The sequence below is a fragment of the Nocardia jinanensis genome, from assembly GCF_014645735.1.
In the GTDB taxonomy this organism is placed as follows: domain Bacteria; phylum Actinomycetota; class Actinomycetes; order Mycobacteriales; family Mycobacteriaceae; genus Nocardia; species Nocardia jinanensis.
Map to the genome: position 1 here is coordinate 172,894 of NZ_BMMH01000005.1, position 57,671 is coordinate 230,564.

General features: G+C 66.4%; 53 protein-coding genes (2 of these 53 only partly in view). 27 read left to right on the plus strand and 26 right to left on the minus strand.

Annotated features, from left to right (window positions below):
• The 5 genes in view from IEY68_RS14165 to IEY68_RS14185 are tightly spaced (at most 34 nt apart) and all read right to left on the minus strand, a layout consistent with a single transcriptional unit that may run on beyond the window.
• A protein-coding gene (locus IEY68_RS14165; protein ID WP_062997732.1) for an acyl-CoA dehydrogenase family protein crosses the window boundary here: on the minus strand, positions 1 to 186 show its beginning. Its footprint begins 945 nt before the window's first position; only the first 186 of its 1,131 coding nucleotides appear in the window; its start codon is at positions 184 to 186; its stop codon lies off the left edge, out of view.
• Positions 179 to 1,750 (minus strand): class I adenylate-forming enzyme family protein, encoded by a 1,572-nt coding sequence (locus tag IEY68_RS14170; protein ID WP_062997730.1) that lies wholly within the window; start codon positions 1,748 to 1,750, stop codon positions 179 to 181. The genes IEY68_RS14165 and IEY68_RS14170 overlap by 8 nt, the downstream gene beginning before the upstream one ends.
• 34 nt (positions 1,751 to 1,784) lie before the next feature.
• The gene (locus IEY68_RS14175) at positions 1,785 to 2,564 is read right to left on the minus strand and encodes an enoyl-CoA hydratase-related protein (protein WP_062997729.1); all 780 of its coding nucleotides are present in this window, start codon (positions 2,562 to 2,564) and stop codon (positions 1,785 to 1,787) included.
• Between the two features lie 24 nt (positions 2,565 to 2,588).
• Positions 2,589 to 3,560 (minus strand): acyl-CoA dehydrogenase family protein, encoded by a 972-nt coding sequence (locus IEY68_RS14180; RefSeq protein ID WP_189094267.1) that lies wholly within the window; start codon positions 3,558 to 3,560, stop codon positions 2,589 to 2,591.
• On the minus strand, positions 3,560 to 4,699 hold the full coding sequence (locus IEY68_RS14185; RefSeq protein ID WP_062997727.1) for an acyl-CoA dehydrogenase family protein: 1,140 nt from the start codon (positions 4,697 to 4,699) through the stop codon (positions 3,560 to 3,562). Before IEY68_RS14185 ends, IEY68_RS14180 begins: the two co-directional genes overlap by 1 nt.
• A gap of 196 nt (positions 4,700 to 4,895) precedes the next feature.
• Here IEY68_RS14185 and IEY68_RS14190 point away from each other — a divergent pair, with 196 nt between their 5' ends.
• A complete protein-coding gene (locus IEY68_RS14190) occupies positions 4,896 to 5,645 on the plus strand; it encodes an enoyl-CoA hydratase/isomerase family protein (RefSeq protein WP_062997726.1) in 750 nt (249 codons plus the stop codon).
• A 39-nt stretch (positions 5,646 to 5,684) separates the two neighbouring features.
• Positions 5,685 to 6,452: an SDR family NAD(P)-dependent oxidoreductase gene (locus IEY68_RS14195; RefSeq protein WP_062997725.1), complete on the plus strand. Its 768-nt coding sequence runs from the start codon at positions 5,685 to 5,687 to the stop codon at positions 6,450 to 6,452.
• 56 nt (positions 6,453 to 6,508) lie between these two features.
• On the opposite strand, the gene IEY68_RS14200 is transcribed toward IEY68_RS14195, so the two are convergent.
• Entirely contained in the window at positions 6,509 to 7,648 is a 1,140-nt protein-coding gene (locus IEY68_RS14200) for an acyl-CoA dehydrogenase family protein (RefSeq protein ID WP_062997723.1), read from the minus strand.
• Positions 7,649 to 7,826: 178 nt separating this feature from the next.
• Between IEY68_RS14200 and IEY68_RS14205 the strand changes: the two genes are divergently transcribed.
• From IEY68_RS14205 to IEY68_RS14215, 3 genes are read left to right on the plus strand one after another with little or no spacing between them, the layout of a single operon-like run.
• A complete protein-coding gene (locus IEY68_RS14205; protein ID WP_062997722.1) occupies positions 7,827 to 8,654 on the plus strand; it encodes an enoyl-CoA hydratase/isomerase family protein in 828 nt (275 codons plus the stop codon).
• A gap of 2 nt (positions 8,655 to 8,656) precedes the next feature.
• On the plus strand, positions 8,657 to 9,493 hold the full coding sequence (locus IEY68_RS14210) for an enoyl-CoA hydratase-related protein (RefSeq protein WP_229718772.1): 837 nt from the start codon (positions 8,657 to 8,659) through the stop codon (positions 9,491 to 9,493).
• 39 nt (positions 9,494 to 9,532) lie between these two features.
• Positions 9,533 to 10,666 carry a thiolase family protein gene (locus IEY68_RS14215; RefSeq protein ID WP_062997720.1) on the plus strand — a complete coding sequence of 378 codons (1,134 nt, stop codon included), beginning with the start codon at positions 9,533 to 9,535 and terminating at the stop codon, positions 10,664 to 10,666.
• A gap of 90 nt (positions 10,667 to 10,756) precedes the next feature.
• Here the strand turns inward: IEY68_RS14215 and IEY68_RS14220 are convergent, their stop codons facing one another.
• The 4 genes from IEY68_RS14220 to IEY68_RS14235 are packed head-to-tail and all read right to left on the minus strand — an operon-like array spanning position 10,757 to position 14,453.
• Positions 10,757 to 11,806 carry a 2,3-butanediol dehydrogenase gene (locus IEY68_RS14220; RefSeq protein WP_062997718.1) on the minus strand — a complete coding sequence of 350 codons (1,050 nt, stop codon included), beginning with the start codon at positions 11,804 to 11,806 and terminating at the stop codon, positions 10,757 to 10,759.
• 36 nt (positions 11,807 to 11,842) lie between these two features.
• A complete protein-coding gene (locus tag IEY68_RS14225; RefSeq protein WP_062997716.1) occupies positions 11,843 to 13,153 on the minus strand; it encodes an MFS transporter in 1,311 nt (436 codons plus the stop codon).
• A gap of 56 nt (positions 13,154 to 13,209) precedes the next feature.
• Positions 13,210 to 13,968, minus strand: coding sequence for an SDR family NAD(P)-dependent oxidoreductase (locus IEY68_RS14230; RefSeq protein ID WP_229718773.1), 759 nt, complete (start codon positions 13,966 to 13,968; stop codon positions 13,210 to 13,212).
• Positions 13,968 to 14,453 carry a 2,4'-dihydroxyacetophenone dioxygenase family protein gene (locus tag IEY68_RS14235; protein WP_062997714.1) on the minus strand — a complete coding sequence of 162 codons (486 nt, stop codon included), beginning with the start codon at positions 14,451 to 14,453 and terminating at the stop codon, positions 13,968 to 13,970. Before IEY68_RS14235 ends, IEY68_RS14230 begins: the two co-directional genes overlap by 1 nt.
• A 901-nt stretch (positions 14,454 to 15,354) precedes the next feature.
• Here IEY68_RS14235 and IEY68_RS14240 point away from each other — a divergent pair.
• Positions 15,355 to 16,101: a FadR/GntR family transcriptional regulator gene (locus IEY68_RS14240; RefSeq protein ID WP_062997712.1), complete on the plus strand. Its 747-nt coding sequence runs from the start codon at positions 15,355 to 15,357 to the stop codon at positions 16,099 to 16,101.
• A 136-nt stretch (positions 16,102 to 16,237) separates the two neighbouring features.
• Here the strand turns inward: IEY68_RS14240 and IEY68_RS36190 are convergent, their stop codons facing one another.
• Positions 16,238 to 16,723, minus strand: coding sequence for a hypothetical protein (locus tag IEY68_RS36190; RefSeq protein WP_062997710.1), 486 nt, complete (start codon positions 16,721 to 16,723; stop codon positions 16,238 to 16,240).
• On the opposite strand from IEY68_RS36190, the gene IEY68_RS36195 reads away from it, so the two are divergent.
• From IEY68_RS36195 to IEY68_RS14275, 7 genes are all read left to right on the plus strand, one after another.
• On the plus strand, positions 16,716 to 16,997 hold the full coding sequence (locus IEY68_RS36195; protein WP_062997708.1) for a hypothetical protein: 282 nt from the start codon (positions 16,716 to 16,718) through the stop codon (positions 16,995 to 16,997). The genes IEY68_RS36190 and IEY68_RS36195 overlap by 8 nt on opposite strands.
• A gap of 1,220 nt (positions 16,998 to 18,217) precedes the next feature.
• A complete protein-coding gene (locus tag IEY68_RS14250) occupies positions 18,218 to 18,652 on the plus strand; it encodes a hypothetical protein (protein WP_189094269.1) in 435 nt (144 codons plus the stop codon).
• A gap of 593 nt (positions 18,653 to 19,245) precedes the next feature.
• A complete protein-coding gene (locus tag IEY68_RS14255) occupies positions 19,246 to 20,082 on the plus strand; it encodes a mycofactocin-coupled SDR family oxidoreductase (RefSeq protein WP_062997704.1) in 837 nt (278 codons plus the stop codon).
• Positions 20,083 to 20,578: 496 nt separating this feature from the next.
• Entirely contained in the window at positions 20,579 to 21,436 is an 858-nt protein-coding gene (locus IEY68_RS14260) for an acyl-CoA thioesterase (protein ID WP_062997702.1), read from the plus strand.
• 425 nt (positions 21,437 to 21,861) lie between these two features.
• On the plus strand, positions 21,862 to 24,168 hold the full coding sequence (locus tag IEY68_RS14265; RefSeq protein ID WP_063916267.1) for an ATP-binding protein: 2,307 nt from the start codon (positions 21,862 to 21,864) through the stop codon (positions 24,166 to 24,168).
• A 213-nt stretch (positions 24,169 to 24,381) separates the two neighbouring features.
• The gene (locus IEY68_RS14270) at positions 24,382 to 24,867 is read left to right on the plus strand and encodes a MaoC family dehydratase (protein WP_062997698.1); all 486 of its coding nucleotides are present in this window, start codon (positions 24,382 to 24,384) and stop codon (positions 24,865 to 24,867) included.
• A 223-nt stretch (positions 24,868 to 25,090) separates the two neighbouring features.
• The gene (locus tag IEY68_RS14275; protein ID WP_062997696.1) at positions 25,091 to 27,349 is read left to right on the plus strand and encodes an acyl-CoA dehydrogenase family protein; all 2,259 of its coding nucleotides are present in this window, start codon (positions 25,091 to 25,093) and stop codon (positions 27,347 to 27,349) included.
• Positions 27,350 to 27,468: 119 nt separating this feature from the next.
• Here the strand turns inward: IEY68_RS14275 and IEY68_RS14280 are convergent, their stop codons facing one another.
• Complete coding sequence (locus tag IEY68_RS14280; protein WP_062997694.1) at positions 27,469 to 28,221, minus strand: FadR/GntR family transcriptional regulator; 753 nt, start codon at positions 28,219 to 28,221, stop codon at positions 27,469 to 27,471.
• Between the two features lie 270 nt (positions 28,222 to 28,491).
• Here IEY68_RS14280 and IEY68_RS14285 point away from each other — a divergent pair, with 270 nt between their 5' ends.
• Entirely contained in the window at positions 28,492 to 29,370 is an 879-nt protein-coding gene (locus IEY68_RS14285; RefSeq protein WP_062997690.1) for an acyl-CoA thioesterase, read from the plus strand.
• Between the two features lie 91 nt (positions 29,371 to 29,461).
• Here IEY68_RS14285 and IEY68_RS14290 read toward each other — a convergent pair whose 3' ends face one another.
• Positions 29,462 to 30,502, minus strand: coding sequence for a Rieske 2Fe-2S domain-containing protein (locus tag IEY68_RS14290; protein WP_062997688.1), 1,041 nt, complete (start codon positions 30,500 to 30,502; stop codon positions 29,462 to 29,464).
• A gap of 154 nt (positions 30,503 to 30,656) precedes the next feature.
• Here IEY68_RS14290 and IEY68_RS14295 point away from each other — a divergent pair, with 154 nt between their 5' ends.
• The gene (locus IEY68_RS14295; RefSeq protein WP_229718774.1) at positions 30,657 to 31,295 is read left to right on the plus strand and encodes a TetR/AcrR family transcriptional regulator; all 639 of its coding nucleotides are present in this window, start codon (positions 30,657 to 30,659) and stop codon (positions 31,293 to 31,295) included.
• 83 nt (positions 31,296 to 31,378) lie between these two features.
• Here IEY68_RS14295 and IEY68_RS14300 read toward each other — a convergent pair whose 3' ends face one another.
• The 6 genes from IEY68_RS14300 to IEY68_RS14320 form a co-directional block, all read right to left on the minus strand.
• Entirely contained in the window at positions 31,379 to 32,947 is a 1,569-nt protein-coding gene (locus IEY68_RS14300) for a class I adenylate-forming enzyme family protein (protein WP_229718775.1), read from the minus strand.
• Between the two features lie 255 nt (positions 32,948 to 33,202).
• Complete coding sequence (locus tag IEY68_RS14305; protein ID WP_062997686.1) at positions 33,203 to 34,759, minus strand: AMP-binding protein; 1,557 nt, start codon at positions 34,757 to 34,759, stop codon at positions 33,203 to 33,205.
• Between the two features lie 152 nt (positions 34,760 to 34,911).
• Positions 34,912 to 35,628, minus strand: coding sequence for a FadR/GntR family transcriptional regulator (locus IEY68_RS14310; RefSeq protein WP_062998060.1), 717 nt, complete (start codon positions 35,626 to 35,628; stop codon positions 34,912 to 34,914).
• A 114-nt stretch (positions 35,629 to 35,742) separates the two neighbouring features.
• Positions 35,743 to 36,048: a hypothetical protein gene (locus IEY68_RS14315; RefSeq protein ID WP_062997684.1), complete on the minus strand. Its 306-nt coding sequence runs from the start codon at positions 36,046 to 36,048 to the stop codon at positions 35,743 to 35,745.
• Positions 36,049 to 36,104: 56 nt separating this feature from the next.
• A complete protein-coding gene (locus tag IEY68_RS36770; protein WP_268241625.1) occupies positions 36,105 to 36,230 on the minus strand; it encodes a hypothetical protein in 126 nt (41 codons plus the stop codon).
• 25 nt (positions 36,231 to 36,255) lie between these two features.
• On the minus strand, positions 36,256 to 37,125 hold the full coding sequence (locus tag IEY68_RS14320) for an acyl-CoA thioesterase (protein WP_062997682.1): 870 nt from the start codon (positions 37,123 to 37,125) through the stop codon (positions 36,256 to 36,258).
• A 168-nt stretch (positions 37,126 to 37,293) separates the two neighbouring features.
• Here IEY68_RS14320 and IEY68_RS14325 point away from each other — a divergent pair, with 168 nt between their 5' ends.
• Entirely contained in the window at positions 37,294 to 38,463 is a 1,170-nt protein-coding gene (locus IEY68_RS14325) for a thiolase family protein (protein WP_062997680.1), read from the plus strand.
• 199 nt (positions 38,464 to 38,662) lie between these two features.
• Here the strand turns inward: IEY68_RS14325 and IEY68_RS14330 are convergent, their stop codons facing one another.
• From IEY68_RS14330 to IEY68_RS14340, 3 genes are read right to left on the minus strand one after another with little or no spacing between them, the layout of a single operon-like run.
• On the minus strand, positions 38,663 to 39,580 hold the full coding sequence (locus tag IEY68_RS14330) for an alpha/beta fold hydrolase (RefSeq protein WP_062997674.1): 918 nt from the start codon (positions 39,578 to 39,580) through the stop codon (positions 38,663 to 38,665).
• An 8-nt stretch (positions 39,581 to 39,588) separates the two neighbouring features.
• Positions 39,589 to 39,990: an acyl-CoA thioesterase family protein gene (locus tag IEY68_RS14335; protein WP_062998058.1), complete on the minus strand. Its 402-nt coding sequence runs from the start codon at positions 39,988 to 39,990 to the stop codon at positions 39,589 to 39,591.
• 17 nt (positions 39,991 to 40,007) lie between these two features.
• Positions 40,008 to 40,289, minus strand: a complete 282-nt coding sequence (locus IEY68_RS14340; RefSeq protein WP_062997672.1) for a hypothetical protein — start codon at positions 40,287 to 40,289, stop codon at positions 40,008 to 40,010.
• A 297-nt stretch (positions 40,290 to 40,586) separates the two neighbouring features.
• On the opposite strand from IEY68_RS14340, the gene IEY68_RS14345 reads away from it, so the two are divergent.
• Positions 40,587 to 41,759 carry an amidohydrolase family protein gene (locus IEY68_RS14345; RefSeq protein ID WP_062997670.1) on the plus strand — a complete coding sequence of 391 codons (1,173 nt, stop codon included), beginning with the start codon at positions 40,587 to 40,589 and terminating at the stop codon, positions 41,757 to 41,759.
• A 198-nt stretch (positions 41,760 to 41,957) separates the two neighbouring features.
• Here the strand turns inward: IEY68_RS14345 and IEY68_RS14350 are convergent, their stop codons facing one another.
• On the minus strand, positions 41,958 to 43,010 hold the full coding sequence (locus IEY68_RS14350) for a TIGR03617 family F420-dependent LLM class oxidoreductase (RefSeq protein WP_062997668.1): 1,053 nt from the start codon (positions 43,008 to 43,010) through the stop codon (positions 41,958 to 41,960).
• A 240-nt stretch (positions 43,011 to 43,250) separates the two neighbouring features.
• On the opposite strand from IEY68_RS14350, the gene IEY68_RS14355 reads away from it, so the two are divergent.
• The 3 genes from IEY68_RS14355 to IEY68_RS14365 all read left to right on the plus strand — a co-directional run bounded on the left by IEY68_RS14355 (position 43,251) and on the right by IEY68_RS14365 (position 45,861).
• The gene (locus tag IEY68_RS14355; RefSeq protein WP_229718776.1) at positions 43,251 to 43,955 is read left to right on the plus strand and encodes a FadR/GntR family transcriptional regulator; all 705 of its coding nucleotides are present in this window, start codon (positions 43,251 to 43,253) and stop codon (positions 43,953 to 43,955) included.
• Positions 43,952 to 44,728: an enoyl-CoA hydratase gene (locus tag IEY68_RS14360; protein ID WP_062997666.1), complete on the plus strand. Its 777-nt coding sequence runs from the start codon at positions 43,952 to 43,954 to the stop codon at positions 44,726 to 44,728. Before IEY68_RS14355 ends, IEY68_RS14360 begins: the two co-directional genes overlap by 4 nt.
• 68 nt (positions 44,729 to 44,796) lie before the next feature.
• Positions 44,797 to 45,861 (plus strand): CaiB/BaiF CoA transferase family protein, encoded by a 1,065-nt coding sequence (locus IEY68_RS14365; protein ID WP_062998051.1) that lies wholly within the window; start codon positions 44,797 to 44,799, stop codon positions 45,859 to 45,861.
• A gap of 79 nt (positions 45,862 to 45,940) precedes the next feature.
• Here the strand turns inward: IEY68_RS14365 and IEY68_RS14370 are convergent, their stop codons facing one another.
• Together IEY68_RS14370 and IEY68_RS14375 are read right to left on the minus strand one after the other, a co-directional pair.
• Positions 45,941 to 47,050 (minus strand): acyl-CoA dehydrogenase family protein, encoded by a 1,110-nt coding sequence (locus IEY68_RS14370; protein ID WP_229718777.1) that lies wholly within the window; start codon positions 47,048 to 47,050, stop codon positions 45,941 to 45,943.
• Between the two features lie 11 nt (positions 47,051 to 47,061).
• Positions 47,062 to 48,228 carry an acyl-CoA dehydrogenase family protein gene (locus IEY68_RS14375; protein WP_373292978.1) on the minus strand — a complete coding sequence of 389 codons (1,167 nt, stop codon included), beginning with the start codon at positions 48,226 to 48,228 and terminating at the stop codon, positions 47,062 to 47,064.
• A gap of 132 nt (positions 48,229 to 48,360) precedes the next feature.
• On the opposite strand from IEY68_RS14375, the gene IEY68_RS14380 reads away from it, so the two are divergent.
• The 3 genes from IEY68_RS14380 to IEY68_RS14390 are packed head-to-tail and all read left to right on the plus strand — an operon-like array spanning position 48,361 to position 52,310.
• Positions 48,361 to 49,611, plus strand: coding sequence for a Zn-ribbon domain-containing OB-fold protein (locus IEY68_RS14380; protein ID WP_062997662.1), 1,251 nt, complete (start codon positions 48,361 to 48,363; stop codon positions 49,609 to 49,611).
• The gene (locus IEY68_RS14385) at positions 49,608 to 50,768 is read left to right on the plus strand and encodes a thiolase C-terminal domain-containing protein (RefSeq protein ID WP_062997660.1); all 1,161 of its coding nucleotides are present in this window, start codon (positions 49,608 to 49,610) and stop codon (positions 50,766 to 50,768) included. The genes IEY68_RS14380 and IEY68_RS14385 overlap by 4 nt, the downstream gene beginning before the upstream one ends.
• Positions 50,769 to 50,810: 42 nt before the next feature.
• On the plus strand, positions 50,811 to 52,310 hold the full coding sequence (locus IEY68_RS14390) for a class I adenylate-forming enzyme family protein (RefSeq protein ID WP_062997658.1): 1,500 nt from the start codon (positions 50,811 to 50,813) through the stop codon (positions 52,308 to 52,310).
• Between the two features lie 246 nt (positions 52,311 to 52,556).
• On the opposite strand, the gene IEY68_RS14395 is transcribed toward IEY68_RS14390, so the two are convergent.
• Positions 52,557 to 53,165: a TetR/AcrR family transcriptional regulator gene (locus IEY68_RS14395; protein ID WP_062997656.1), complete on the minus strand. Its 609-nt coding sequence runs from the start codon at positions 53,163 to 53,165 to the stop codon at positions 52,557 to 52,559.
• Between the two features lie 92 nt (positions 53,166 to 53,257).
• Here IEY68_RS14395 and IEY68_RS14400 point away from each other — a divergent pair, with 92 nt between their 5' ends.
• The 4 genes from IEY68_RS14400 to IEY68_RS14415 all read left to right on the plus strand — a co-directional run.
• Positions 53,258 to 54,346 carry a phosphotransferase family protein gene (locus tag IEY68_RS14400; protein WP_062997654.1) on the plus strand — a complete coding sequence of 363 codons (1,089 nt, stop codon included), beginning with the start codon at positions 53,258 to 53,260 and terminating at the stop codon, positions 54,344 to 54,346.
• A complete protein-coding gene (locus IEY68_RS14405; RefSeq protein WP_062997652.1) occupies positions 54,343 to 55,278 on the plus strand; it encodes a DUF7064 domain-containing protein in 936 nt (311 codons plus the stop codon). The genes IEY68_RS14400 and IEY68_RS14405 overlap by 4 nt, the downstream gene beginning before the upstream one ends.
• On the plus strand, positions 55,275 to 56,189 hold the full coding sequence (locus IEY68_RS14410; RefSeq protein WP_062997650.1) for a DUF7064 domain-containing protein: 915 nt from the start codon (positions 55,275 to 55,277) through the stop codon (positions 56,187 to 56,189). The genes IEY68_RS14405 and IEY68_RS14410 overlap by 4 nt, the downstream gene beginning before the upstream one ends.
• A 499-nt stretch (positions 56,190 to 56,688) precedes the next feature.
• On the plus strand, positions 56,689 to 57,671 hold the 5' portion of the coding sequence (locus IEY68_RS14415; RefSeq protein ID WP_063916266.1) for a phosphotransferase family protein. Its footprint extends 169 nt past the window's final position; 983 of the gene's 1,152 nt are visible here — the first part of the coding sequence; it begins with the start codon at positions 56,689 to 56,691; its stop codon lies beyond the right edge, outside the window.

The window sequence follows — 57,671 nt, forward strand, 5'->3', positions numbered from 1 at the left end:
GGGCCACACCATCCCGAGCCAGCCACGTTTGCCCAGTTCCAGGGTGAACTCCGCAGAGTATCCCCGCAGCCAGCTGTCCACCATCGGCGTAAACGAACCGGCGGCCAGTTGTTCGGCGACGAACTCGCGAACCTCGCGGCGGAGGTCGCCGATCTGTTCGGCGGATACCCTCGAGTGATCAGCCACCGTGGGTGCTCCCTTCGTGGCCGGCGAGGGCGGACTCCGACGCCGGGCGCAGCTCGCGCAGTTCCCGGCGCAGCGTCTTGCCCGAGGCCGTCCGCGGGATCTCGTCGACCCAGCGGAACTCGGCCGGTAGCTTGTATCTACTCAGCCGCTCCGCCAACCAGCCGGCCAGCGCCGCCTCGTCGCGGTCGGGCCCCGCGGCGACGAGGAACGCGATCGGTACCTCTCCCTTGTCGGGATGCGGGGCGCCGATCACGGCGCAATCGGCGATCGTTTCGTGGCCGAGCAACTGGGCTTCGATCTCGGCGGGGGCCACCTGGAGACCGGAGACCTTGATGACGTCTTTGAGTCTGTCGGTCAGGAACAGCCAGCCGTCCTCGTCGACGCGGCCGAGGTCACCGGTACGCAACCAGCCGCCCGGGAGCAGGACGCCTTCGTTCGCGGATTCGGGCAGGTAACCGAGCATCCGCGCCGGGCTGCGGGCGATCAGTTCGCCTTCCGCGCCCGGGGCCACATCCTCGAGTGTGTCCGGGTCGACGATGCGTAGTTCGGAGTCCGAGCGCAGGAGGCCCGGCGAGTCCATTCGGCACCGGTCGGGGTACTCGCCGGGGTTGGCGTGCAGCCCGGGCAGTTCGGTCATGCCGTACCCCATGATCCATCGCGCACCGGTCGCCTCGGTGATCCGTGCGGCCACCGTGGGGTTGATCGCCGTCGCCGCCCATACGATGGATCGCAGCGAACTCAGATCGCGGGCCGCGAGATCGGGCCGTTCGGACACCCGTTTCGCGATCGGGGCCACGATCGTGCTCAGGGTGATGCGCTCTCGTTCGATCTCGTCGAGCATCGCCCCGGGATCGAACTGCGCGCAGAGATGTAATGTCGCGCCGGCGGAGACCGCGCTGAACAGAGTGCCGATCCCGAGCACGGTGAACAGGGGCAGTGCGAACTGCTGGCGATCCGAGCTTTCCACGCGGAGTGCGGATTTCCAGTTGATGTAGGCCGCGGTCTGCGACCGGTGGCTGTGCCGGACGACCTTCGGCAGACCGGTCGTCCCGGAGCTGAAGTACAGCACCGCCTCGTCGGCGTCCCAGTCCCGTTCGACCGGTGCGGGGGGCTCGCCGTCCTGCCGGGCGATTCCTTCCCAGAAGGCGCCACCGAGACCGTCCTCGGTGGCGAGGATATCGACGCCGGTCGCGGCGGCCGCCGCCCGAGCCGTCTCGTCGCACAGGATCAGGCGCGGTGCGAGCAGTTCGACCGCATGGGTCATTTCGGCGTCGTTCCAGCGGGGGTTGACCAAGGCGGCCACTGCCCCGGCCCGCAGGATCGCGAATACGGCTATGGCCCACTCGATCCGGTTGCGCATCGCGAGCACGACCCGGTCACCGGGGGCTATCCCCTGGTCGGTCAATACCTTGCTCGCGGAGTTCGCCAGACAGTCGAGCTCACGGTAGGAAAGGTTGTGGCCGTCGCACAGCAGTGCGGTGTGTTCCGGCCGATATCGTGCCGAATCGCCGAGCAGGTCGGCCAGATTTCGGCGCGGATACGACAGTCTCGGTCGGGGTATCACGAATAGGACCTCTCTACGATGCTCGGAACCACGGTCACCGCCCACTCCATTGCGGTGCGCGCTTCTCGGCGAAGGCCCGGGGTCCTTCTTTCGCGTCCGCGGTCAGGCGGACCGCACGGACCGCGGCATCGTTGACCTCCCACGCCCCGGCCTCCGCCGCCTTACGGGCAGCGCCGGCGATGGCGAGCGTGCCCGATACCGCCAGTGGCGCTGCGGCACAGATGGATTCGGCGAGTTCGCGCGCGGTGGACAGCACCCGGTCCACCGCGACGACCCGGTTCACCAGTCCCCAGTCGTACGCCTTCACCGCGCTGAGACGCGCCCCGGTGAGAAGAAGTTCGTTGGCGACGGTGGTGGGCAGGCGTTGCGGCAGGCGCAGTGCGCCACCGCCGCCCGCGATGATGCCGCGCGTCGGCTCGGGCAGGGAGAACCACGCGGTCTCGGCGGCGACCACCAGATCGCAGGCCAGGACGATCTCGAATCCGCCGCCGAGCGCCGGGCCGTTGACGGCCGCGATCACCGGTTTACTGCGCGGATAGCGGACGAATCCGGCGAATCCACCGTCGGCACCCCCGAGCGAATTCGCTTTACCCGAGTTCATATCGTGCAGGTCGGCGCCCGCGCAGAAGGCCGCGTCGCCCGCCGCGGTGATGATCCCCGCCCGCAGCCCGGGGTCGCGTTCGAGGTTGTCGAGTGCGGCCCGCAGGCCGTCGCGAACGTCCTGGTTCACCGCGTTCCGACGGTCCGGGCGGTTGATCGTCATGGTCTGGACGTAGCCGTCGATATCGACGAGGACGGCAGGCTGGGTAGTCATCGGTCTTCGATCTCCGTTGTCGGGTCAGTGGGCTTGCGCCGGGACAGCGGCCCCGGCGCCGACGGACGACACCGCCGGCACACCGCACCGCCTCGCCGCGGCGCCGAGCATCGCCTCGTTCACATCCAGCAGGCGGTCGAGGACCATTCCCCGGCGCAGGAACCGATGGAACTCGTGCTCCCAGGTGTAGCCGATCGCACCGAGCACCTGCTGCACCGATCGGCCGGTGGTGGCGAGCGCGCGGGAGGCCGCGACTGCGGCCGCGAGCGAGGTGACCTCCCCGAGCGCGCCGTCGCCTTCCGCCTGGGCGGCATCGCCGATCACCTGACCGCTCGCCACCGCGACCGCGGCATCGGCCAGCAGGTGCTGCACCGCCTGGAACGCGCCGATCGGTTGGCCGAACTGGTGGCGCGCCGTGACATGATCCACCCCCACCTCGAGCAGACGCGCGCACAATCCGAGCAGGTGCCAGGAGAGCCCGATCCGCACCCGGCGGGTCAGGAAGCCTTCGGGGAGATCGAGAACACGACCCGCGGCCGCGCCGATACCGATGTCGACGAGACGCAGACCGGCGTCGACGGTATCGACCGGTTCTGGCGCGAGGTCGGCGGCCGAAACGATCCGCACCGCACCCTCCGGGGTCTCGAACACATACGCCGCCGGAGCGAGGTCCGCGGCGACGAGGCCGCGGTAGCGGCCCGGCCGCGACGTAGCGCTCAGTACGGCGAAGGGTTCGCCACTCACCGGCGCGAGGTCACGCGCGCGCAGGTCGGCGAGAGCGTACGCGTCGAGGGTGGCCGCCGAGGCCAGCGCCGCTCCCTGCCCCTCGAAGAGCGCGCGCACCGCGATCTCGGGGACCTCTTCGTGGAGGTCGAACCATCCGATGCGTTCGAGATCGCCGATGCCGATCCCGGCGGGCCGTTCGGCGAACATATGGTCGACGGTGGCCCGGATCTCGCTGTATCCGTCGTCCGCGCGTGGCTGGGAAAGCTGCATCATCGTCCCCTGGGAAGTCCGAGAATCTGAGTGGCGACAATCGTGCGCTGCACCTCCGCGGATCCTCCGTAGATGGATGCCGACCGGCTGTGCAGGAAATCGTGCACGCGTTCGTCCCGGTCCGGGGCCCCGTCGTCGATCGCGACGGGCCGCAGGAGATCGCTCAAGTCCTGCACCGACCGTTCCGCCCGCGACAGCAGGAGCTTGTCCACCGACACCTGGGGACCGCTGCTGCGGCCGGCGGCCAGCGCCCGGATCGTGGCGAGCGAGCGCAGCCGTAGCGCGGTCACGTCCTGGTATGCCGAGCCGAAACGTTCCAGTCCCCACCGCTCGCCCCCGGCATCGAGACCGCGCAGCGTGGCGTGCAGGACCGCCTGGCGCAGCCAGGCGAAGACACCGCGCTCCCATTGGAAGAGATACATGGCGGCTTCCCAGCCGTGATCGACCGTGCCGATCAGCCGGTCCGCGGGGACCCGCACCGCGTCGAAGAACAGTTCACCGAAATGCTCGGTTCCGGTCATATCGCCGATGGGCCGGCAGTCGAGTCCGGCCGCGGTCATATCGACCAGAAAGAGGCTCAGCCCGCGGTGCCGGGATTCCGGGGCACCGGTCCGGGCCAGCACGACACAGCGATCGGCGCCGACCGCCCGGGTGGACCACACCTTCTGGCCGGACAATATCCAGCCGTCGCCGTCGGCCGGGGCCGCGCGCAGCCGCAGTGCCGCCAGATCGCTCCCCGCCTCGGGTTCGGAGAAGCCCTGGCACCATGCCTCCCGGCCGGAGATCAGCGCCGGCAGATGCTCCCGCGCCAGGTCCGGCGCGTACTTCAGCAGCATCGGTGCGATGACCTCGACGGAATTGACTGTGGTCGGCACGAATATCCCGCGTTGCCCGAGTTCGTCGTAGACGGCTGTCCGGGTGAGGACGTCACCACCGAGGCCGCCGAGTTCGGCCGGCCACCCCTGTGCGAGCCAGCCCTGCTCGTACAGCCACGCATGAAAGTCTTTCTGCGCCCGCAGGGACGGCAGGGCACGCTGCGGCGCCAGCGCCCGGGCGCAGTGTTCCCGCGCGGTGGATCCGTGATCGGTCTGCCATCGGGATACGGCCGCGGGCAGATCGCGGAGGGCGACGAGTTCCAACGGATCACCTCTCATCATGGAGCAATCGGCGCACCTCCCCGGCGGATACAGTGCACCGTATTATCGAATCCTTTGCGCGGACTATCCCATCCAGGGGCGCAACCGAGCTAAAGGGTATACTGAATTCAAGACGAAGTCGAGCGCTTCGCGCAACTCTCCACCGTCCGAAGGAGCCCCGGCCATGTCAGGTCGCACTGTGACAGATACGTCCGCCGCGGGTATCGCGCGCATACATATGACCGGGGACGACGGTAACCCGCTCGACCTCGCCCTGGTGCGCGAACTGGCGGATACGCTCGACCGGCTCGACAAGGACCCCGCCGTGCGCGCGGCCGTCCTGATCTCGACCGGTAAACACTTCTGCGCCGGCGCCACGGCCAAATTCACCGAGGGACAAGCCGCCTGGTCGACCGCCGACCTCTATGCCGAGGTTCCGCGCATCGCCGCATTCGGCAAACCCCTCGTCGCCGCGCTGAACGGGGCGGCCGTCGGTGGCGGAGCCGGCCTCGCGCTCCTGGCGGACTGGCGGCAGATGGCGGCGGACGCCCGGCTGCAGATCAATTTCAGCCGACTCGGCTACACACCGGGCTTCGGCCTGACCCGCACCCTGCCCGATCTGATCGGCGCCCATCGCGCCACGGAACTGCTCATCTCGGGCCGCCGGGTGACCGCCGCGGAAGCACAGTCGCTCGGCTTGTGCGATGCCGTTTCCGAACCCGGGAGCCTCGTCGCCGACTCTCTCGCCCGGGCCGCGGAATTCGCTCAGGGTGCGCCGCTCGCCGTCCGTGCGATCAAACAGCATTCCCGGCGCGGCCTGCTGGCCGATCTGCCGGCGATCCTGCGGGACGAGCTCGCCCAGCAGACGCAGTTGAAAAAGACCGCGGACTACGCGGAGGGGATGTCCGCGGCCAGGGAGCGGCGTAGCGCCGCATTCATCGGCCGCTGACCCGTTCCCCGCGGATCCCGCTCGACAGGAGGTACCCCGATGGTTGGACTGCCCACGTTCCGAGACCGCGTCGCCGTGGTGACCGGTGGCGCATCCGGTATCGGCCGGGCCGTCGCCGCGGCCCTCGTCGCCGAAGGCGCCGAGGTGGTGATCATCGATCTCGACCCGGCGAGCACCGCGACGGCCGCGCAATCGATCGGTACCGGATACCTGCCGGTGGATGTCACCGACCCCGAAGCGATGGCACGGGCGGCGGCCGATGTCGTCGCCATGTTCGGCCGCGTGGACCTGTTGATCAACAATGCCGGAATCGCCGTGGCAGAAGCTTTCCTCGAGATGGACATCGACACCGCGCGCCGGGTCCTGGATGTGAACCTGTGGGGTGTGATCCATGGCCTTCGCGCGTTCGTGCCGATGATCGAACGGACGTCCACGGACGGGTTCGTCGTCAATACGGCCTCACTGGGCGGCCTGCGCACCGCCCCCGGGTTGTCCGCCTATTCGATGTCGAAGTTCGCGGTGGTGGCGCTGACCGAAACCCTGGCCGAGGAGCTGGCCGCACGCCGTTCCCGGGTCGGCGTCGGTGTGCTCCTTCCCGGGCGCGTGGCCACCGGCCTGGGCCGGGCCGCCGGCCGCTCGAACGATCCGGTACCGAAGACCGGCGAGCCCGTTCTGGCCCCGGAACAGGTCGCCGCAATACTGCTGCCGGCAATAGTGCGTGGAGACCTGTACATCGTCACGCACCCGGAAGCTCGCGGCACGATCGAGGCGCGGCATCGGGCACTGGAAGCGGCATTCCACGTCTGACCCGGCAGGCCGGCGCCGCAGGCGCACATCGCCCGGCGCCGGCTCTCACCGCATCGTCACGCCCGGCCGCCGCCGGTGTCCAGACCGGACCAGATAATCGTCCGGAGCACCTCGGTGGTACCGCCGCGCAGGGTGATCGAGGGCGCGTGCTCCACCGCCGACCTGAGCAGGGCCCGGTCCTCCTCGCCGGGCACACGTCCCGCCAGCAGCCGACGCGCGCGTTCCACCTGACGCTGCTCGAAAACGGTACCCACATCCTTGACCAGCGCGGCATCGAGCTCGCGGCGAGCCTGCGGGCGGTTCTCCTCCGCAAGCGTCCGCAGGCTCAGTGCCCGCACCGACCACATCGCGGCTGCGGTCTCGCCCAGATAGGCATGATCACGACGGGTCGGCCGGGCCAGCCGGGCGGCCATCATCGTCTCGAGGTAGAGACTCACATACCGCTCCGCGCCGTTGCGTTCGAGCGCGAGCTCCCCGGTGACCTGTTTCCATCCGTCCCCCTCCGCGCCCAGCAGAGCGTCGTCGTCGACCAGCACATCATCGAAGACGACCTCGCAGAATTCCGCTTCGCCGTCGAGGGAGCGGATCGGCCGCACCTGCACACCGGGCGCGTCGAGCGGCACCAGGAACTGCGAGAGTCCGGCGTGCCGGTCCTCGCTGACCGCGCTGCGGCACAGCGTGAGCATGTAATGCGCGCGATGCGCGCCGCTGGACCAGACCTTGGCACCGTTGATCCGCCAGCCCCCGGGCACTCTTTCGGCGCGAGTGCGCACCGACGCGAGGTCCGATCCCGAGCCGGGCTCCGACATTCCCACCGCGAAGAACAGCCGACCGGCCACGATCTCCGGAATGAACGCGCGCTTCTGCCGCTCGGTGCCGTTCTTGAGAATTCCCGGGCCGATCTGGCGCTCGGCGAACCAGTGGGCGGCCACCGGCGCGCCGGCGGTCAGCAACTCCTCGACGACCGCGAGCCGCTCGAATGCGCTGCACTCACCGCCACCGTATTCCTTCGGCCAGGTCATCCCGATCCAGCCCTGACTGCCCAGCGCCCGGCTGAACTCGGCGGAGGCCGAGGTGAGCCAGGCGTCGATCGCCGGCCGGTACGGTGCTCTGGCCTGTTCCTCCGCGAGAAACCTGCGCACCCGGGCGCGCAGGTGCGGCAACGCCGCCAGCTCGGTTACGGGACGTTCCGACATTTCGACACCCTTCCGGACCCGACGAGCGCTAATGAGCATCCTCAGCAGAGGCGAAATATGCCAGAAACTCTCGACGTTGTGGCTTGCCACTGAGATTTACCATACATAGAGTATCCTGTTAATGCGTCGTCGTCAGTGGGCGGGACCTCGAAACCACACGGAAGGAAGTACGCACTGCATGTACGTACCCAACGATTCGATCCAGGTTGAAGCCGACGGACCGGTACGGATCCTCAAGTTCAACCGCCCGGAAATCCGTAACGCGGTCAGCGCCGATATCAAGGAAGCGCTCAAGGTCGTCTGGGACAATCTCGCCGACGATCTCGACGTCGGGGCGGTCGTCCTGACCGGAAACGGGCCCGCCTTCTCCGCGGGCGGTGATATCGCGGACTTCGCGCGGGTGACCGCCGACGGTGAGTACCGGCGGCGTATTCGCCTCCGCCACGCCAAGCAGATCATCGACGCGATGACCAATTTTCCCCTGCCCGTCGTGGTCGCGGTCAACGGTCCCGCGGTCGGCCTCGGCTGCAGCCTCGCATCTCTGGGCGACATCATCCTCGCCGGTGAGTCGGCGATGTTCGCCGATCCCCATGTCTCGATCGGTCTCGTCGCCGGTGACGGTGGTGCCGCGATCTGGCCGCTCATGATGAGTCTGGCCAAGGCAAAGGAATACATTCTGACGGGCGATCCGATCCCGGCCGCGGAAGCTCACCGGATAGGTCTGGTCAACCACGTCTATCCGGACGCGGAACTACTGCCCAAGGCGATCGAGCTCGCGCATCGCCTGGCGAAACAACCGCGCCCTGCCCTGCAGGAAACGAAGAAGATCATGAACATGCACATCGCCCGCGCGTCGTTCGGCATCCTCGAAACGGCGCTGGCCGCGGAATCCGAGTCCTTCACTACCGAAGAGCACCGCGAAAAGGTCGAAGCCTTCCTGGCCCGCGCGAACCGGAAGAGCGCCGAGCGGACGAATGCCGGCAGCGGACCCGCTGAAAAGGGATGACAATGACCATGGACATCACCCCCGACACCGACACCGAGCTCGTCCGGTACGACGTTCGAGACGGCGTCGCGGTGATCTCGTGGAACCGGCCGCACCGTAACAACGCCTGGACGCCCGCCCTCGAGGATGCGTACTTCACGCAGCTCCGGGTCGCCGCGGCGGACGACGAGGTGAAGGCCATCGTGATCACCGGGCGCGGGCGCCACTTCAGCCCCGGCATGGATATGCAGCACCTCGCATCGGCGTCCAACGGCGTGCACAACCGCCCGCCCGAGGAACGCGAACCGCAGACGCTGCCCATGACGATCCCCAAACCCATCATCGCCGCCATCCACGGCTCCTGCGCGGGCACCGGGTTCATCCAGGCGTGCGTCGCCGATGTCCGTTTCGTCGCGCCCGACGCGAAACTCACTGCGGCGTTCGTCCGCCGCGGCATCATGGCCGAGCACGGCCTCGCCGTCCTGCTTCCGGCCATCGTCGGAACAGCCAATGCTCTCGATATCCTGATGTCCGGGCGGGTGCTGTCCGGTACCGAGGCGGCGGGCCTGGGCTTCGCGAAACTCGCCGCGCCCGGACGTGCCGTGGACGAGGCCGTCGCCTACGCCCGGGACATCGCCGCTACCTGCTCCCCGGTAGCCCTGGCCATCACCAAAAAGCAAGTGTACGAAGGCATCTCCGAGCCGTTGGAATCCGCTCGGCGCGATGCCCTGGATATCTGGAAGAAACTCCGCGAACACGGCGACTTCAAGGAAGGTGTCGCCAGCTTCGTCGAGCGCCGCGCACCCCGATTCGCCCCGCTCGACGAGCAGTGGGTCCGGATCGCGAACACCACCTCTTAGCACCGGCATTCGCACGGCTCACGCATCGAAGGAAAACCAATGACTGATGCTCTCATCGTCGGCGGCGCGCGCTCGCCCATCGGCCGGCGCCGCGGCGCCCTCGCCGACGCCCATCCCGCGGAGCTGCTCGGCACCGTGATCACGACATCCCTGTCCGCGGCCGGTATCGACCCCGCCGACGTCGACCAGATCATCGCCGGCTGTGTCACCACGGCGGGCGATCAGGCCAACAACATCGCGCGGACCGCGTGGCTCACCGCGGGCCTGCCCATCCAGGTACCGGGAATCACGGTGGACGCGCGGTGCGGATCGAGCCAGCAGGCGGTGCATTTCGCCACCGGTCTCGTCAAGAGCGGCGCGGCCGACCTCGTGGTATGCGGCGGGGTGGAGCATATGTCGCGCCATCCGCTCGGCCAGGATGTCGGCACCGAGATGGGCCAACCCCTGTCACCGGCCTACCGGGATCTCTTCGAGGTCACCTCGCAGGGTGAGGCCGCCGAGCGCATCGCCGAAATCTGGAAGATCGATCGCGCCTACGCGGATGAGCTCGCGCTGGCATCCCAGGAACGCGCCGCCGCCGCGATCGCGGCGGGACGTTTCGATGGCGAGATCGCCCCGATCGGCGATTTCGCCACCGACGAAGGGCCACGGCCCAGTACCGCGGCGGGCCTGGCCGGCCTCAAAACGGTCTTCCGCGACGCCGACCACGGCATCCTCACCGCCGGCAACTCGTCACAGATCTCCGACGGCGCCTCCTGTGTGATCGTCGCTTCCGGCCGCTACGCCGCCGAGCACGGGCTCGCGCCGCTGGCCGAAATCGAGCACCAGCTGATCATCGGTGTCGATCCGGTCCTCAAGCTGACGGGCCCCATACCGGCCACGCAGGAAATCCTGAAACGCTCCGGTCTCGCGCTGTCCGATATCGGTGCGGCCGAGGTCAACGAGGCGTTCGCCAGTGTGCTCGGCGCCTGGCTGCGCGAACTGGAATACGCGCACGAGCGGACGAACGTCAACGGCGGCGCGATCGCGCTCGGCCACCCGGTCGGTGCCACGGGGACCCGCCTCGTGCTGACCTCCGCGCACGAGTTGCGCGCGGGGGGCCACGAACGCACGCTCGTCACCATGTGCTGTGGCGGCGGACTCGGTACGGCCACCGTCCTCAAAGCGGCCTGAACCCTCGAACATCCCGACCGCACAGTGCCCCCGAGGTTCGCCTCGGGGGCACTGTGCGGTCAAGGGTCCGCGGAGCGCGGCCGCAAACGGTCAGTCGATGCCGGGCGCGACCAGAATCTTGACCTCGGTGGCCCGGCCGTCACCGAGCAGATGGTCCAGGCCGCCCTCGATCACCTGGTCGAGCGGGATCGTGCTGCTCACCAGCGGCCGCGGGTCCAGGCGTCCCGCGGCCACCGCATCGATCACCGCCTGGAAATCGGCCCGCGTGTAGGCGAAACTGCCCGTGATGCGCTTTTCGGTGGTGAGTATCTGCGTCGTATCCACGGCCACCGGTTCCCGGCTGCTCGCCGCGATGACGAGCGTTCCGCCGGTACGCAGCGATCGGAATGCCGCGTCGAACGCGGCGGAGCCCGCTCCCGAGGCATCGAACGCCACATCCATACCTGCCCCGCAGAAGTCGGCGAGATCGGTCTCCCGGGGGTCCACGACCTCGGCCCCGAGGCTCGCGGCCAGGGCTTTCCGGCGGTCGCTGATCTCGCTGACGACGATTCTGGACGCGCCGATCGCACGCAGACTCAGCAGGATGGCCAAGCCCACCGGGCCGCCGCCGACTATCAGCCCCGCCGCCCCGGCCGCGGCCCCCGACTTGCGCACCGCGGCCCACCCGACGGTGAGCGGCTCGACCAGCGCTCCGGTCTCGGCGGTGAAACCCTCCGGCAGGACGAATACGTTATCGGCCGGAGCGACGACGTATTCGCTGAATCCGCCGCCCCAGCCGTCGATTCCGATGAAACCGTAGGTCTCACAGAGGTTCGGCTCGCCGCGCAGACAGGCTGGGCACGTACCGTCGGCGATATTGGGCTGCACCGCGACCAGGTCGCCCACCGCGATACCCGCGGCCTCGCTTCCGACCTCGGTGACGAGGCCGGAGAACTCGTGCCCGAGTACCTTCGGCCCGATCTCGTTCATGATCGGATGCCGGTGCTCCGGGCCCAGCCGGCCGGACCGGTACAGGCCGAGATCGCTCCCGCAGATCCCGGCGCGCACCACCCGGATCTTGACAGTTCCCGGCCGGACCGGCGGTTCTGCTATCTCGTCGATCCGGGCGTCGACAGCTCCGTGCAGGCGAAGCGCTTTCACTGGGAGTTCCTCCATCGGGTAGGTGGGGACGGGCAGTTACAGGTCCTGGAGGTTCCGATCGCGTGGTTCATCTCCCCACGCGAGGAACACCGCACTGGTGATCGCGGCGACCGAGGTGATCACGAGAACCGACAGAATGTTCTCGCTGGTCGCCGCATACACCGAGGTCAGTAGTAGCGGGGTGAGACCCGAGCCGATCAGCGACGCGCCTTGATAGCCGAGCGACGCGCCGGTATAGCGCGAAGTGGTCCCGAACTGTTCGGAGATATAGGCCGCCATCGGACCGTAGATCAGGGACTGCAGGATATTCGCGCCCACGAACGCCGCGACGATCAATGATGAATCGCCCGATCCGATCCACCCGAAGAACGGGTACATATAGAGGCCGAGCAGGACGAATCCGGTGATCATGACCGGCTTGCGGCCCAGGCTGTCGGAGAGCCGGCCCATGAGCAGCGCCATGACGATCATGACCACATTGGAGATGGACAGAGCGAAAAGCGCTGTCTGGGAATTGCTCCCGTGCTGCGCCGCGTACGACACGCCGTATACCGAGATCGACGTCGTGAGGATGAAGTTGCCGACCGTGCTCAACACCGCGAAGATCAGCGGTTTCGGCGCCGCGAGCACCTCCGCCAGCGGTGTCCGCCGCCGCTTCTCGCCGCCCGCCTTCATCGCGGCTTCGAAAAGCGGACTCTCGCTGATCTGCAGCCGCACCCAGAGCCCCAGCACCAGCAGCGCCGCCGAGAACAGGAATGGTATCCGCCAGCCCCAGGACAAGAACTGATCCTCCGGCAGCCCGGCGAACAGGCCGAGCATCAATGTCGCGACGGCGACACCGGCCGGCGCACCGGCCTGGGTGAACGAAGCCGAGAACCCGCGCCGCTTCGAATCGGAATGCTCCAGTGCCATCAGCGTCGCGCCACCCCACTCGCCGCCGACCGCGATACCCTGCACCAGGCGCAGGCAGACGAGCAGTACCGCCGCCCACGACCCGATCCAGGCGGACGGCGGGATCACACCGATCAGCGTGGACGAGATGCCCATCAGATACATCGAGAGCACCAGCATTCGTTTGCGCCCGACGCGGTCGCCGAAGTGCCCGAACAGAATTCCGCCCAGTGGGCGGGCCAGATAGCCGGTGGCGAAGGTGGCGTAGGACGCGATGGTGGCGGCGACCGGGTTCAGATTCGAGAAGAACACCGGCCCGAAGACCAGTGAGGCCGCGGACGCGTACAGCAGGAAATCGTAGAACTCGATCGTGCTTCCCAGGAAACTGGACAGCAGTACGCGGCGCGGTGAATTCCCGGACGACGTACCGGTGCCGAGCTTGATGGTGTCGGTCATGAGTGTCTCCTGGGAGAGTCGATGGCTCTCGGGTGTGAAAATCGGAAGGTGACCCGTCAGGTCGCGAGATAGCCGCCGTCGGCCGGAAGCATGACGCCGTTGACGAAGGTCGAGGTGGGGTCGGAGAGGAACAGCGCCGCCACCGCGACCTCGTCCGGCTCGCCCCACCGGCCCGCCGGAGTCCGGGACACCACGCGGGTATCCACCAGTTCGTCGTGTTGCAGGTGTTCGGTGAGCGGGGTGCGGATCCATCCCGGCGCCACCGCGTTCACCCGTACCTCGGGACTCCAGGCCGCGGCAAGACTTTTCGTGAGTTGCCCGACGCCGCCCTTCGCGGCCGCGTAGGCCGGTCCGGTCGCACTGCCCCGGAAGCTCATCATCGATCCGACGTTGACGATGCAGCCCCGCGACGCGACGAGCAGCGGATGGGCCGCGAAGCACACCCGGGCAACCCCGACGAGGTTGATATCGATACTGCGGGCGAAGCCCTCGACGGTGAAATCCGCCGGTGACGCCGAAACGCCCGCGGAGTTGACCAGCACATCGAGGCCGCCCAGCGAGCCGACCAGCGCCGCGACCATATCGTCGTCGCGGATATCGAGTTGCTCGATATCCACCCCGGCCAGCCGCTCGTCGTGCCGCGCGGCGCTGATCTCGGCCGCTGTCAGTGCGGTGGCCACGACACGGTCACCCCGCCGCGCGAACGCCTGGGAGATCGCCCCGCCGATCCCCCCGGTACCGCCCACCACCAGCGCGGTCCGTTCGGCCGCGGGGTTCCCGCCGGTGTCGCCGGCATTGTCGGGGGTCATGCCCATCAGCACACCCCGGGCCGATCTTTGACGACTCCGGCGGGCAACGCGAGACCCTGTGCCTGGAGCGCGCGCTCGACATCACCGAGAATCGTGCCGGCATCGGAATACGCGGTGATGTTGTCGTTGTCGTCGAAATAGATGAACGCGCCCTGGGTGATGAACATGGCGGTGGTGTCCTCGTCGACGTGCAGCGTGTGGTTCGTTCCCGGTGGTTCGTGGACATAGGAACCCGCACGGGCGACCCAGTCGTATTCCAGATACCGCCACGCACCGTCCATCGTGTAGGCGTGGACCGTCCCGGTGTGGTGATGCCGGGCCAGCTGGATTCCGGCGGGCCATTTGATGATATTGACGAAGGTGTTCGTCACCAGGCTGACGCTGATGAGCTTCATATAGGTGGTACCCCAGGGCCGATGGAGCTCGGCGAAGGGAATGTCGGCCAGGTCGATGTGCTCGGTGGCAGCGCTGTCCTCGGGTAACTGACCCATGGTGATGTTCCTTTCTGTCGCAGCCGGCCGGATGCCGGGTGGGCATGCGTGTATACCGGTGCCATCGGGGCGCCGGTTCCGGCAGCGCTCATGGTTTCTTCGGGGGTCCCGCCACGACCGACCGTCCGGTACCGCGCGCGGTCAGCACGGCACCGGAACGGCGGTACTCGTCTCCGCGGGGCGGGAACCCGGCTCAGCAGTCGGCAGTTCCACCGGCGGGAAAGTTGCCGGGAGGAGAACCGGAGTGGCTTCGGTTGTCCGCCTCAGCACGGGACCGCGGCATCACAACTCCTTCACGGTCGCCCATCCGGGCGACAGGTCAATCACCGATCTCGGGTGAGTCGACTTCCGCCTACTCACTCGATCACGCATTGAGGATACTGTACGTCGATTCGCGAATGAGGTCCAGACCACATTTTCAGCCTCTTTCACGGCCGGCGCGACCGGTAATATCCGCCATTTCGCACAAATCGAACAACAGCCGACCCCCTGGATAACCATTCAGTACACTCTTCACAGGGCAGCGTCGGGTAAGCGGCACCCACCGGGCGGCTACCGGCCCCTCCGGCCGCTGCCGCGGCAGCGGACCGACAACAAGGGGTTGCTCCGCGGCTGCCCAGAACGCAGGCGAGTGATGGGGGACCGCATGTCACGCCGGCCGCGCGAATGAACTACCCGACACGCCGACATATCGATTCGCCCGCGACACCGCCCCATCCGTCGGCCGGCACCACGCACCCGGCGCGGACAACGGCCGATATCTTTCACCACCGGCCACACCGGCCACACCGGCCACACCCGCCACACCGGCTACGGTACGATGCCGCGGACCCATCGAGGGGCAAGAACGGAAGCACGCAAAGGGTACACTCTTCAATAATCCCCGGGGATGGAGAACAGAATGGCAGACAACGACAGCCCGGCTCCCGCAGCGTCGTCGACCCGCAAACGCGCGGAGCAGCTCGCCGAGGAGATCGAGACGCGCATCCTCGCGGATGGCTGGCTCGTCGGGGAGATGATCGGGTCCGAGGCGGCGCTGATCGAACAATACAACGTCAGCCGCGGCGTTCTGCGCGAAGCGATCCGGTTGCTGGAACATCACGGGTCCGCGCAGATGCGACGCGGCCCGGGCGGCGGATTGTTCATCACCCCGCCCGAACTGAGCGCGGTGAGCCGTTCGGCAGCACTGTACCTGCGATTCCGCAAGGTCGATATCAGCCAGCTCGTCATCGCACGCCGGACACTCGAACTCAACAATCTCGAGCTCGTGGGACAGCGCATCCGGGACCCGAGGGTCATCTCACAGCTCAAGAGGGTCCTCGATGCCGAAATCAGCGAGGCCACAACGGAGGGGTCCACGCGGTATCTGCGGGGCTTCCACCTCGCCCTCGCGGATCTCGCGGACAACCCGGTCATGGGCCTGTTCACCGAGATCTGCATGTCGCTGCAGAACGAGTTCGTCACGGAAGCCAAGGGCGCGCGGCGCGAGAAGAGTTCCCTCGCCGAGGACGCCGCCCAGAGCCATAAGGCGCACGCCGCCATCTACGAAGCACTCATCAACGGCGATATCGAACGCGCCCGCAAGCGAATGGAGCGCCACCTCGACGCGATCGGCCGCTACACGATCGACAACGTCGCCTCGCACTGACGCCGGGCCGCCGCCGCGTCCCGGCGGTATCGCGGGCCCTGTCACAGACGTCCGGGCCGGCGGTGTTCTGCCGGAACCCACTCCGGGGCCAGGAGTCCCGAGAAGTCTGCCGCCCCTCGACGAACCGCCCCTCGGGCTACCGGTTATACCGATCCGGCCGTAGAGACATACAAAGGTCGCCACCACAGTAGAGGTGATGCGGTCGACGATCCAGGAATGGCCCGGCGATATCGACCATGCTGCGGTGGCCGCCGTCCGTGGCGTGGGCGCCGATCCGGTCGAAGGCCGTTTCAGGCCTTCGTGCACGGCGTAGTGGATGATCTCGATCGGGCTGCCGCCGCGCGCCCGGGTCGCCGCCACCTCCTGTAGCCGCTCGGACTTCTCGAGGTCGTTGGGTGCCGTCGTGCATGGTGGCCGCCAATTCCAGGCGGACCCGAGTGATGATGGCGACCTCGCCGTCGATCGAGTCACCGGACAGCGCCTCGGCAGTCGCTACGGTGCCTGCGAAATGCTCGACCATCTGCTGGCAGGTGGTCAGCGCCTCCTGCCGAAGTATCGCGGCGGGGCGGCCCAATTGGAGCAGTTCCGGTGCAGCGGTGACCGTCCGCGCTGGTGTGATCATCGTCGACGTGGGCGCCCGTCCCCGCGGTACGGTGCAGTTCGGATTAGGGTCCTCTTCCGCGGGCTGCCGGCCGAGGTCGATCGGCGAGCGGCGTTTCGACCTCCTGCTGTGCGGGCCACAAGGCGATCGTGTCGACGATGCAGATGACCGGCAGACCGACCACGATGCAAGGCAGCGGTCGCGCCGATGCGATCGGCCGGGAGTGGTGGTGGTGGTGGTGGTGATGATGGTCGCTCACCACGCCGACCTTCAGGATTCGCCGATGGCCAGATGACCAAAGAGGGTCTGCCGCTGCGACTTCGCTGGATTTCCCAAGATCTCGGGAAGGGGCGGCGGAGAGCAGGGGGATGTCTCCGCCGCCCGCAGGTAGGCGGCCCAGGGGGGTAGGCGGCCTAACCCGAGGACCAGGTTGCCCAGGGGGGGTAGACAACCTGGTCGGGCACTTTGAGTGCCGGAGACCACTCTACACACAGATTCTTGTTTCGTGCCAGTAGGTTCAGAAAAACGGGCTTAATCCGGACGGAGGGTATGGTTTGACCCGTACGGGGCGACTGCCCTCCGGTGCTCGCACTTGTCCGATTCCGGTGCGCCGGTGGGTATCACGCGGTGTCGTCGGTGCGCGGACATCGGCCCACCGCTCCACCCGGCGGGACCGCAATGGCCACATCGAGCAACTGTTGCCGGCATCAGGGGCGAAGCGCGTCCGCGCCCGGGCGGACCAACGGGCGATCACGCCATGCTTTCGACTCGTCGCGCCCCGGACCTGCTGGTGGTCGAGGATCCGCTGAACCTGCGCGCGGGCGGGAAACCGCTCGCGGTCACTATCCGTACCTCCACCTGAACATCCGCATGCCTTGTTCACCGAGACGTCATAACCGAACATGTAATGCGCATATCTGCGTATCGCTACTCTAACGACTGCTGGTTCGAGTTGACTCCGCCGCCCGCTCCATCGGGCTTTCCGCCGTGGCCCGAATCCGAAAGCGAGGCGTCCGATACGAGGCGATCAGCCGCTACACGATCGACAATGCCGCCTCACACTGACCGGCCCGCCGGGTTTTTCATGCCGCGACGTAGCGCTGTTCGTCCGCGAGCCCTCGTATTGCCGGTGTCGTGGCGCCCCGGGAGCGCGGCCCGGCCACACCGGCGATCACGGATCATCGTGTCATCCACCGCATCGCAAATACGTAGGTACGTACGTAGGTCTCCCGACGACGAGCACTGTGTGCCAGGACACAGTAATACACGACATAGACGTCGACGACGGAGGTTGCAGTGAGCACGGAGACCCTGACATACCGCGTGATGCTCGATTATCAGCCGCACACTCCTGCGAGCGGAATTCTTCGGTTTCCCACAACTGCCTGCGCCGAGAGCCCCTCAGCCTGCGCACAGTGCCTGAACTGCACCGATGACTGCGCAAGCTGCACACTCTGCCAGTACGGGGAATGCGAGGCGTGCACTCCCCCGGACCTCACGCCGAGGACCGCGATGATGCTCGTCATCGCCGGAACGACCCTCGCCGAGCAGGTTCGCGCAGAAGCATCGCATGGATGCAGCCCGGTATTTTTCCATCACGTGGTCCGCGCCTTCGAGCGACTCGTGGAGACTTTGAATCGCGGCGCTCGGCCGCAGCCGAGCAATGTGGCCGAGCAGCTGTGCACCCATCTGATGATCACTCAGGCGCGCGAACTCGCGTGTGTAGCTGGGGAGGTGTATGTGACGGGGCTACCGATCAGTGGATACGACTACAACTTCCCCCGGCTGTACGACACCTTGCTACCCGATGACGAGCACGACCACTTGGTCGAAATGGGGGAGGCGCTGGCCGCCGGCGAGGCAGCGTTCAGCTTCATCGCCTTGGCCGACCTCATGAGCCGTGAAGCCATGAACGCATTCTTCGCAACATTCGGCACCGAGAACGCGTGAAGTAAGTCCGGAGGACTGCCGGCAACCAAGACATTCTTCACACCGTCACAGCACAATCCTGCCCGCTGCACTACCAACCATTGTCGGCATCCACCGCTATATAGAAATATAATTTATCCAATTGAGATCCGGTCTGGCGATCGGCGCGGCAGGCGATGTCGACAGAGCGCTGTGGCGGCCCGCTCGCAGCACGGCCGGGGATACCGCGGCGACCGGATACACGGAGGTCGACACCCACCGAGTTCGAGAGACTCCTGCGACCACACATCGTGCCGCCAAGGCGCTGGTCCCGCGCCGCTCGCCCGGCGCGACCCACCACGCGGTGCGCCGGAACGGCCGACGCCGTCTTCCCCGGGATGACACCGGCGTCGATGGTTCGAGCGGCGCAACGCAACCTGATCCGGACCGGGCAAAAGAGGGCCGCGACACCGGGACGCCCATTCCAGAACGCACGATCTCCGCTCCCAGGAGATCGCAGCAGAGGAATTGCCGCACTGACACGACATCGCCGCAGCGATCGGTATAGGATCAATAATTAATCTATTTAGTGGAGCTTCACGGCTCCCGGACGCCGCCGAGCAAAGGAGCACGCAGTGGGCGTACTGGACGGACGAGTCATCTTCATCACCGGCGCGGCACGAGGTCAGGGCCGATCGCACGCGGTCCGATTCGCCGAGGAAGGTGCCGACATAGTCGGGGTCGACATCTGCCAGGATATCGATGCCGTCCCTTACCGGCTCGGAACACAAGAGGACCTGGACGAGACGAAGCGATTGGTCGAAAAGACCGGTAGGAACATGCTTGCCGCGCGGGCCGATGTCCGGGATCTCGCCCGGCTGCAGACTGTCTTCGACGAAGGCGTCGGGCGTTTCGGGCATATCGACACCGTGATCGCGAATGCGGGCATCGTCTTGAGCAATACCAAGGAACGCGACGCCGCCGAAGCATGGCAGCTGGGAATCGATGTCATGCTCACCGGGGTGTGGAACACGTTCCGGGTGGCCCTACCCCACCTCATCGACCGCGGGAAAGCAGGCCACGAAGGCAATATCGTCGCCACCAGCTCGATGGCGGCGTTGCTCAGCGTCGGTAACGGCAACGGAGGCGACGACGCTTACTCGGCCGCCAAACTGGGCGTTACCGGCCTGGTCAAGTCGTATGCCAATTACTTGGCGCAGTATGGTATCCGGGTGAACGGCGTGGCCCCGACCAACTGTGCCACACCGATGGTTACCGAGAATCCGGAGCTCTTCGCGGTCATCGAGGCGTACCCCAACTTGGTCAACGCGATGCAAACGTTGTTGCCGAAATTCCCGATGATCGAACCGTCGGACGTCACCAACACAATCCTGTTCCTCATCTCGGAATCCGGCCGTGTCTTCACCGGAAGCACGCTGAATGTCGACGCGGGCATGGCGATCCGCCGATAGCACACAAACCGGCCCGAAAAGGCACCGGCCGTTCGGCCGGTGCCTTTTCCGCATTCTTCTCGAGCTGATATACCTAATTTTCGCCGAGAGAGAAGCGCACCGGCCGAGCATCGCACACTCGCCCCGGAACCGGCATTGCGCCGGGGCCCCGGCCGCCGTGCACACGGCCGCGGCAGGCACCAGCGTCACCTTGCCGATGAGGCCGACCACACGGCGATGGACTGCGGCTTTCTCGCGCACGGCATCCACGGCCCCCGCGCCGCGCCTTTCGTACCGAACGCGCCTCGCTCATCCGGCAGCCACCCCGACGATGTCGGCCCCCATACGAGAACTATAGTAAAAATAGTAATCTAAATAATCTATTAAAGAACCGATGACCAGGCGGTTCACAGATCGAGGAGTCGCATGAGCTCGCGGGGAACGCCTTTATCATCGCGCCGACCGACACGCGAGCGGAGGAGCGACATCGACCCCCGGGACACGCTGCGGGCCGATCATGGCTGAACGCGCGCAGGTCGAGCGTAATCGCCACAACGGTCACAAGCCCGGCGACGAAAGGCTCGGTCGCGGGGAGGTCGGCACTCTCGCCGCGCTGCTGGAGCTCGAGCAGATCGATATCAACATCTTCCGCGGCCGCAACGCCGATCACGGCCTACCACGGAGCCGGCTCTACGGAGGCCAGGTCGCCGCGCAGGCGTTACGCGCCGCAGGTCACACGGTCGCCCCGGATCGGCTGCCGCATTCCCTGCACGGCTACTTCCTGCGCACCGGCCGCCCCGATCTTCCGGTGCTGTACCAGGTGGACCGCGACCGAGACGGACGATCCTTCTCGGCCCGCCACGTCAGCGCGATCCAGAACGGACAGATCATCTTCTCGATGCTCGCCTCGTTCCACACCGGCGAGGCCGGCGGTACGCACGATGGGTTACCACGCCGCGAGGCACCCGATCCCGAACAGGTCGAACCACACCGAGCCGCATTCCGCGACCGACTCGTGGATATCCGCGAGATCACCCATACCACCGAATCCGAGGACCGGGTGTCGGATCTGATGTGGATTCGCTCGGCAACCCCATTGCCCGACGACCCCCTTGTGCACGCTTGTGCCCTCGCCTACGTCTCCGACCTCGGCAGCGGATACGGGCAACTGTCCGATCCCGGGATTCCCAGCGGCGGCCCCAGCGTCGACCATGCGTTGTGGTTCCATGACCGGCTGAAGCTGGACGATTGGGTACTCCTCGACCTGTGGCCGACGATGGCCGGGGGCGCCCGCGGGCTGTATCACGGCAGTATCCGGTCCCCGGCCGGCAGGCTCGGCGCCACCCTGAGCCAGGAGATGCTGCTCCGGTCCTGAACCTGCGGCGCCGGCGTCGTCGGCGGAGAACACGTGATCGCGACCCACCGCGCGGGCGTCTCGTCGAAAATCGGGCCTGGCCTGTTCGCGGGTCCGATCACGCCGGTGAGCGCGCCATTCAGCGCATGCCGTTTCCGGCCGGTCGGCACAGACAGCCGTCCCGTCCGACGACGGGTTCGCATAGGCAACAGTGTCCGATTTGCTCGATTCCTCGGCCCATATCAGTAAGCTGGCGATCAGCTACAAAGCCGCGTCGGTACCCGATCGGCGGCGTGTTCGGCCACCGGAGAGCGCGCCGGAACCCGGCGACCGCCCGCGGCGCGCTCGAGAAAGGCCAGAAAGAACATGTGGTGGATCCGGATCACAGTGCCCGGAGGCGACCTGTCGCACCGGCCCGCCACCGGCGATCGGGTAGCGACCTCTCGATGACCGCGACGGCACCACCGCACAGCTCATCCGGAAACCTGCCTGCGGATCTGACCAGCTTCGTCGGCCGGCGACCCGAACGAACCGAGATCCGACAGCTGCTGGCGAACACGCGGCTCGTGACGCTCACCGGCTTCGGCGGGGTCGGCAAGACCAGGCTCGCACTGCGGGTGGGGGCAGATGTACGCCGGGCCTTCCACCACGGAGTATGGTTCGCCGAACTCGCGGAGCTGACAAATCCCGCCCTGCTCGCGGACACCATCGCCAAGGTCTTCGGACTGCACACCCAGACCACGGGAAGTGCGCTGCAATCACTGACGGAGCATCTCGCCACCCGCAACGTCCTCATCGTGCTGGACAACTGTGAGCATCTGATCGACGCCTGCGCGGAGTTGGCGGACATCCTGCTGCGTGCTTGTCCCGATGTCCATATCCTTGCGACCAGCCGTGAACCGCTCGGTATCGTCGGTGAGACCGTGCTTCCGGTCGCACCACTGCCCGTTCCTCCGACGCAGGTCACCGGATCCGGCGCCGTCACGGAGTACGAGGCGATCACCCTGTTCCGGGATCGCGCGGTCGCCGTGACCCCCGGCTTCCGGATCGGCGACGACAATCGCGACGATGTCGCCGGAATCTGCCGCCGCCTGGAGGGCATCCCGCTGGCACTCGAGCTGGCCGCCGTACGCTTACGCGGGCTTTCCACCGCTCAGCTCCTGGAACAACTCGATGACCGGTTACAACTGCTGAATGCCGGCAGCCGGGTCGCCCCGAGCCGGCAACGCACGCTCCGGGGCTGCATCGAATGGAGCTACGACCTGTGCACGGCGCGCGAACAACGACTGTGGGCCGGCATCGCGGTCTTCTCGGGTGGATTCGAACTCGACGCGGCGCACGCTGTCTGCGGCGGCACCGGGCACCACGGCGCGGAACTGCTCGACACAGTGTTGTCACTGGTCGATAAATCCATCCTGATCAGCGAAGATGTCGGCGGCCGGATGCGGTACCGGATGCTGGAGGTCATCCGGCAGTACGGCGAGGAACGGTTGCGTTCGCTCGATGACGAGTATGTGATCCGGCTCCGGCACAGCGAGTTCTACGCCGGGTTGTCCGAACAGGCCGCCGAGGAGTGGCTCAGCCCCCGCCAAGGCGCGTGGATGGACCGGCTTCGACGTGAGCACGCCAATTTCCAGCGCGCGCTCACGTTCAGTCTCGCCCAACCGCAGGCCACCACGGCCGGCCTACGCATCGCCGGGGTCTTACACGAACACTGGATCGCGTTGGGCGCGATCGCCGAGGCCCGGCACTGGTGCGAGCGGCTGCTCATGGGCGAGCCGGTCACGTCCGAGCTCTACGCGGGCGTGGTGAGCACCGCGGCGTGGATGGCGATCATGCAGGGAGATCTCGCCTGCGCCGATACGCTCATCACCACGGGATCCACCATGGCGGGCCTGGACGACGTGGCGCGGACGTGGTTCGACAACCTCGCCGGACTCCTCGCGATGTACGACGGCAGCGATCTGGACGAGTCGATCGCCGTGAACGAGCGTGCGCTGGTCATCGTCCGCGGCACCGACGATGTCAGGCGTGAGATCACCACCCTGATCCTCTTGCAGTTGGCGCATTGTTACGCGGGCCATCACACGGAGGCATTGCGTCACCACGAGATGTGCCTGCGGTTGTGCGCCGATATCGGCGACTCCTGGTACGCCTCCTACAGCCTGTGGAATGCCGGCATCGTGCACTGGTTCGACGGTGACTCCCGAGCCGCCCGCACCGCGCTACGGCGTAGTCTGCGACTCAAACGAGACGTTCGTGACGAGTTCGGTGTAGCCATCGCCCTGGAGGCCATGGCCTGGGTTACGCCCGAACCGAGGCGCGCCGCCACGCTGCTCGGCATTGCCGCTACCCGATGGGGAACAATCGGGATGCAGGTGCGGAAAATTCCCGCGACGGCCCATTGGCACAATGCCTGCGAAGACCGGTTGCGAACCCAACTCGGAGCCGACGGCCTATCGCAAGCACTGGCAGAGTCCGCGAAGTTCGACGCCACGGCGGGGCTGGATTACGCACTCGACGACGGTGCCAAGCCGACCGATACCGTGCCCCCACAGACCGCGCCGCCGCTGACGCGTCGTGAGCAAGAAGTTGCGACGCTCGTATCCCGTGGCCTGTCCAACCGCGAGATCGCCGGCAACCTGGTGATCGCCCAGCGCACCGCGGAGACGCACGTCGAACATATCCTCACCAAACTGGGATTCACCTCACGCGTGCAGATCGCCGCCTGGATAGCGGAGCAGCCGCGCTGACGGTCGGCCGCAGGCACGCGCGTTCCGCCGAACGCTGCCTACTCGGTCGCCGCGGGGAACCGTTCGCAGGTTCCTCGTCGCGGCGCTGCCATCGGCATGAGGATCGGTTCATCGTGTCTCCCGCCGTCGCCCCACCCATCCCGCAGGCCGTATATTACGATGAATTATCTATCTAATTAGGTAGGCTGGCTTCAGGAACGGAAGGTCGACGGCATGCACAACGACGGGACCACGAACCCTTGGGGCATCGCACCCGCCCTACAAGGACGGACCTTCGAGGACCTGGTGCCCGGCAGCCGATTCCGGACCGGCAGCCGCACGATCACCGAATCCGACCTGATCGCCTTCGTGACCCTCACCGGACTCAATGAGCCACTGTTCCTGGACGAGCAGGGCTCTGTCGAGGCAGGCTATCCCGGACGCATAATCCCCGGGACCCTCACCTTCGCCTACGCCGAAGGCCTCGTCGTACAGACCGGCGTCCTACACGGGACCGGCATGGCCTTCTTACATGCCGACCTGGACATCAAAGCGCCCGTCCTCGCCGGCGACACCATCACCGTCCTGGTCGAGGTGCTGGAATCCAGACCTACCACTTCGGGCGCCAAAGGCATTGTCAAGACCAAGAATTCGGTCGTCAAACGCGATGGGACGGTCGCACTCGAATACCAGCCGGTCCGGCTGGTCCGGGGTCGCTGACGTATTCCGCGCCACCTTGCACCGGCCCGACCGACCGGTCCGGTGTTCCGACTCCGGTCACGGCGGCCGCCGTCGAGCTACCGACTGTCGCACACGCGGCCACAGCGGCGCATCCATAGACCCCTCGACCGCAGTGCTTATAGATATATAATTTCACTTTTACAGCCTATTTCGAATCGTCCAGGGCTCACCGTATGCCCGGCGAAGGAAGGACCGGGACCGAATGAAACCGATCACCGCGGCCGCCGATACCGAGGATCAACAGTCCCTCGCCGACGCCCTTGCGCAGTTGTTCAACAAGGACTGGAACGAGGGGGCTGCACACAAGGCGATCGCCGAGCCGGAAACCCTCAGCGAGCGTCCCCTGTGGTCGAAATTGGCCGCACTCGGTGTGGCGGGCCTGCCGATACCTCAGGAACGCGGCGGCTCGGGCGGGCGATGGTCCGACCTCGCGCTGGCTCTCGAAGTCTGCGGAGCGGCGATCGCGCCGACCCCCGCGGTGGCGGTGGCCGGCACCCTCGGCGCTCTCGGCATCCTCGATCCGGATACCGTCGCGCCGACGCTGGCCGATATCGCGGCAGGTGACACGGTCGCCACCATCGCCTGGACCCCGCGCGACGAGCTGTGGGGAGCACCGGGAGGCTTTCGTGCCACCGGCGACGACGACACGGTCGCGGTGACAGGAGACGCGCAGCTCGTACTCTCGCCGGAGGCGGATATCGTGCTGGTCCTGGCAGAACACCCGTCCGGGCCAGTGCTCGTGGCAGTGTCGCGCACCGCCATCGGGGCCGATATGCAGCGCACACCGGGACTCGATCTGCTGCGGCCGCTGGGCGCCCTGCACCTCGACCACGCCGAAGGCACCGTCCTGGCCCGTGGTGATATCGCTCTGCGCGCGGTCCGCCGCAGCCTGGTGACCGCGGCGGGCGCGCTGTCCTCCGAACTCGTGGGCCTGGCGGCGCAGTGCCTGCAGGGCGCGGTCGCCTACGCCGGACAGCGCGAACAGTTCGGCCGGGTGATCGGATCGTTCCAGGCGATCAAGCACAAGCTCGCCGATATGCTGGCCGGGGTGGAGCTGGCGCGCGCGGCGAGCCGGAATGTGGCCGAGTTGCTCGATACGGCCGCCTCCGACGACGCGTTGGACGACGCGGTGGCGCTGGCACTGCTGGAGTCGGTCGCGGTCGCCAAGCGGGTGAGCGCCGACTACATCCAGGTTCTCGGCGGGGTCGGCTACACCTGGGAGCACGAGGCACACCTCTACTATCGCCGCGCCGGTGCGGCAGCCCCGCTTTTCGGCGGCGCTGTGGCCCACCGCAACCGATTGGATCCGACGACACATACCGTGGGACAGAGTGATCCGGAGGGCACGCAGTGGCCGGAGGGTAGCGCGGCCGCCGAGCTCGCCGCGCATGTGCGTGATCTGCAGCCGGCCTATCAGCAGAAGTGGGGCGACGACGACTCGTTCGCGGCCCGGCTCGACTGGCAGCGGCGGCTGCACGAGACCGGCTGGATCGCGCCGCAATGGCCTGCCGAATTCGGCGGACGCGGGCTCGGCATCGTCGATCAGGTCACGTGTGACCGTGTACTCGCCGAGCTGCGCACTCCCCTGTTGGCCGGGATACTCGGTGTCAACAATGTCGCGCCCACCCTGATGCGTTACGGCACAACGGAACAGCAACAGCATTTGCGCGCCATCCAATCCGGCGCGGAGATCTGGTGCCAGGGCTTCTCCGAACCCGGCGCGGGCAGCGACCTCGCCGGGTTGCGCACCAAGGCTGTTCTGGACGGCGACGAGTTCGTGATAGACGGGCAGAAGATCTGGACCTCGGAGGGTATGGAGGCCACGCACTGCCTGCTGCTGGTCCGGACCGACCCGCAGGCACCCCCGCACAAGGGCATTTCCGCGCTGCTCGTACCGATGGACACACTGGGGATCACCAGGCGTCCGATCACCCAGATCACCGGTGAGGGTGGCTTCGCGGAAGTGTTCTTCGACAGCGTCCGGGTGCCCCGCAGTGCACTGCTCGGGCCACTGCACGAAGGATGGAAGGTCACCATGACGACCCTGGGCTTCGAGCGCGCAGGCGTCATCGTGCTCGCGGCCGGTCTCGAGCAGAGCGTCTACGACGTGGTCGCCGCCCTCGCCGACCATGACCTCGATTCCAGCACGCGGGCAGAGCTGACCGACCGGCTCGTGGAGGCGCGCGCGCTGGGGCTACTCGGCAAACGCGCGCTCGGCAAGATCGCCGACGGCGGCGCGCCGGGGGCCGAGCACTCGGTTATCAAACTGGTCTGGAGTCTCACGATGCAGGCCATCGGCGACACCCACCTGGCCGCACTCGGCCTGGACGGCATCACCGCGGCGCGTGGCCGGGTCGCGCAACGCGCCTATCTCAGCTCGCGGGTCGCGACGATTGCGGGCGGCACCACCGAGGTGATGCGCAATATTCTCGCGGAACGGGTACTCGGCCTGCCGAAATAGGCGGCCCGGAAACGACTACAGCGTGGCCACGGTGGAGATCCATCGCGGCCGCGCTGTCCGGGGCCGCGGCGGCCCGGCGTCGTATCGGGCACTCGGTGGTCGACCCGCCGCGGCTTCGGTTACTGCAGGACGTCGAGCACGGATTCTTCCGGACTCTTCATCATGAATTCCTTGACCTGCGTCAAGTGACTACGCCAGAACGCGACCGCCTTGTCCGGATTCTTGTCCCGGATGAGCTGCACGAGCTTGACGTGCGCTCGATGCGCCGTCGAGGCAGTCGACTCGACTCCCGGATCACCGCGATTCTCGTGGACGAACTTCTCGACCTGGCCGGCGATGATCGAGTACAAGATGTCCAGCAGGACGATCATCGTCTGATTGCCCGCGAGTTCCATCAGAAGACGATGGAACTCGAGATCGTACAGCCGGCCGAAGGCAACCGGGTCATCGAGCACCCGTTCGCCCTCGGCCACCATCGCGTCGAGCCGGCGAAGATCGGCGGCCGAGCGTTTGCGTGCCAGAATCGCCACTGCCGCAGCTTCCAGCTGGACCCGCGCTTCGTGCACGTCGGCGAGAGTGGTCTTACGGTATTGCAGCAACGTTCCCGCGTACCGTGCCGCCACGTCGATATCGGGGAGCAGTACGCGGGCCCCGCCGCGAGCGCCGCGCCGGATCTGAATGATCTGCTCGGACTCCAGAATCCGGAATGCCTCACGCAAGGTGGGCCGGGAGACCCCGAATTGCTCCATGAGCTCGGATTCCGACATCAAGGCGTCACCTTCGCGCAGCTCGCCGGTCACGATCTGCCTGCGCAGGTGCGCGGCGATCATCTCACCCGCCTTCGGCACTCGAACAACGGTCGAATTGAGCATGGCGGACCTCGGCTCCCTCTCACGCTTTCGGTTAGCTGATACCACCATTATCACCGATAAGCCGCAGGCCGCGCGCAGCGCAGCCCGAATGTCGGCCGCGGACGGTTCCGAGGCGATCGACCTCTCCCGAAACACACCGGATCTCCGGGGCAGGCGGACGGCGCCTGGGGAGCTACTGGCCGCGCGAGTGATATAACTAAATTTTTAATCTAATATGTCGGCCCCGCAGGGCCGGTACGACCTGCCCGGCAAGAGAAGGAGGTCCCGGCGATGAGCACGGCGGCCCGCACGACCGATCCGTTTTCCTTGGCAGAAGTTCTGGGCATCCATCCGATCGGCGGTTCCGAATTCATCGGCCCCGCACGCCCCACAGCCGGACCGCGCATCTTGGGTGGCGTCACCGTGGCACAAGCCCTGCTGGCCGCATGGACGACGGTCCCCGACGGCAGGCCGGTTCATTGCCTGCAGAGCACATTTCTGCGACCCGGCTACAGCGACACCCCCGTCACCTACCGCGTTCACCCGCTCTACGACGGCACCTCCTACACGACCCGGATGGTCAGCGCGACGCAGCGAGAACGCACCATTTTCACCGGCACCGTCTCCTTCCAGGAACCCGAATCCGGGCCGTCCCACCAGGTACCGGAGTTGTCGGCGCCCGCACCGGCAAAGGTCGCGCCCGCCGCGCAGATGTGGAAGGGCGACCGGGCGAGTCTGTCGTGGCTGGCGGCCGTCGAACGGACCACGTTGCTGGAGTACCGTTTTCCCGTCACGCCGACCAGAGTCGCCACCGCCCAGGGCACGGTCGTTCCGCCATGGCACCAACTGTGGGTTCGCCCACGGACACCGACGCCGGGCGACGATCGGATGCAGGCCGCGACACTCGCTTACATCACCGATGTGCTGCTACTGTCCACGGCCCTGGGACCCCACCGCATCACAACTCAGGACCCCGGCCTCCGGTTCGCGACCGTGAACCACAGCATCTGGTTCCACTCGCCGTGCCGGGTCGACGACTGGCTGCTCTACGAGCAGGAAGGCACCTGGGCCGGATCGGGACGCGCACTGTGCCGCGGCTCGATCTTCCTCCGCGACGGCACCTTGGCGGCAACCGTCACACAGGAAGGAATGATCCGAACCTCCGAATGAGCGGCCGCTCGACAGCCTTCGCCCGCGTTCACACTCGCCGGCCGACGACCGGAGCCGACGCAATCACGCCACCTTCCCGGACAAGGCGGCTTCAGACCCGTACGGCATCCGATTGGACAGCGACCTCGTTGTCGGCGCCGGGATAGAACTGCTTCACCCACTTGCGGATCCGACGGAATCCGCGCCCTTCCTCGACCGCGAGCGCTCCGGGTGGATCGACGAAGATCTGGTTGTTCCAGATGGCGAGATCGTCGGGCAGGGCCGATTTGGCATCATCGAGGCGACGCCGATAGCTACCGTCCTCCAGATCGCCTTCCACTCGATCGATCCAATAGGTCGCGAAGATCTCCGTCTTGCCGTCCTCGACCGGCGTGGTGTTGATGCTGATGATCCGGACGCCCTCGAGTGTGTGCTCCACGTTGACGCTGACGCCGATCCCCGACCACAGCAGTTCAAGGGTGTTCATGCTGTCGGTTCGAAGTTTTCCCTGTTCGTCCTCGGGGTGGTTCTGCCACCCTCGGCCGAAGCCGACCCGGGCCCGCCACTCGGGGCCTTCGACCTGTTCCTCGAGCACCACCGGGCTGATCGGGGTCTTGTGCACGAAGCGGAAGTGGTGCCGGTCGACCGCGTTCTCGGTCACCATCTGCGGATGCACCCGCAGGTCCCGGTAGTGTTCCCGGCCCTCGGGCCATGCCGCGTGGAAGTCCCGGGTGGCCGCGTGCGGGGCCCAGGTGAGCATATCCGGCACCTCCCAGAACGGAGCGCGCCCGGCAGCGTCGAACCATACATAGATGGCCTCGTTGCGCTCGACGACGTGCCACGCGCCCAACCGCACCGCCCGATTGGGCCGATCCTGATAAGGGATGGACACATTGCGCCCGTCGGGAGCCCAGACCCAGCCGTGGAAGGGACACCGGATCCCCTCGTCGACCACGCAGCCGCCATGAGCCAGGCTCGCGCCGAGATGTTTGCAGTATCGGTCGTGCACCCGCACCACGCCGTCTTTGCCCCGGTAGGCGACCAGATCGCGGCCGAAGTAGCGCAGCGCGACAACCTGCTCGGGGGCGATGTCCCCGGCCCATGCCACCTGAAACCACCCGGTCAGCTCGAGATCGAGTCCGTGAAGTCGCACTGTCCACCTCCATGTCGATTATTACTGCACACCATAACGGGGAATGCCATTCCCAGGCAAGAAAAATAGCACTGGGAATAGCGTTCCCAAATATAGGGTAGCCAGGAATAGAAAGGCGTTTACGTATGCGATACTGAGCGCACAGGAGGTGGCCGTGAACGGTTCGTCGAGCCAGACCGATATCGACACACAGGCAGGTCCGGGCAGCGCCGCTGCCGCGGCGCCCAGCTACGCCGAACGTGAACGCGCGGCGATAATCCGTGCCGCGCACCGGCTGATCGGGCGCTACGGCGGCGTGACACCGATCGAGGACATCCTGCGAGCGGCGAAAGTGAACAGGCGTACCTTCTACCGCCATTTCCCGTCCAAGGACGCGCTGGTGCTCGCGATGCAGCGCGAGGCGGGCGAGCTGGTCCTGCGCGGGCTGCGCGCCGCCGTGGACAGCAGTCCGGACGGCAGGGCCGCGGCGATCGCCTGGATCGAAGAGTTCCTCACCATCGGCTGGGATGAGCCGCGCGCCTTCGACGGCAGAACATTCGTCTCACCCGAGGTGGGCCTCGTCGCCGGTTTCGCCGACGCGCTCGAGGAGATCCATACTTCCCACCGCGACCTTCTCGTGGCTGCCCTCGTCCGGGCACGCGCCGATGGGAGCCTGCCCGACACGATGCCCGACAGGGACGCCTTCGCGATCCACGCCGTCGTTCTCCGGTGTGTAGAGATGCGCGCCCGCGGGCGGCTGGACCGGCCGTATCCGGCGGTGCGCGACGATATCGTCGGACTGTTCGTGAAGTGACCGGTCGTCCGGCGTAGCGCTCTCGCCGCGCCGGCAGAGTTCGCCGCGTGATCACCGGCGGCGAACTCCGTCACCAGTTCAGGTCAGCGGTTCAGCATGTCGAGGCGCAGTGCCTTCTTATCCAGTTTTCCGAGACCGGTCTTGGGCAGTTCGTCGACGAACTCGAGCTGCTCGGGCACTTTCTGCGGCATCAGGCCCGCTCCCCGCAAATACTCGGCGAGATCCGGGAGCGCCGGGGGCGTGACACCGTGCCGCACAGTGATCACCGCGCAGACTCGTTCACCCCGTTCGTCGTCCGGCAGGCCGATCACCGCGACTTCGGCGACAGCCGGATGCCCGGCGATCAGTGACTCCACCTCGACCGGGCCGATGTTCTCGCCCTTTCGGATGATGACGTCCTTCAGTCGTCCCGTCACTTCGATATGTCCGTCCGGGCACATATGGCCGAGGTCGCCGGTACGCAGCCAGCCGTCGGCAGTGAACGCATCTGCCGTCTGCGCCGCATCGGTGTAACCGGCGAACACCGTATCCCCTTTGACCTGTATCTCACCGTCTCCGTCCACCACCGGCTCGCCCGCGTCGTCGACAATCCGCACCTGTAGGCCCGGAACGGGCTTACCTTCGGTATTCGCCAAGTGTTCGTCGGTGTCGTCGGGCGCGGCGACGCAGATCATCGGCACCTCTGTCATGCCGTAGTCATGTGCGACGGTCACCCGCATTTCGTCGCGCACCGCGAAATACACACTCGGCGGACAGGGCGCACCGCCACCTTTGAGCAGCCGCAGACTCGGCACCAATGACTGCCCCGCGGGCAGCTTTCGCTGCTCGGCGAGCAGCGCGGTATAGAAGACCGTGCTGCCGCCGGTGAACGTCACCTTGCGCTTTCGCCACAATGCCACCGCCGTTACCGGATCGAACGCCTCGAGCAGCACCGAGGGAAATCCGGCGAGCAGCATCGACATCAAGTAGACGATGCCACCGACATGCGCGATGGGAAACGGTATCGAACCGACCTCGTCGGCCATATACCCCAACCGTCCGTGCACGGTGAATCCCCGAGCGGCCGCGAGCAGCGATCCATCGGTATGCCGCACTCCCTTGGGCGATCCGGAAGAACCGGATGTGAAGTAGATCCACCCGACGTCTCCCGAGGAGCCGGTCACCGCAGGCAGCGTCGACACCGCGGCGGACTCGGGTGCGTCCACACCTATGGTCAGAATCCGCGGACTCTGCGCCAGACCCTCCGCCATCGCCACATAGTCGGTGCCGCGCCAGGTCCCCGGAACCAGGATCACCTCCGCGGCCGCCGACGCGGTCGCCGAGGAGACTTCGCGTTCCCGGTAGATCGGGATGATCGGCGCCTGAACCGCGCGCAGCCGCGCCAGGGCCGCCATCACCAGCGCGGTACTGATCCGAGTCGGCAACTGCCAGGCGACCCGGGTTCCCGGGCCGATCCCCTGGGCGTGCAGTTCGGCGGCGACCCGTTCGGCCCGGTCCCGGAACTCGGCGAAGGTGAGTGAGACGTCCCGTTCATCGAAGAGCATCGGCTGATCGCCCGACAGCTCGGCGCGAAGCGTGATGAGCTCCCAGAATCCTTGCGCCTTGAATTGTTCACCAGCGCTGATGGGGTCACCAGCGATATTTTCGGACACGTCGAGCCCTTCCTTGACCCCCGCTGCACCATTCGTGGAATATAGTACAATCAGTTGACCATTTTAAGACTGAAAATCAGAGATCTCGTCGACCGGGCCTCCGACGGCCGACGATCGAGCGGAGCTGCCCGCAGGCCCGGTACATCGACCACGGGGTCTACCGGCATCCGTCCGATCTTCACCGCGCCTATCGACCGCAGTCGATTCACTCTTCAGGCCGGTCGCGCATCCAGTGGGCGATCACCGCGCCGGTACTCACAACGACCTCGACTCCGCAGCGTGCGCTCGGTCGTAACGCTCACGGATCACCCGTTTGAGAATCTTGCCGCTGGGCAGCCGGGGCAGCTCGGCAACGAAGTCGACCGCACGTGGACACTTGAAATGCGCGAGCCGGGACCGGCAGTACTCGATCAGTTCGGCAGCCAGCTCCGGACCGGCACTGTTCGCCTCCTGCGCTTCGATCACCGCCCGAACCTGCCGGCCCATCTCCTCGTCCGGTATGCCGATCACTGCCACGTCGGCGACCGCGGGGTGCAGTACGAGAACGTCCTCGATCTCTTTCGGGTAGATGTTCACCCCGCCCGAGATGATCAGATCCGTGCGCCGGTCGGCGAGATAGAGGAAGCCCTCCTCGTCCAGCCACCCCATATCACCGAGGGTGCTCCGGCCCCGCGCGTCGTAGGCGGCGGCGGTCTTCGCCGGATCGTTGTGATACTCGAACCGTGGACCGCCGGAGAACCAGACCGTACCCACTTCGCCGCTCGGCAGCTCGTTGCCGAGCTCGTCCAGGATATGCGCAACCCCGATCAGGGTCTTGCCGACGGAGCCTTTGTGCTCCAACCACGTCGGTGAGTCTATGGCGCTGAACGCGTTGCTCTCGCTGCCCGCGTAGTACTCGTGCAGGATCGGCCCCCACCATTCGATCATCGCCTCTTTGACCGCGATCGGGCACGGCGCGGCGGCGTGCACCGCCACCACCAGGGTCGACAGATCGAACGCACGCCTGGTCCGCTCCGGCAATTTGAGCATCCGCACGAACATGGCAGGTACGAATTGTGCGTGCGTAACCCCGTAGAGCTGAACGGATTCCAGCGCGGTGGCGGCATCGAAGCGTTCCATCACCACCACCGTGCCTCCGCCACGCTGGGTGCCCAGCGACCAGCCCAGCGGAGCCGCGTGATACAGCGGTCCGGTGCACAGATACACGCTCTCGCACCCGAACCCATAGAGGCTCGGCATCATGTTGTCCAGCGTGAGACCGGTGCCGAACGGCTCACCGGTAAGCGCCACAGTAATTCCTTTGGGCCGCCCGGTGGTGCCCGAGGAGTAGAACATGTAGTGGCCCTCGACCTGCTCGGCCGGCGGCTGGGTCGAATACTCGGCCACCGCGCGTGCGTAGTCCTCGAACCCGGCGCGGTCACCGCCGACCATCAGCCGGGTGTGCAGCGCCGGTGCCTCCGCGGCGACCTGCTCGGCGAGATCGCCCAGCGCCGCCGAAGCGATGAGAACTGATGCGCCGCAATCGCGCACAATATATGCAGCCTCCGCCGCGGTGAGATGCCAGTTCACCGGCGTATAGAACAGGCCGCAACGCTGCGCGGCCCAGGCCACTTCGAAATAGCCCGGCTCATTGGTCATCAATATCGCGATGTGATCTCCTCGGCGAAGGCCACGGTCGATCAGCAAGCGGGCCAGCCGGCTGGAACGCTGCTCGAGTTCTCCGAACGTCACGACGGTGCCGGTCTCCGCCATGATCACTGCCGGGTGATCATGGCGTCCCGGCGCGCACAGGACTGCGGGTTCATCGGCCATCTCAAATCACCTCGCTGATCGTGGCGCCGGCAACGCTGCCGTGACCACAAAACACACTTCTCATCATCCACCTGCGCGAAGATCGCGAGCGATCCACCGGCTCGCATATCGTCAGGCTAACAGTAATTCGATATCTAATTGAGCTAATTGGCCTAGTCGAAGAGATCGGACACGGTCATTGCCGCGTTGTCCCCCAACAGGTAGACCATCGTTTCCTCGAGGTGGCGTCGCCACAGCGATTCGGCGGCGGCGGAATCGTGCTCCACGATGTAGTCGTACAACCGCCGATGCGTCCGCACCGCGGCGGTGCGCGCCTCTTCCTCGCTGACTTCGGCGTCGGCGTGTAGCGAAACGTTCCCCAGGTCGATGATGTCCTGCAACATCTCACTGAGGAGTAGTAGCGTCCCGTTGTCGGCGAGTCGAATGACCAGCATGTGGAACTCGCCGTGCAATTTGATCGCCAGGTGCGGATCCTCCTGCTCGGCCGCGGCATGTCGCTCGAGGCTTTCGCGGAGGGTGGCGAGATCGGCCGGCGTTCGGTTCCGTGCCAGATCGCCGACTCGGGGCACCTCGAGGGCGACCCGGGCTTCGTACACGTCCCGCAGAGTGACCCCCCGATACTCGAGGAGGAAACTCGTGTACTTGGCGGCAACTCGCTGAGTGGGGGGTTGAACCCTTGCGCCACCGTGCGCGCCGCGACGGATACGGATGAGCGATTCGGATTCCAGTACCCGGAATGCCTCCCGCAACGTCGGCCGGGAGATTCCGTAGCGCTGCATCAGCTCCGTCTCGGACGGCAGTGCGTCACCCTCCAGCAGTTCGCCGCGAATGATCTGCCGCCGCAGTTGCGCGACGACCAATTCGGCCATCTTCGGTACCCGTACCGAGACGACAGCCGCGGCACCCGGATTCCTGGCCGCGTGGGCACCGGGCGACCCCCCCGACGGCCCTGCCCCTTCATCGAGTTCCATAGCTGAGCCGATTCAGTCACTCGCCGGCAGGGGTTTCGCCTCTTTTCTCGTCAGCGTGATCTCGCCCAGTCTCAGATCCGCCGTGCCGGCTTTGGTCACGAGGACCTCGAGCTGGTTATCGGCCGATGAGGTGTACCGCTTCCCGATCTGCGTTCCGGCACCGGGCTCGGGCACCAGCCCCGCGGCCGGATCCTGCGTCACCTCGACCATCGGGTGGCCACCACAGAGCAGACCGCCGTCGCCGACCGGCGGCTTGACGACAATGACCTCGGTGTCGTCGACCTGACTGCGCAGCCGCGTTCCCGTCTTCAGCGCCATTATCTTCTCCTTTGTCGTCGCCGTCGGTGCCCAGATTACCAGAGTAGTGAAATAATTTATCTGTTTACGCCGAACCGGGCCCGGTAGGCCGCAGCACCCGCGATGGGGACGATCGCGCCGCGCGGCCCGTCGGCGTCGGGCTGTTCGATGGCGCTGATCACCGGCGCAATCAGCGTCGCCACACACCGCCACCGAGCCTGCTGTGCTTCACACCCGCGGACCGCGGATCAGCGCCTCCTGCGCAACACTGGCGACCGTCCTGCCGTCGGCCGTGAACACCGACCCGAAGACCAGCCCACGCGCATTCACCGTGGCGATCGAGCGCTGCTCGACCAGTAGCCACTGGTCGAGCGGGACAGGACGATGGAACCAGACCGAATGGTCGAGCGAGATGGATTGCAGCGGGCCCGTCGGATCGAGACCGATCGATTCGACGGCCGGAAGCATGGCCCAGAAGTCTGTCAGGACCGTGAACAGACACGCACGTAACGCGGGGTCTTCGGGGACCGATCCGACCGGCCGAGTCCAGTAACGCCGGACGACGGCCCCCTCGCACTTGTCCATCCGACCCCGGTGCTCGAACCCGAGTTGCGGACCGAAGTCGGCGTCGAGCGGTGCCGACCATTCGCCCTCCTCCGGGCCCGGCACCATCGGCATCACCGCTTCGCTGACCGCGCTGGGTTCGTCGGCGTGGAACGATGCCGTGAGGGTGCAGATCACCTGGTCGGACTGGATCACCGTTACCGTACGCGAGGCGAAAGACCGACCGTCGCGGGAGCGGTGCACCACGAGCGTGAGCGGAACATCGGCGGGGCCCGTGCGCAGGAAGGCGGTATGCAGGGAGTGCACACCGAAATCGGCGGCGACGGTCCGCTGCGCGGCCAGCAACGCCTGGGCAGCGATCAAGCCGCCGAACAGTCGTTCCGGCGTCAGCGCCGGATCGTTCACGGCGCGGTACCGGTCGACGTCGAGAGGTTCGAGCTCGAGCACCGCGATCAACCGCGCCAGGTGCTCCGCCCCGTGCGCCGCGGTCACGGCACGGCCCGAGAGCGACGTTTCGGGAGTGGTCTCTGCCATTGCCGGCTCCGATCCTTGTGGTCATCGGGCATGATCCGGGCGCGCACCCCGCACGATCGCCTCGACCATCGACCGGGACACCAGCACCCGAGCTGTAACGCTATACCGCTAATTTAGTTAAAGATATAAGCTCATTACAAACACCTTCATCGAGAGATCGGAACGACCATGCGTGATGCCGTCATTGTCGAAATCGCCCGAACCCCGATCGGCAAGCGCAACGGTGGCCTGTCGAGTGTCCACGCCGTCGAGTTGTCGGCGACGATCCTGAACGCCTTGATCGCCCGGGCCGGAATCTCCCCCGACCTCGTGGACGACGTGCACTGGGGCAATGTGCTCAGCGTCGGTCAGCAGTCCGGGAACATCGGTCGGATGGCCGTACTCGCCGCAGGATGGCCCGAGCGCGTTCCCGGCTTCACCATCGATCGCCAATGCGGTTCGTCACAGCAGGCCATCTCGACCGCGGCGGCCACCGTCATCTCGGGCCAGGCCGACGTGATCGTGGCGGGCGGGGTCGAGATGATGTCATCGATCCCCCTGGGCGCCACAGCCGTCGAGGGCGCCGGCCGCTCGGGTGGACCCGCCGTCGACAGGTACGCGGAGGAACTCACCGGGCCCGGGTTCTTCGGCTCCTTCAACCAGGGTGCCGGTGCCGAGCAGATCGCCCGGGAATGGAATCTGTCCCGGCAACAGGTCGACGAATACTCCGTTCGCTCACATGAGCGGGCAGCCGCCGCGCAGAAGAACGGCGACTTCGACGGGGAGATCGTCCCGATCACAGTCGGCGACGAGGTGGTCGGCCGAGACGAGGGCGTGCGGCCGGGATCGACGGTCGACAAGCTCGGCACACTCAAAACCCCGTTCCTCGAAGACGGCGTGATCAGCGCCGGTAATGCCTCCCAGATTTCCGACGGCGCCTCGGCCGTACTGATCACGACGTCCGAAAAGGCTGCCGCGCTCGGCCTCACGCCGATCGCGCGCGTGCACACCGCAGTCGTCACCGGCGATGATCCGGTCAAGATGCTGACCGGCCCCATCCCGGCTACCGCGCTGGCACTGCGGCGGTCCGGACTGACCATCGACGATATCGATGCCTTCGAGATCAACGAGGCGTTCGCACCCGTACCGCTGGCGTGGCAAATAGAGACCGGCGCACCGGATGCCAAACTCAATCCCGTCGGAGGCGCGATCGCGCTGGGCCACCCCCTCGGGGCATCGGGTACCCGGCTGGCCACCACGCTCCTCGCGCACCTGAGACGCACCGGCGGCCGATACGGACTGCAGTCGATGTGCGAGGGCGGCGGCACCGCCAACGCCACCATCTACGAGCGCCTCTGATACACAGGGCACCGGCACCGCAGGTTACCGCCCGGTCGTCATGACCGGCGGCGCCGTCATCGCCGGTGCGGGCCGCACCACTTTCTCGCGGCGACCGGGTGATCACGGCCCGGCGCCGCGGCGGGTCATCGCCGGTTCACGGGCGATACGGAACGGCGTGACGCTGCCCCGTTCCCGCTCGGTGCGAGAGGACGGGAACCTATAGCGGGCCCTGGGGGGTGCCGACCATCGACTGATCGAGAAACTCGAGCAATCCGGCGGTGAAAACGTCGTTGTCGTCGCCCGCCACCATATGCCCGGCTCCACGGACATCGACGACCTGCAGCCGCGGGATCAACTCACGCATCTCGGCCACACCCTCGTCGGAAACCACATCGGACATCTTGCCGCGCACGAGCAGCACCGGGCACTCGATCCGCCGGGCAGCGCTCTTCGATCGCTCATAGGCCGCGGGACTGATGGGCAACTCGGGATCGGCGGGGGAAGAGGCGAGTTCGATGGTGCGAGGGTCCCAATGCCAATGCCATCGCTCGCCGCGCAGCCGCAGGTTCTTCTTCAGCCCTTCCACACTGCCCGTACGACGCCGATGCGGGTTGTAGGCCGCGATGGCGGCGGATGCCTGTTCCAGGCTCTCGAAACCGTCCGGCGCGCTCATCATGAAATCCCGCACCCGGGCACTTCCGGATTCTTCGACTCGCACCACCACGTCGACCAGCACCAGGGATTCCACAAGATCCGGGTATTCACCGGCGGCGAGCAACGATACGAGCCCGCCGAGCGAGGCTCCGACCGCGCCGAGCGGGAGCCCGGGATCACGGCGGCGGACCTCCTCGACCAGGGCCAGCAGATCACCGAGATGCGCGGAGAGACCGTATTCGGCGCCGCCGGACCAGTCGCTGTCACCGTGACCACGGAGATCCACCGCGTAGGCGATCCAACCGAATCGCCCCAGTCGTTCACCGGTCGCGCGCCACGAGTGCCGCGTCTGGCCACCGCCGTGGAGCAAGACCACGATGCCCTTGGCCCGCGCATCGACACCGGCCCAACGATCGGCCGCCAACGTCAACCCGTGTCCGGGCAGTTCGACTCGCTCGTGCCGAACGGTGGGTGTGCTCATTGTTCTCCTTACGCTGCCAGGACCGACTCGAGGGCCGCGCGTTGCGCCGCCGACAACGGCACCGATGTCTTACGGTCGGCTGCGAGCCGGGCCAGCACAGTGGTGATGACCGCACCGGCCACGCCGTGTTGATGTATCACCACCCGGAACCCCAGACTGCTGGTACCCAGCCGGATGAGTTCGACCTCCGTGTGGACTTCGCCGACGAACAGCTCACGGGTGAACGTCGCGGAGACATCGACGACACCCAGGTCACCAGGGTGCAGAAGATCACCGCACGCCTCGACCAGGAGTGAACGCCACGCGGCGGCGGAATGCTCCATTGCGAGATAGAACGGCACATGGGCGCTGTCGACAACGGTGCCGTCCCGTTCCGGCCGGTGCGTGATGGGAGCTGTATAGACCTTCATCCGCGTGCGAACACCGCTCACGTGTTCCGCTTCGCAACGCCCTTGTACCCGAAGAATTTCTCGAAGTTCTCGTCGTTGATCGGCTGGCGGCTGTTGCGGTCACGCGCTGCCCGCAGCGTCGTGAGTCGCGCTCGCGTCGCGGTCAGCGCTTCCGATTCTCCGGCCTCGCTCAACTCGCGCACCCGCTGTTCGAGGGCCTCGATCTCCTGATGTAGCCGAACACCTGCCTCACTGTAGGTGAGCAGGTCGTGGTCGTCCTTGTCCTCACGCTTCGGGACAGCATCACCGTGTTCGGCCATCACGGACCTCCATCGTCTCGCCCGGGTACTCGGTGCCTACTCTACTAGTCGGACCTGAATCAGGTAAATAAATACTCTTATACAGAGAGCCCAGAGCGGCCATTGCACGACTGAACTGGATCTTTGCCACGGGACACCGACCGAAGACCGGCAAATCGGCGAAGAATCCGGACCAAAGGGGCTCGCATCCGGTGACGTGATCTGGTTCACTTGAAACATGGCCAAAAGAGGCCAATCAGTTTAATATATTCGGCTCAAGGCGAGCAGTCAGCGAACCTCGTCAAAGGAGACCTAAGAATGCCGTTGCAGGATCACCACCAGATCGTCTCGGTCGACGACCACCTCATCGAGCATCCCCGGGTGTGGCAAGACCGCCTACCCGAGAAGTTCAAAGAGCGTGGCCCGCGAATCATCGAGCAGAACAACAAGCATGTGTGGCACTACGACGGAGATGTGTTCCCCACCGTCGGGCTCAACGCCGTCGCCGGCAAGCCGCCGGAGGAATGGGGACTGGACCCCGTTCGCTACGAAGACATGATCCCGGGCTGCTACGACCCGAGCGCCCGGATCAAGGATATGGATGTCGACGGAGTGCAGGCGGCTTTATGCTTCCCGTCATTGCCCGGCTTCGGCGGCGGCGTCTTCCACCGCGCCAAGGACAAGGAGCTCGCGCTCCTGAACGTCAAGGCCTGGAACGACTTCTACATCGACGAGTGGTGCGCCACCGCGCCGAGCCGATTCATCCCGATGTCGCTGATACCGGTGTGGGACCCGCAACTGGCCGCGCAGGAGATCCACCGCACCGCGGCCATGGGCTCGCGCACCATCAGCTTCCCGGACGCCCCGGTCCCACTCGGACTGCCCTCCTTCCACGACAAAACCTACTGGGAACCCGTATGGGACGCGTGCGAGGAGACCGGCCAGGTCCTGTCCCTGCATTTCGGTTCGGGGTCCTACGTCCCGGGCTTCTCGTTCTCGGGCACCAAGGCGATCCCCGGTCAGGTGGTACTGCCCGACGCACCGTTCGCGGTCGCGATCACCATTTTCTCCACCAACCTCATGTGGACGCTGGTGGACCTGATGTTCTCCGGTGTACTGCAGCGGCATCCCAAACTGCAGTTCTCGCTCGCCGAAGGTGGCATCGGCTGGATTCCCTACATCCTCGAACGCGCCGACTTCGTCTGGGAACGTCACCGCCACTACCAGCCGATCGACTTCGACACCCGGCCGTCGGACCTGTACTTCAAGCATTTCTGGGGCTGCTTCATCGACGACGAGTTCGGTGTCGAGAATCGCCACAAGGTGGGGATCGACCGGATCATGCTGGAGATCGACTACCCGCATTCGGACTCGAACTGGCCCAACAGCCGCAAGCGCGCGGCCGAGGTGCTGGCCGACGTCCCGGATCACGAGGTCGAAATGATCACCGAGACCAACGCTCGCCGGATGCTCAACTTCCCACGCGTCTGAGGAACGGGAACCGAACCCGCTGCACTGACCCACCGGCATACGGCGATCCGCGGACTACATGCGGATCGCCGTATTCGCTGCACCGCGTCGTCGGAGGCGATCGGTCCAGGACCACGGGCGACCGATCGGAGAGGATGCTGCGAGCCGGCTGCATGGCCGCGTCGGCAACGCTCGCGCAGGTATGATCCCGGCGCGAGGTCAGCGTAAGGGCGAACTCACGGCGGGATCGTAGACCTTCGGCGCGGCCCGCCACGCCGACAGAGCCGAATCCGTGGCGGCGGTGACCGAAATACGGTCGGCCACCGGCCCCCAGCGCCTGCCGACTTCGGCCGCGGCGCGCTCGACGCTCGCCGACACCGCAAATCCGTCGACCACATCGTCGGGCACGATCGTCGGCATCCGCGCCCAGTCCCCCTCCTTCGACAAGCGGTAGAGATCCTCGTGCAGGCCCGACCAGCCGTGCAGATCGAGCACACCTCGATATGCCGGCGTCGAACCGTAGAACGCGATCTGGCCGCGAACGAACTCCCGCGACTGGGCGATGTCGGCATCGGTCGCACCTGTTGCCACCATCGGCGAGACGATCACCTCGAACTCGTCGCGCGCCCGGCCGGCCGCGGCGAGTGCGTCCTCGACGCTGGGTAGCAACACCTCGCGCAGATAGGTTTCCGTGACAAAGGAATGCACCAGCAGGCCGTCTGCCACCTCCCCCGCCACCCGGGCCATACGCTCACCGACCCCGGCCACGATCACCGGCGGATTGCCGTAGGGATTGGGCCCCGGGTCGAACATCGGGGTCATCAGGGTGTGGTGGTAGAACTCGCCCTCGAACCGCAGCGGTGCCGAGTTCTCCCAACTACCCCAGATCGCACGCAACGCCAGCACATACTCTCGCATTCGTGCGGCCGGCCGCGACCAGGGCATCGAGAACCGGCGAGTGATATGCGGCTTGATCTGACTTCCCAGCCCGAGCGTCAGCCGACCCGCCGAAAGGGTATGGACATCGTTCGCGGCGATGGCCGTCACCATGGGGCTGCGAGCGAAGGCGACGTAGATGCTGGTACCCAGACGCAGCGTCGAAGTGGCCTGAGAGGCGGCTGCCAGCAGCAACAGCGGATCGTGGCACGTCTCACCGAGAAACAGTCCGCCGAAGCCGCTCCTCTCCACGTCGGCCGCCATCTCGCCGAGCGGACCCGTTCCCGGGTCGATCGCCACATCGAGCACTGCCGGCGGGCGGGGACTCTCTGTCATGACACTCCTGATCAACGCAATAACGACTGCGGAATTGCCGCGATTCGGCCTCTTCCCATAGAACCTAGCAGGATATACAGTGCAAATAGATTACTAATTTCACCCTCGGCGGCAAGGCCCGAACCCTGGCAGGACGTCTCGAATGACCATTACCGCCCTCCGCCGGTATTCACGGTGGACGATGCGAACGCCGTCTCCGGCCGAACCCGGCGCGGACCGCCACCACCCATGAGAGCCGGCATGGACGGTTCACGCACCCGCGCCGCCGAGATCGCCCGCCGGATCGAGGACGAGGTGATCGCCGACGGTTGGCGGGCGGGCCGGGCCCTCGGATCCGAGACCGTGTTCATGGAGCGATTCGGGGTCAGCAGATCGGTGGTCCGTGAAGCGTTCCGCATCCTCGAGAGCCGTCGTGTCGCGAAGCCACGTCGCGGACCGGGCGGCGGCTTGGTGGTGACCGCTCCCGAGCGCTCGGCAGTGCTCGACCAGGCATCGCTGTTCCTGGAATACGACGGCTTTGCCGCCGATGACCTGTTCCAGATGATGGAGCTACTGGAAGTAGCGGCGGTAGAACAGGTTTCGGCGACCATCGACGCGGAAGGAATAGCCCGGCTGCGCGAGATACTGGCAGCGGAGACCGACGTCGACGATCCGAGGTTCGAACCGGTGACCGTCTATACCGAACTGGCCCGGCTGTCGAACAACCCGGTGCTCTCGCTGTTTCTCCACATCGGCAACAACCTCGCCCGGACCCACGGTGTCCGGCCTTCCGACAGTGAAATGCGCTGGATCCATCGGCACAGCGTGGAGCTGGTGGAGGCTCTCGCGGCCGGCGACACTCTCGCCGCCACACGCAGCGTACGACGCCGTATCCGCGGGATGAGCCGGCGACAGTCCGTCTCGTCCACCCGCATCACCTCCGATCCGAGAACAGGAGAGCCATGACGGTTCCCGAACTGGTCCTCGTCGAGCAGATCGACACCACCTGCCTGATCACGCTGAACCGCGCCGAGGCACGTAACGCGTTGTCGCGACGACTCAACCAGCAGCTCATCGCCGCTGTGACGAACGCCGACTCCGATCCGGCGACCGCTGTTGTCCTCCTGACCGGCGCGGGCGCAGCGTTCTGCGCCGGGATGGACCTGAAAGAACTCGCCGAACACGGATTCGCCGGCGCCGACCGTGCCGAGAACTGCATCGATCGGGTCGCCGCCTGCCGCACTCCCGTGATCGGACTCGTCGACGGACCGGCGGTGACCGGTGGCCTGGAGCTCGCACTGGCGTGCGACTTCCTGATCGCGTCGGAGAACGCGCGATTCGCCGACACCCACGCGCGGGTCGGCATCGTGCCCGGTGGTGGTCTCACCGCGCGATTGACGGAGGCGATCGGCGTCCGACGTGCCCGCCAGATGAGCGGCACCGGGCACTATGTCGACGCTGGAACAGCGGTGGAGTGGGGGCTCGTCAACGAAGTGGTCCCGTCGGCCGCGCTGCGCGACCGTGGCCTGGCGGTGGCCGCGGGCTTCGCCGCCGCCGATTCCGCCACGCTCACCGAGGTGTGGGAACTCTACGACACGGTGTCACGCCAGGAGACCTCGCACGCGATCGACCGCGAGGCCGGGATCAACAAGGTCTGGGCGGCTCAGGCCGCCACTCTGGCCGAAAGCACGAAGGCGGTCTTCGAACACGGACGGACCCAGAACAAGGACGTCCGGTGAAACCGCTGTCGGACGGCTCCGCGGCCCACATCGACGAGTCGGCACGAAGGGTGCGAGCGCCCGGCCCGTTGGCGGGATTGAAGGTGGTGGAGCTGGCCAATATCGGCCCCACCGCGCATGCGGCCATGGTTCTCGCCGACCTCGGCGCGGACGTCGTCAGGTTCCAGCGGCCCGGGGATACCGGCACTCCCCCGTCCATGCTTCGCGGGCGACGCCTCGTTTCCGCGGATCTCAAGGATCCCGCCACCGTCACCGAACTCCGCACCGTCGTCCGGTATGCCGACGTGCTGATCGAGGGATTCCGCCCCGGAGTCGCCGAACGTCTGGGCGTCGGACCGGACGAGTTGCTCACCTATAACCCGCGGCTGATCTACGCCCGCCTCACCGGGTGGGGGCAGGACGGTCCACGCAGCGGCGCCGCCGGACACGACATCAACTTCGTCGCCCCCACCGGCATCCTGCACTCTATGGGGCCGGCGGATTCCCGGCCGACGCCGCCGTTGAACCTGGTCGCCGGGTTCGCCGGTGGTTCCATGTTCGCGGTGACCGGCATTCTGGCGGCCCTGTGGGAACGCAACTTTTCCGGTCGCGGGCAGGTCGTCGATATCGCGATGGCCGAAGGCGCGTTGGTGCTGGCGCAACAGTCCTGGGCGCTACGTCCCAGCGGCTACTGGTCCGACCTGCGCGGGACCAACCTCGTCGACGGAAGCTGTCCGTTCTGGGACACCTACGAATGCGCCGACGGCCGCTTCATGGCGGTCGGCGCCTTCGAACCACAGTTCTATTCGCGGTTGCTGGCCACTCTGGGCATCGATGAGACAACCGCGCCCGCACAGGACGACCGCGAGAACTGGCCGGCCCTGCGGGAGATGATCGCCGAACGTTTCGCCCGGCACAGTCGCGACCACTGGGCGTCGCTCTTCGACGCGATCGACTCGTGTGTGACGCCGGTGTTGGACTTCGCCGAAGCAACCGGCGATCCGCAGTTCCGGCATCGGGGTGCGATCGTGGAAATCGACGGCGTGCCCCAGCCGGCGGCAGCTCCGCGTTTTTCGCGAACTCCCGCCGCCACTCCGCGCCCGCCGACGGCTGTCGAGGGAGTTGCCGACCTCTGGGGTGCCGACGGGAACTGAACAGGTCGAGACAGATTTCCGAAGCCGAGCGGAATCGGCCGGGACCAGGCCGTCGAGAATCTGCTGGGCCGCGTGCTACCTACGCCCCTTCCTCCGGGCGAATCGAGGCGGTCAGCACATCCCAGGGATTGTCAGCGGTGAGGAGCCGCTCACCCAGCTTCTCCGACCACCGGCGCGGCGATCCGAACCCGGCGATCGCTGCGCGTGCCCGCATGGTGTGCAGCCACAACGCATGTTCCGCGGTGACTCCGATGGCACCGTGCAATTGATGCGCGGTGCTCACGACCTCGTCGACGCATTGCCCGAGCGTCACCTTTGCCACCGCGACCGCGAAATCTGTTTCCGCGGCCGCGAATCCCCGGTCCTCGGCCGCGGCCACGGCCATACCGGCCGCCACCGAGCCTCTTTCCACGGACCCGCTCAGTGCCGCCAGTTCGTGCTGCACCGATTGGAACTTGCTGAGGCTCCGGCCGAACTGCACACGATCGCGGGTGTGGGTGATGGTGAGTGCCACCGCCGACCGCAGACTACCCACCACCTGCAGGCATCTGGCCCAGGCACCCCGCCGTTCCAACTCGGTGAATGCTCGATCCGACAGTTCGGCGCATCGGTCCCGGCGGACCGATACCTCGAAGCGTCCACGCGGTTCGCCGGCGAGATCGTCAGTGGTGCTCACCCGATGTGCCGCCGGGTCGATCACCGCGACGAAGCGTCGCCCCTCGACGCCGAGGACAACCACAACCGCGGCACAATCGCTCGCCCACGGCACGTCGCTCACCGTTGCGGTCAGCATCGATCCGTCCGCGGTCGCGCTGGCGAAACCTAGTGTGAGCGGGCCCGATTCGGGTACCGGCAGCGAAGTCTCGGCCGCGATCCAGGCGGCCAGCAGATCCGTCTCGGCGACCGGTACCGGACAAGCGAAACCGGCCAGACCGGTGAGCAGGACCGCAGCCTGCGCAGGCCCGGCCCCGAGGTCGGCGGTGGTGGTCAACCGGCTCAGACCCGTTTCCTCGAGATTGCCCCACAGAACTCCGTCGAGGCGTGCCGGCCGGCTGCGCCGGCCGGTCAGGCGGTCCCACGATCGCCCACCCAGGTCCTCGACCAGCGCGCGCAGGTCGTCGTTGTCATCGGCCGAAGTGGGGCTCCCGAGCCCGCTCATCGGATTTCCGATGGAGTCCACAGTGGTCATCCTGTCTCCTTCTACCGTAGCCCCAGGCCACGGGCGACTACTCCACGCAGGACTTCATTGGTTCCACCACGCAGCGTGAACAAGGCCTGATGCAGCCGAGCCTCCCGTAAGAGCTCGGCGATCTCGGCCGGCACCGGCAAGCCGGATTCGGCTTCGATGTCATCGAGCAACCGGGCAACCGCATCGACCGAATCCCGTTCGAACTTCGTCCCCAGATCTTTGACGAGCGCGGCTCGATTCGTCGGCGATTCGCCGGTCTCGAGTGCACGCGCGACTCCCGCCGAGAGCTGCCGCAAGGAGATGACCCGGGCTCCCAGCTCTCCGATGGCGGCCTTCACCGCAGGTGACGGGTCGTGGGAATTCAGCCAGCGGACAACCGCCAGCAGCAACGGCATCGTGGACAGAAATCGTTCGGGACCACTGCGCTCATAGGAGAGTTCGGCGGTGACCTGAAACCATCCGTTGCCGATCTCACCGAGCACGCCGGAGTCCGGAACGAACACATCGTTCAGCACGACCTCATTGAAATGGTGCTCACCCGACAACAATTCGATGGGACCGATATCCACCCCGGCGGCGTCGGTCGGGACCAAGAACTGACTGAAACCCTGGTGCCGGGCCGCCGGATCGGGCGGCGCGGTCCTGGCCAGGACAACCACCATATGCGCGTGATGGGCGCCGCTCGTCCACACCTTCGTACCGTTGACGACCCAGCCACCGTCGGTCCTGGTGGCCTTGGTCCGCACCGCGGCCAGATCAGAGCCGGCTCCGTGCTCGCTCATCCCGATCGCCGAGTAGAACCGGCCACCCGCGATCTCGGGGAGGAGCCGGGCCTTCTGCTCTTCGGTGCCGAAACGCAACAGAGTGGGCGCGACCTGCCGGTCGGCCACCCAGTGCGCCGCGACCGGCGCCCCCTGCGCCAGCAACTCCTCGGTGACGACATACCGGTGCAGATGCTCGCTTCCACGGCCACCGTACTTCGCCGGGATCGTCAGTCCCAGCAGGCCCGCTTCACTGAGCCTGACACTGAAATCGGGATCCCAGCGCGACAACCAGGAATCCACCGCGGGCCGCCAGCCGAACCGCTCCCGATCGGCCGCGAGGAACTCGCGGGTGCGCCCGCGAACCTCCTCGAGCTCCTGCTGGTGCATACCCAGTACGGCAAACGAACCGCTCACTTGGATCCCTTCCGGGCACTGTCGGGCCGCGATTGCGGACCGGTCGCCCAGTTGCCTCTAATCAGCTAACTATATACCCTATTTGAAGGGAGGTTGGGCCGCACTGGCACCCATCGAAAGAATGGCGAGACATTGAGTGAGATCGTAGCGATCGGCACGTACCTACCGCCGTGGACCACAGCGGGCAAACGGGTTCGCGGTCCCGACGAAGACGCCGTCACCATGGCTGTGGCCGCCGGACGCGTCGCCGATCCCGACCATCGCGCGCAGCGAGTGGTGGTGGTTTCGCGCACCATGCCACTCATCGAAGGCGGTAATGCGGCGGTGTTGCTCGCCGGCCTGTCGCTGGACGCCGGCATTCCCGTCACCGAGGTGTTGGGGGGCGGTCCCGCAGCCCTGGACCAGGTCGTGGCCGCCGCCCCGCACACCCTGATCATCGGTGCCGACGACTCCCCGACCGCCGCCGGGGCCGCCGCCGTGCTGACCGGAAGCGCCACTTCGGGCACCCGGCTGACCGCGGCCGGGGGGCAGACCCGGAGCCTGCCGGTGGTGATCCGCACCGACCAGGGCGAACGCCGTGAGTACGCCGACCCTCGATTGCAGCGGGAGGTCGGCGTCAAGGCGACCATCGCCCGTCTCGGCGTCGCCGAACAGCCCGGCCTCCGGGTGGCTGCCGTCGCCGGTGTCAAAGCCGCGCATATCGGTGGCGCCTTCGGCAAGACCCCGATCAACGATGCGAGCGATTCGGCGAGCGCCGCCATCAGGGCACTCGCGCAGGCCGTCGAGGCCGGGCAGAGCGGCCTGATCCTGGCCACCGAACAGTCGGTGGCCACCGCCGCCACACTGCATCCGGGCGATACCCCGGCGACGGTGACCCGGCACGAGGTCGTCAGCGGCGCACTTCCCGAGGCCGGCGTCGCGCCCGGCATCGGGATCCCGATCTCGCTGGCCGCCTATGCGCGCGCCTTCGAGCCGAAGATACGCTGGGAAGCCGCTGTCTTCCCCGGTGACGACACCCCCGTGTTCCCGCCGCGGCGAAGGGTCGACGACGCCGGAAACCTCCAGTCCGACTATGTCCTGCGGCCACTTCCGCGCACGGGTGAGGTCTACACGCACACCACCGTCGCCATACCGGTGCCCGATCTGCCCAGTCCCTACACCATCGCGTTGGTGCAGCTCACCGACAGTCCCGTACGGGTGCTGCTGAAGGTCACCGGCGCGACTGCCGGTGATGTCGAGGTCGGCCGGTCGGGTTCGGTGGTGTTGCGCCGGGTGGCGCTGCGTAGCGGTGTGCCGGACTACGGATACGCCTTCTGGCCGGACCCGGTGGCCGAGCCCACCACAGCGGTCACCGCCGATACGATCGAAGGAGCACGTCAATGAGGAAAGTGGCGATCGTCGGCGCCGGAATGACACCGTTCGCGGAGCACTTCGACCTCGGCATCAAAGATCTCATCCCGATGGCCTATTCCGAGGCCGCGGCGCATGTGGACAAAGGGATCGGCAAAGCCGATATCGAGGCGGCGTGGTTCGGTGAGCTCTCCACCACCGACGGATTTCCGTCCGGCATCCTCGCCGATACCCTCGACCTGACCGATATTCCGGTGACCCGCGTCGAAAATGCCTGCGCCACCGGCAACGACGCCGTCCGCAACGCCACGCTGGCCATCGCTTCCGGCCTCTACGACGTGGCGCTCGTGGTAGGTGCGGACAAGGTTCGCGAGACAGCGTCCAACACCACCTTCTGGGAATGGGCGGCGATGACCCGCGACAACGCCTGGGACTACCCCCTGGGCCTGGTGGCGCCGGCCAACTTCGCCCTGCACGTGACCAGGTATCTGCACGAATCCCCGGCCACGAAAGAACATATGGCGATGGTCGCGGTGAAGAACCACTTCCACGCGCTCAACAACCCTAAAGCGCAACTGCGGTACGAGATCTCCGTGGAACAGGCATTGGCGGCGCCCACCGTCGTCACACCGTTCGGGCTCTACGACTGCACACCGCAGAGTGACGGCGCGGCCGCCTTGATCCTCGCCTCGGAGGACGCGGTGGACCGGTTCACCGATCGTCCGGTGTGGGTGCGTGGTGTCGGCCTCGGCATGGATCGCGTGATGCATCAGCACAAGAAGGACATGACCACCTTCCCGCCCACCGTCAAGGCCGCCAAGGCCGCCATGTCGATGGCCGGCGTGACCCCCTCCCAGATCGATGTCGCCGAAGTCCACGATTGCTTCACCGGTGTCGAATTGATCAGTTACGAAGATCTCGGTTTCGCCGAGCGTTTCGAGGCATACAAGCTGGTCGAGGCCCGCGAACATTACGTCGGTGGCTCGATTCCGATCAACCCCAGCGGCGGGCTGAAGGCCAAAGGCCACCCCCCGGGCGCGACCGGGGTGGCGCAATGCTACGAGCTGTTCAACCAGCTGCGTGGCGAATCCGAGAATCAGGTCGACGGGGCCCGGATCGCGCTGGCCCACAACATCGGTGGCCCCACCGCGGTATCGGCCGTGACCATCCTGTCCAGTGACCGCGGCTGACCCGGTCCCGCTCAGCCGAAGCGTCATTCGAGAGGTATTGCGTTGACAATCTCACTGCTGCTGGAAATGGCGGCATCCGCACATCCGGAACGCACCGCGGTGGTCACCGATGAGCTGAGGCTGACCGTCGACCAGCTGGCGACGGCCGCCTCGGGCGGGGCCGGTGTAATCGCCGAATCCGGGGCCGAGCACGTGGTGTACGTGGGCACCGGCGGCGTTCATCTACCCCTGCTGCTGTTCGCCTCCGCTCAGGCGGGGATTCCGTTCACCCCGTTGAATTATCGGCTCAGTTCCGAGGGCATCAACGCGCTGATCGCCCGGCTGCCGAATCCGCTCATCGTGGTCGACGCCGAGTACCGCGAGATGGTCGATATGCCCTCGGAACGTCTGCTCGACTCCGCGGATTTCCTCGACCGCGCCCGCGCTGCCGAACCGATCACCACGTTCGTCGATCCGGACGAATCGGCGGTGGTGCTCTTCACCTCGGGCACCACATCACGGCCCAAGGCAGTCCAGCTGTCCCACAGCAATCTGACCAGCTACGTGATGCAGACGGTCGAGTTCGACAGCGCCGCGGCCGAAGACGCGGTCCTGATCTCGGTCCCGCCGTACCATATCGCCGGAGTCGGCGCCGCATTGTCGAATATCTACAGCGGACGCAAGATGGTCTACCTGCGCCGGTTCGACCCACACGAGTGGATCCGGCTGATCCAGCGGGAGAACGTCACCACGGCCACCGTGGTCCCGACGATGCTGGATCGGATCGTCACCGCCCTCGAAGCCGCACCCGCCGAACTCCCCACACTGCGCAACCTGGCCTACGGCGGCGCCAAGGTCGGCCTGCCATTGGTACGCAAAGCGCTCGAGATGCTCCCCGGCGTCGGGTTCGTCAACGCCTACGGCCTCACCGAGACGAGTTCGACCATCGCCGTGTTGACACCGGACGACCACCGCGCGGCCCTCGCATCATCCGATCCCGTGGTCAGCGCTCGCCTGAGTTCGGTTGGTCAGCCCGTCCCCGGAATCGAAGTGGAAATCCGCGACGCCGACGGCGAAGTCGTCCCGCCGGGAGAACCCGGTGAACTGTTCGTCAGGGGCGATCAGGTGTCGGGGAAATACGAGGAGATCGGGTCGGTCCTGGACGATGCGGGCTGGTTCCCGACCAAAGATATCGCGACTCTGGACGCCGATGGTTACCTGTTCATCACCGGACGATCCGATGACACCATCATCCGCGGCGGCGAGAACATCGCGCCCGCGGAGCTGGAGGATGTGCTGATCGAGCATCCTGCGGTGCATCAGGTCGTCGTGATCGGCGTCGACGATTCGCAATGGGGCCAGAGCACCGTCGCGGTAGTCGTTCCCGAACCCGGAAGTGAACCCGACGCCGAGGACCTGCGTGCCTTCGCCCGTAAGTCGCTGCGCGGTTCCCGGACACCGGACAGGGTGGTCTTCCGCGACGAGCTGCCGACGACAGCCACCGGAAAGATACTGCGCCGTACCCTGGTCGAGGAACTCAGCCCCGTCGTGGATACCGCCTGAGCCGCGCTCTTCCGAGCAGGAGGGTGGCCCGCCTGCGCAGGCGGGCCACCCTCGTATTCGTTACCCCATTCCGGACTCACGGGAACCGCTATCTCGGTGCGGCCGGAAGCAGCGCCGGATCGGCCGCGCCTCGCTACTTCCGCCGTATGCCGGCAGTCACCGGCGTCGCCCCGGCAGCCGCCGCAGCCGGAGACCGCCGATACAACTGACACACCATCAGATATTCGGGTGACACCGGCGAAGGCCTCAGTCGGCCGAGGCCTGCAGCGCGGCGCGCAGGATGAAGGCTTGCGAGGCGATCAGATCATCGAAAGGAACCCCGTCGCGGGCGAAACCATCGATTCGCGCGGCCGAACTGGTCAGCATCATCACCAATGAGCCGGCCACCCCGACGCGGTGGCCCGTGCGCACCGCGGGTGCGAGCGCGTAGGTCACCGACATCATCAGCCGTAACAACACTCTGAAGTACCGCGGATCTTCCTCCACCTCCGAGGCGATGATCGTCTCGAGCAGCCCACGCCGGCCACGCCAGAACTCGTAGAAGAGGCCGACGAAGTCCTGGTAGTCCTGCTCGTCCACGTCTGGATCCGCCAGTTCGGATGCCGCGTGGACCACCGGGGCGAACATGTCCAGATGCCGCTGCGCCACCTCCGCGGTGGCCGCGACGACATCGGGAAAATAGGTGTAGAACGTCGCCGGGGAAACCTGTGCGGATCGGGCGATCTCTCCCACGGTGATCTCGCGATGATGAACTTCCAAACAGCGTTTCTCGACAGCGTCCAGTATCCGCCGGCGTGTTTCACGCCCTTTGCGGCCCGCGACCGTTTCCGGACCGGTACGGGCCGAGCTACCCATGGCTGCACCACAACATCATGGGTTCAGTCTGCCAGCCTGCCTCGCGCCGACAAAAACTTGACACCCTATCAGTTTTCGGTTTGTGTAGGTAGGTGACCGATGCACCTGCCACCTCGAATGCCGACGAAGCCGTGGTGCAGTTCGCCGCACGCACGCTGAGCCTCGACACCGTGCGCCTGCAACGCCTGCCGGGCGGCGCCTCCCGCGGATCGTTCCTGGTCCAATCGACCACAGCCGACGATCCGGTCGCCTTCCTGCGCGTCGACGAAGGACGCGGCGGTCTGAGCAATACCTCCTTCACCCTCGCGCGAGAGAGCGCCGTGATCCGGGCCATGGCCGAAAAAGGCATACCGGTGCCGCGCATTCTCGGTGAGAACCTCGACCCGCCCGCACTACTCATGCAGTTCCTGCCCGGCCGCACCCGGCTCAACGTCGAGTTGGCCGAACAGGTCGGCCCCGCGTACATGGCCGTACTCGCCGAGATCCACCGGCTCCGGCCGAATGAGGTGCTCGCCGACGCCGCGCTCGAGGGAAACCGGGCGCTGCAAGCCGACCTGAACTGGTGGACGGACCTGGCAAACGAAAGTGCCGACGCCGCGCCCTACCTCGCTCTCGCCCTCGAGGCTCTGCGTATCTCGATACCGGAGCCGGATACCCACGCGGTATTCCTGCACGGAGACGCCGGTGCGGGCAATTTCCTGGTCGACGACGGCCGTATCGGCGGGCTCATCGATTGGGAGATGGCACATACCGGCGACTTCCACGAAGATCTGGCGTGGGTGTGCATGCGGATGGTTTTCACACCGTTCGGCACCGTGCGACAACGCCTCGCCGACTACGAAACGGCCAGTGGCCGTACTGTTCTCGAGTCCAGATTGGCCTGGTACAAGGCGTTCGTGACGTGGAAGGCATTGGTCGCGGTCGACCGCACACTCCGGCAGGGAGCAGGGCAGAACAGCGAGGTCGTACAGACCTCACGACTTGTCTCGGTCGCGTATCAACCGCTACTCGCAGACCTGCTGCTGCGCCTCCTCGACGAGGCGGCCACGTCTGCCCCGGACACTGCGAGGATCGCCCGCGAGCTGAGCGCGTTCGCCGCCGAGGCCGAACGAACAGCCCAGAGCGACGAAACGGCGGTCCGGGTACTGGCACGCGCCCGAGCAGGAGGATTTCTTTCGTGACCACGACACTGACCACGGCCGACGACAATTTTCACCCGCGCGGCGACGATCCGTGGTGGACCGAGACCGTCTGGTTCGCCTGGATGGTCCCCGAACGGCAGCTACTCGGCCACTACTATCTGTCGTTCCGATCCAACCTGGGGGTGTTCGCGGGCGGTGTCACGGTCTTCGACAACACCGCCGAACTGCCCTGGGAACTGCCGTTTCATTCGTGGGATTGGCATCAGCCGATTCCCGGCGGCCTCGATTTACGGCGGGCCGAACTCGACAACGGTATGCGGATCGTGGCGGAGGAGCCCGGGCAGCGGTATCACCTGACCTATCGGCACCGCCGTGGGCTGAACCTGGATATGCGGTACACCGCCACCCACGAACCGTTGCTGACCGATGAGGTGCCACCGTTCAACAAAGGCCACCTGGACCAGATCGGCCGGGTGACCGGCGAGATGGTGCTGCACGGGGAAACGATCCCGATCGACTGCTTCGCGATGCGCGATCGCTCGTGGGGCCCGCGTCGCGAGGGACCCCAGCCCCGGGCCGGCTACACCTATTCGGCGCTACCGGACGGCACGGCTTTCCTCTCGGTCAGCGTGTCCAACGATCACTCCGACGAGATCAGGACCGGATTCCTGACTCGTGACGGCATCCAGCACCGCCTGGTGGCCGGTGACCGGAAAGTCGACCGCGACCGGGACGGCCGACCGGCCACGGTACGTATCGACGCGGTCGACGAGATCGGTCGATCGATGGCGGCCGAGGGACGGGTGATCAGCCGGCAGGTGCTGCCGGTGTACTCGTCCATGCTCTGCTGGAACAGCCTGGTGGAGTGGACCGTCGACGGACAACAGGGGTGGGGGGAAGATCAGGACGTGTGGCATCCCCGGAAGTGGCGGCAGTTCAAAGAGTCTTCGATCGGGAGTGACATCGCATGAACCACAGCCTGACTCCGCTCGACGATATGTTCCACCCGCCCACCGATGATCCGTGGTGGACCGAGACCGTCTGGTTCTCGTGGATCGTGCCGGAGCGAGGGCTGGTCGGGTACGTATACCCGGTCTTCCGGCCGAACGTAGGTACCCAATTCGGTGGTGTCGTGGTCTTCGGCGATCGTCCGGTGCCGCCGTGGGAGGAGCCGGTGCACGCCTTCGACTGGCATCAGCCGATCCCGCCCGGCCTGGACCTGCGCGATATGACCTTGGCAAGCGGTCTCACGATACGTGTGGAAAGCCCGGGCGAGGTGTACTCCGTCCAGTACTCGGGCCGCGATCTCGAACTCGAGCTCACCGTCCGAGCACGGGGTACAGCTCTGGTGACCCGCTCGTCCACCCCGCCGCTGGGGGCCGGGCATATCGATCAGATGTGCCACGTCACCGGCCATATGGTTCTGGATTCGCAGAAATCGGCGGTCGATTGCCTGGCCATCAGGGATCGGGCCTGGGGTTCCCGGCGCGACGGACGGCAGCCGCGGGTGAGTTATTCGTGGGGCGCCGCCTCGGCCGACGAGTATTTTCTGGCCGCCGGCGTTCACCGCGACGGTATCGACACCCTCACCACCGGATTCCTGATGCGCGACGGCCGGTGGTCGCCGGTGATCAGCGGCAGGCGCCGAACGGTGCGGGGAGCCGACGGGCAGGTCACCGAGGTCGAGATCGCCGCTGTCGACGAGCTGGGGCGTGAACTGGCCGTCAGCGGACGAGCTACGCCCCGCCACCTCTTCGAGGGATATCCGGGCATGATCTGCTGGACAGGTCTGGTGGAGTGGAATCTCGACGGGCAGACCGCCTGGGGCGAAGACCAAGATGTCTGGTCTCCGGGGAGCTGGCGGCGGCACAGACTCGCCTGATCCGGATGCATGCGCGTCGAAACAGCATAATGAACACTTCCATCCAACCGTTTGATTCATTTATCTATTAGTCGGCCCCGTACATCTAACAACAGGCTGACCAGGGAAAATACCAGTTCCGGAGTAGCCGGTCCGATGGCTACGGCCTTCCGCCCGAGCATGCCTCCTCGCCCTGAGCCACCGATCCCCCATTGCATTCGCGTGACAAGCTGTATAAATTCATGGTGCGTGACGCAGGACACAAGAGAGTGATCCCGCTGATCGGGCCGAGACCTCGACACCGACGCGCCGCCGTTGAGCCATGCCCCCGCGTGTACGCCGAAAGAGCGGTGTATGCCGACGATCGTCCACACCTGCCGGCCGCCGAAGCGGTACGGCACCACCGTGATACGGCACCGGAAGCGAAGTACACGCAACCGTCGCTCCGACCCGGCAACCCATTCGGCGATCACACAGCTGATGTAGCGGCGGAGCATTCGACACTATGGAGCACAAGCACATGACGATCACCGCGAACGCGAAATCGGTGGGCGAGGCAATTGCCGCGCTGTCCCCCTGGAGCCCGCGGACCCCGTTACACAGAGTCACAGACGTGACACCGGAGTTGCTGACCCGGTTGTTGTCGGGTACGGGCGGCGCCCGAGTGGAGGCCGTCGAGCTCGGTAAGGGCACCAGCGGTACCACCGACCGGCAGCAGGTCACGGTTCAGTGGAACGATGCCGGCAGGCGGGACGGTCCGCCTGCGTCGCTCTTCGTGAAATCGACCCCGTCCATGGTCACGAATCGTCTCATGTCCGCGGTCACCGGGCTGAGCCGCGTGGAGACGACGTTCTACAAGAGCTGCCGTCCCGGCCTGCACAATGTGCCGGCACCGCGGTGCCATTTCGCCGAATACGGTTCCGGGGCACGGCACTTGATCATTCTGGACGACATCACGATCGACGGCGTCCGCCCGTGCGAACTGACGGAGGACTGCACTCTGTCGTTCGCCGAGAATTTGATGGACACCTTCGCCGCCCTGCACGGTCAGTTCTGGGAGACCGCCCGATTCGGCAGTGACCTTTCGTGGGTCGCCCCGCTGAGTGAGCGGGTCGGGTTCCGTGCATTGGCATGGCAGTTCCGCAGGATGCGTACTTCGCTGACCGAACGACCGGAGCTCTCGTTGCCCGATGAGGTTCATCGCATGTGCGAGTTCGTCAACGCTCACGACCGTGAGCTCTACCGGCGCTGGGAACGCGGCCCCCGCACATTGATCCATGGCGATACCCACCTGGGCAACACCTTCGAGCCCGCGGACGGCCGTGCCGGCCTGTTGGATTGGCAGCTGGTACATCGCGCGCCGGGTCTGCGCGAAGTCGCCTACACGCTGATCTGGTCACTGCCGGTCGAACTGCGTCGCCAACACGAGTCACATCTGATTTCGCGCTACCTCGACGGCTTGGCGGCCAACGGAGTGACGGATCCACCGACCTACGAGCAGGC

Coding starts and splice junctions, on each gene's coding strand:
- IEY68_RS14330 (WP_062997674.1), bottom strand. CDS start 39,580: ATGAGCACACCCACCGTTCGGCACGAGCGAGTCGAACTGCCCGGACAC.
- IEY68_RS14265 (WP_063916267.1), top strand. CDS start 21,862: ATGACCGCGACGGCACCACCGCACAGCTCATCCGGAAACCTGCCTGCG.
- IEY68_RS14285 (WP_062997690.1), top strand. CDS start 28,492: ATGAGCACGGCGGCCCGCACGACCGATCCGTTTTCCTTGGCAGAAGTT.
- IEY68_RS14305 (WP_062997686.1), bottom strand. CDS start 34,759: ATGGCCGATGAACCCGCAGTCCTGTGCGCGCCGGGACGCCATGATCAC.
- IEY68_RS14275 (WP_062997696.1), top strand. CDS start 25,091: ATGAAACCGATCACCGCGGCCGCCGATACCGAGGATCAACAGTCCCTC.
- IEY68_RS14345 (WP_062997670.1), top strand. CDS start 40,587: ATGCCGTTGCAGGATCACCACCAGATCGTCTCGGTCGACGACCACCTC.
- IEY68_RS14205 (WP_062997722.1), top strand. CDS start 7,827: ATGTACGTACCCAACGATTCGATCCAGGTTGAAGCCGACGGACCGGTA.
- IEY68_RS14195 (WP_062997725.1), top strand. CDS start 5,685: ATGGTTGGACTGCCCACGTTCCGAGACCGCGTCGCCGTGGTGACCGGT.
- IEY68_RS14310 (WP_062998060.1), bottom strand. CDS start 35,628: ATGGCCGAATTGGTCGTCGCGCAACTGCGGCGGCAGATCATTCGCGGC.
- IEY68_RS14395 (WP_062997656.1), bottom strand. CDS start 53,165: ATGGGTAGCTCGGCCCGTACCGGTCCGGAAACGGTCGCGGGCCGCAAA.
- IEY68_RS14210 (WP_229718772.1), top strand. CDS start 8,657: ATGACCATGGACATCACCCCCGACACCGACACCGAGCTCGTCCGGTAC.
- IEY68_RS36190 (WP_062997710.1), bottom strand. CDS start 16,723: ATGATCACACCAGCGCGGACGGTCACCGCTGCACCGGAACTGCTCCAA.
- IEY68_RS14225 (WP_062997716.1), bottom strand. CDS start 13,153: ATGACCGACACCATCAAGCTCGGCACCGGTACGTCGTCCGGGAATTCA.
- IEY68_RS14350 (WP_062997668.1), bottom strand. CDS start 43,010: ATGACAGAGAGTCCCCGCCCGCCGGCAGTGCTCGATGTGGCGATCGAC.
- IEY68_RS14260 (WP_062997702.1), top strand. CDS start 20,579: ATGGCTGAACGCGCGCAGGTCGAGCGTAATCGCCACAACGGTCACAAG.
- IEY68_RS14340 (WP_062997672.1), bottom strand. CDS start 40,289: ATGGCCGAACACGGTGATGCTGTCCCGAAGCGTGAGGACAAGGACGAC.
- IEY68_RS14250 (WP_189094269.1), top strand. CDS start 18,218: ATGCTCGTCATCGCCGGAACGACCCTCGCCGAGCAGGTTCGCGCAGAA.
- IEY68_RS14315 (WP_062997684.1), bottom strand. CDS start 36,048: ATGGCGCTGAAGACGGGAACGCGGCTGCGCAGTCAGGTCGACGACACC.
- IEY68_RS14410 (WP_062997650.1), top strand. CDS start 55,275: ATGAACCACAGCCTGACTCCGCTCGACGATATGTTCCACCCGCCCACC.
- IEY68_RS14325 (WP_062997680.1), top strand. CDS start 37,294: ATGCGTGATGCCGTCATTGTCGAAATCGCCCGAACCCCGATCGGCAAG.
- IEY68_RS14230 (WP_229718773.1), bottom strand. CDS start 13,968: ATGGGCATGACCCCCGACAATGCCGGCGACACCGGCGGGAACCCCGCG.
- IEY68_RS14240 (WP_062997712.1), top strand. CDS start 15,355: ATGGCAGACAACGACAGCCCGGCTCCCGCAGCGTCGTCGACCCGCAAA.
- IEY68_RS14215 (WP_062997720.1), top strand. CDS start 9,533: ATGACTGATGCTCTCATCGTCGGCGGCGCGCGCTCGCCCATCGGCCGG.
- IEY68_RS14385 (WP_062997660.1), top strand. CDS start 49,608: ATGAGGAAAGTGGCGATCGTCGGCGCCGGAATGACACCGTTCGCGGAG.
- IEY68_RS14180 (WP_189094267.1), bottom strand. CDS start 3,560: ATGCAGCTTTCCCAGCCACGCGCGGACGACGGATACAGCGAGATCCGG.
- IEY68_RS14235 (WP_062997714.1), bottom strand. CDS start 14,453: ATGGGTCAGTTACCCGAGGACAGCGCTGCCACCGAGCACATCGACCTG.
- IEY68_RS14200 (WP_062997723.1), bottom strand. CDS start 7,648: ATGTCGGAACGTCCCGTAACCGAGCTGGCGGCGTTGCCGCACCTGCGC.
- IEY68_RS14335 (WP_062998058.1), bottom strand. CDS start 39,990: ATGAAGGTCTATACAGCTCCCATCACGCACCGGCCGGAACGGGACGGC.
- IEY68_RS14320 (WP_062997682.1), bottom strand. CDS start 37,125: ATGGCAGAGACCACTCCCGAAACGTCGCTCTCGGGCCGTGCCGTGACC.
- IEY68_RS14280 (WP_062997694.1), bottom strand. CDS start 28,221: ATGCTCAATTCGACCGTTGTTCGAGTGCCGAAGGCGGGTGAGATGATC.
- IEY68_RS14360 (WP_062997666.1), top strand. CDS start 43,952: ATGACGGTTCCCGAACTGGTCCTCGTCGAGCAGATCGACACCACCTGC.
- IEY68_RS14270 (WP_062997698.1), top strand. CDS start 24,382: ATGCACAACGACGGGACCACGAACCCTTGGGGCATCGCACCCGCCCTA.
- IEY68_RS14370 (WP_229718777.1), bottom strand. CDS start 47,050: ATGACCACTGTGGACTCCATCGGAAATCCGATGAGCGGGCTCGGGAGC.
- IEY68_RS14355 (WP_229718776.1), top strand. CDS start 43,251: ATGGACGGTTCACGCACCCGCGCCGCCGAGATCGCCCGCCGGATCGAG.
- IEY68_RS14175 (WP_062997729.1), bottom strand. CDS start 2,564: ATGACTACCCAGCCTGCCGTCCTCGTCGATATCGACGGCTACGTCCAG.